This window comes from Acidovorax sp., assembly GCF_047607405.1.
Taxonomy (GTDB): Bacteria; Pseudomonadota; Gammaproteobacteria; order Burkholderiales; family Burkholderiaceae_C; genus Acidovorax.
This window is the reverse complement of record NZ_JASGDA010000091.1, coordinates 1-57183: the sequence shown is the minus strand read 5'-3', so window position 1 is coordinate 57183 and position 57183 is coordinate 1. Positions and strand designations below refer to the sequence as shown.

Annotated in this window: 48 protein-coding genes, 1 other RNA gene and 1 pseudogene (1 of these 50 only partly in view); 36 read left to right on the top strand and 14 right to left on the bottom strand. The window is 68.5% G+C overall.

The window, feature by feature from the left end; genetic code table 11:
• From QM569_RS11040 to QM569_RS10970, 15 genes are all read left to right on the top strand, one after another.
• Positions 1–797, top strand: partial view of a phosphatidate cytidylyltransferase gene (locus tag QM569_RS11040; RefSeq protein ID WP_414987281.1) — the 3' portion only. 64 nt of this gene lie to the left of the window's left edge; 797 of the gene's 861 nt are visible here — the last part of the coding sequence; its start codon lies beyond the left edge, outside the window; the stop codon is at positions 795–797.
• Complete coding sequence (ispC, locus tag QM569_RS11035) at positions 794–1975, top strand: 1-deoxy-D-xylulose-5-phosphate reductoisomerase (RefSeq protein WP_414987280.1); 1182 nt, start codon at positions 794–796, stop codon at positions 1973–1975. The genes QM569_RS11040 and ispC overlap by 4 nt, the downstream gene beginning before the upstream one ends.
• 19 nt (positions 1976–1994) lie before the next feature.
• Positions 1995–3371, top strand: coding sequence for an RIP metalloprotease RseP (gene rseP / locus QM569_RS11030; RefSeq protein WP_414987279.1), 1377 nt, complete (start codon positions 1995–1997; stop codon positions 3369–3371).
• Positions 3372–3401: 30 nt separating this feature from the next.
• On the top strand, positions 3402–5699 hold the full coding sequence (bamA, locus tag QM569_RS11025) for an outer membrane protein assembly factor BamA (RefSeq protein WP_414987278.1): 2298 nt from the start codon (positions 3402–3404) through the stop codon (positions 5697–5699).
• Complete coding sequence (locus tag QM569_RS11020) at positions 5699–6226, top strand: OmpH family outer membrane protein (protein ID WP_414987277.1); 528 nt, start codon at positions 5699–5701, stop codon at positions 6224–6226. The genes bamA and QM569_RS11020 overlap by 1 nt, the downstream gene beginning before the upstream one ends.
• Before the next feature lie 27 nt (positions 6227–6253).
• A complete protein-coding gene (gene lpxD, locus QM569_RS11015) occupies positions 6254–7240 on the top strand; it encodes a UDP-3-O-(3-hydroxymyristoyl)glucosamine N-acyltransferase (RefSeq protein WP_414987276.1) in 987 nt (328 codons plus the stop codon).
• 16 nt (positions 7241–7256) lie between these two features.
• Positions 7257–7697, top strand: a complete 441-nt coding sequence (fabZ, locus tag QM569_RS11010; protein ID WP_414987275.1) for a 3-hydroxyacyl-ACP dehydratase FabZ — start codon at positions 7257–7259, stop codon at positions 7695–7697.
• A gap of 171 nt (positions 7698–7868) precedes the next feature.
• Complete coding sequence (gene lpxA / locus QM569_RS11005) at positions 7869–8657, top strand: acyl-ACP--UDP-N-acetylglucosamine O-acyltransferase (protein ID WP_414987274.1); 789 nt, start codon at positions 7869–7871, stop codon at positions 8655–8657.
• Between the two features lie 5 nt (positions 8658–8662).
• The gene (lpxB, locus tag QM569_RS11000; protein ID WP_414987273.1) at positions 8663–9838 is read left to right on the top strand and encodes a lipid-A-disaccharide synthase; all 1176 of its coding nucleotides are present in this window, start codon (positions 8663–8665) and stop codon (positions 9836–9838) included.
• On the top strand, positions 9801–10424 hold the full coding sequence (gene rnhB / locus QM569_RS10995) for a ribonuclease HII (protein ID WP_414987272.1): 624 nt from the start codon (positions 9801–9803) through the stop codon (positions 10422–10424). Before lpxB ends, rnhB begins: the two co-directional genes overlap by 38 nt.
• Positions 10415–11185, top strand: a complete 771-nt coding sequence (locus QM569_RS10990; RefSeq protein WP_414987271.1) for a TrmH family RNA methyltransferase — start codon at positions 10415–10417, stop codon at positions 11183–11185. The genes rnhB and QM569_RS10990 overlap by 10 nt, the downstream gene beginning before the upstream one ends.
• A 190-nt stretch (positions 11186–11375) precedes the next feature.
• Positions 11376–12560, top strand: coding sequence for a glutamine-hydrolyzing carbamoyl-phosphate synthase small subunit (gene carA / locus QM569_RS10985; protein ID WP_414987270.1), 1185 nt, complete (start codon positions 11376–11378; stop codon positions 12558–12560).
• On the top strand, positions 12553–15798 hold the full coding sequence (carB, locus tag QM569_RS10980; RefSeq protein ID WP_414987269.1) for a carbamoyl-phosphate synthase large subunit: 3246 nt from the start codon (positions 12553–12555) through the stop codon (positions 15796–15798). The genes carA and carB overlap by 8 nt, the downstream gene beginning before the upstream one ends.
• A gap of 72 nt (positions 15799–15870) precedes the next feature.
• Positions 15871–16347: a transcription elongation factor GreA gene (greA, locus tag QM569_RS10975; RefSeq protein WP_414987268.1), complete on the top strand. Its 477-nt coding sequence runs from the start codon at positions 15871–15873 to the stop codon at positions 16345–16347.
• On the top strand, positions 16347–16754 hold the full coding sequence (locus tag QM569_RS10970; protein ID WP_414987267.1) for a DUF4149 domain-containing protein: 408 nt from the start codon (positions 16347–16349) through the stop codon (positions 16752–16754). Before greA ends, QM569_RS10970 begins: the two co-directional genes overlap by 1 nt.
• Positions 16755–16774: 20 nt before the next feature.
• Here the strand turns inward: QM569_RS10970 and QM569_RS10965 are convergent, their stop codons facing one another.
• Positions 16775–17503: a glycosyltransferase gene (locus QM569_RS10965; RefSeq protein ID WP_414987266.1), complete on the bottom strand. Its 729-nt coding sequence runs from the start codon at positions 17501–17503 to the stop codon at positions 16775–16777.
• The gene (locus QM569_RS10960; RefSeq protein ID WP_414987265.1) at positions 17503–17976 is read right to left on the bottom strand and encodes a YhbY family RNA-binding protein; all 474 of its coding nucleotides are present in this window, start codon (positions 17974–17976) and stop codon (positions 17503–17505) included. Before QM569_RS10960 ends, QM569_RS10965 begins: the two co-directional genes overlap by 1 nt.
• 21 nt (positions 17977–17997) lie before the next feature.
• Between QM569_RS10960 and QM569_RS10955 the strand changes: the two genes are divergently transcribed.
• The 4 genes from QM569_RS10955 to glmM all read left to right on the top strand — a co-directional run bounded on the left by QM569_RS10955 (position 17998) and on the right by glmM (position 22962).
• Positions 17998–18651, top strand: a complete 654-nt coding sequence (locus tag QM569_RS10955) for an RlmE family RNA methyltransferase (protein WP_414987264.1) — start codon at positions 17998–18000, stop codon at positions 18649–18651.
• Positions 18652–18784: 133 nt separating this feature from the next.
• Entirely contained in the window at positions 18785–20707 is a 1923-nt protein-coding gene (gene ftsH / locus QM569_RS10950) for an ATP-dependent zinc metalloprotease FtsH (RefSeq protein WP_414987263.1), read from the top strand.
• 63 nt (positions 20708–20770) lie between these two features.
• Positions 20771–21628, top strand: coding sequence for a dihydropteroate synthase (gene folP, locus QM569_RS10945; RefSeq protein WP_414987262.1), 858 nt, complete (start codon positions 20771–20773; stop codon positions 21626–21628).
• The gene (gene glmM, locus QM569_RS10940) at positions 21625–22962 is read left to right on the top strand and encodes a phosphoglucosamine mutase (protein WP_414987261.1); all 1338 of its coding nucleotides are present in this window, start codon (positions 21625–21627) and stop codon (positions 22960–22962) included. Before folP ends, glmM begins: the two co-directional genes overlap by 4 nt.
• A 146-nt stretch (positions 22963–23108) precedes the next feature.
• Here glmM and QM569_RS10935 read toward each other — a convergent pair whose 3' ends face one another.
• Positions 23109–25334 carry an EAL and GGDEF domain-containing protein gene (locus QM569_RS10935; protein WP_414987260.1) on the bottom strand — a complete coding sequence of 742 codons (2226 nt, stop codon included), beginning with the start codon at positions 25332–25334 and terminating at the stop codon, positions 23109–23111.
• Between the two features lie 238 nt (positions 25335–25572).
• On the opposite strand from QM569_RS10935, the gene ppk1 reads away from it, so the two are divergent.
• Positions 25573–27654 carry a polyphosphate kinase 1 gene (ppk1, locus tag QM569_RS10930; protein ID WP_414987259.1) on the top strand — a complete coding sequence of 694 codons (2082 nt, stop codon included), beginning with the start codon at positions 25573–25575 and terminating at the stop codon, positions 27652–27654.
• 122 nt (positions 27655–27776) lie between these two features.
• Here the strand turns inward: ppk1 and QM569_RS10925 are convergent, their stop codons facing one another.
• Positions 27777–29255 carry an exopolyphosphatase gene (locus QM569_RS10925; protein ID WP_414987258.1) on the bottom strand — a complete coding sequence of 493 codons (1479 nt, stop codon included), beginning with the start codon at positions 29253–29255 and terminating at the stop codon, positions 27777–27779.
• Between the two features lie 201 nt (positions 29256–29456).
• Here QM569_RS10925 and pstS point away from each other — a divergent pair, with 201 nt between their 5' ends.
• The 7 genes from pstS to phoR all read left to right on the top strand — a co-directional run bounded on the left by pstS (position 29457) and on the right by phoR (position 36357).
• The gene (pstS, locus tag QM569_RS10920; protein WP_414987257.1) at positions 29457–30482 is read left to right on the top strand and encodes a phosphate ABC transporter substrate-binding protein PstS; all 1026 of its coding nucleotides are present in this window, start codon (positions 29457–29459) and stop codon (positions 30480–30482) included.
• Positions 30483–30540: 58 nt separating this feature from the next.
• On the top strand, positions 30541–31530 hold the full coding sequence (gene pstC, locus QM569_RS10915; protein ID WP_414987256.1) for a phosphate ABC transporter permease subunit PstC: 990 nt from the start codon (positions 30541–30543) through the stop codon (positions 31528–31530).
• Positions 31531–31801: 271 nt separating this feature from the next.
• A complete protein-coding gene (gene pstA, locus QM569_RS10910; RefSeq protein WP_414987255.1) occupies positions 31802–32656 on the top strand; it encodes a phosphate ABC transporter permease PstA in 855 nt (284 codons plus the stop codon).
• Positions 32657–32658: 2 nt separating this feature from the next.
• Positions 32659–33429 carry a phosphate ABC transporter ATP-binding protein PstB gene (gene pstB, locus QM569_RS10905; RefSeq protein WP_414987254.1) on the top strand — a complete coding sequence of 257 codons (771 nt, stop codon included), beginning with the start codon at positions 32659–32661 and terminating at the stop codon, positions 33427–33429.
• A gap of 18 nt (positions 33430–33447) precedes the next feature.
• Positions 33448–34149: a phosphate signaling complex protein PhoU gene (gene phoU, locus QM569_RS10900; protein WP_414987253.1), complete on the top strand. Its 702-nt coding sequence runs from the start codon at positions 33448–33450 to the stop codon at positions 34147–34149.
• Between the two features lie 82 nt (positions 34150–34231).
• On the top strand, positions 34232–34933 hold the full coding sequence (gene phoB / locus QM569_RS10895; RefSeq protein WP_414987252.1) for a phosphate regulon transcriptional regulator PhoB: 702 nt from the start codon (positions 34232–34234) through the stop codon (positions 34931–34933).
• Positions 34934–35043: 110 nt separating this feature from the next.
• Complete coding sequence (phoR, locus tag QM569_RS10890; protein ID WP_414987251.1) at positions 35044–36357, top strand: phosphate regulon sensor histidine kinase PhoR; 1314 nt, start codon at positions 35044–35046, stop codon at positions 36355–36357.
• Here phoR and QM569_RS10885 read toward each other — a convergent pair.
• The 5 genes from QM569_RS10885 to trxA all read right to left on the bottom strand — a co-directional run bounded on the left by QM569_RS10885 (position 36329) and on the right by trxA (position 41666).
• Entirely contained in the window at positions 36329–37705 is a 1377-nt protein-coding gene (locus QM569_RS10885; protein WP_414987250.1) for an MATE family efflux transporter, read from the bottom strand. The genes phoR and QM569_RS10885 overlap by 29 nt on opposite strands.
• Before the next feature lie 58 nt (positions 37706–37763).
• Entirely contained in the window at positions 37764–39422 is a 1659-nt protein-coding gene (locus tag QM569_RS10880; protein WP_414987249.1) for a hypothetical protein, read from the bottom strand.
• Between the two features lie 101 nt (positions 39423–39523).
• Positions 39524–39784, bottom strand: a complete 261-nt coding sequence (locus QM569_RS10875; protein ID WP_414987248.1) for a type B 50S ribosomal protein L31 — start codon at positions 39782–39784, stop codon at positions 39524–39526.
• Between the two features lie 94 nt (positions 39785–39878).
• The gene (gene rho, locus QM569_RS10870) at positions 39879–41141 is read right to left on the bottom strand and encodes a transcription termination factor Rho (RefSeq protein ID WP_414987247.1); all 1263 of its coding nucleotides are present in this window, start codon (positions 41139–41141) and stop codon (positions 39879–39881) included.
• Positions 41142–41333: 192 nt separating this feature from the next.
• Positions 41334–41666, bottom strand: a complete 333-nt coding sequence (trxA, locus tag QM569_RS10865; protein ID WP_414987246.1) for a thioredoxin TrxA — start codon at positions 41664–41666, stop codon at positions 41334–41336.
• 92 nt (positions 41667–41758) lie between these two features.
• On the opposite strand from trxA, the gene QM569_RS10860 reads away from it, so the two are divergent.
• From QM569_RS10860 to QM569_RS10850, 3 genes and pseudogenes are all read left to right on the top strand, one after another.
• On the top strand, positions 41759–44260 hold the full coding sequence (locus QM569_RS10860; RefSeq protein ID WP_414987245.1) for a PD-(D/E)XK nuclease family protein: 2502 nt from the start codon (positions 41759–41761) through the stop codon (positions 44258–44260).
• Positions 44257–47541: a UvrD-helicase domain-containing protein gene (locus QM569_RS10855; RefSeq protein ID WP_414987244.1), complete on the top strand. Its 3285-nt coding sequence runs from the start codon at positions 44257–44259 to the stop codon at positions 47539–47541. Before QM569_RS10860 ends, QM569_RS10855 begins: the two co-directional genes overlap by 4 nt.
• 5 nt (positions 47542–47546) lie before the next feature.
• Positions 47547–48776: pseudogene (locus tag QM569_RS10850) on the top strand (TIGR03862 family flavoprotein); the annotation flags it as partial.
• 44 nt (positions 48777–48820) lie between these two features.
• Here the strand turns inward: QM569_RS10850 and ffs are convergent.
• Positions 48821–48917, bottom strand: an RNA gene (gene ffs / locus QM569_RS10845) — signal recognition particle sRNA small type.
• 168 nt (positions 48918–49085) lie between these two features.
• Between ffs and dnaX the strand changes: the two genes are divergently transcribed.
• From dnaX to QM569_RS10825, 4 genes are all read left to right on the top strand, one after another.
• Positions 49086–50861 (top strand): DNA polymerase III subunit gamma/tau, encoded by a 1776-nt coding sequence (gene dnaX, locus QM569_RS10840; protein WP_414987243.1) that lies wholly within the window; start codon positions 49086–49088, stop codon positions 50859–50861.
• 35 nt (positions 50862–50896) lie between these two features.
• A complete protein-coding gene (locus tag QM569_RS10835) occupies positions 50897–51220 on the top strand; it encodes a YbaB/EbfC family nucleoid-associated protein (RefSeq protein WP_414987242.1) in 324 nt (107 codons plus the stop codon).
• Positions 51221–51395: 175 nt separating this feature from the next.
• Positions 51396–51986, top strand: coding sequence for a recombination mediator RecR (recR, locus tag QM569_RS10830; protein WP_414987291.1), 591 nt, complete (start codon positions 51396–51398; stop codon positions 51984–51986).
• A 156-nt stretch (positions 51987–52142) separates the two neighbouring features.
• Positions 52143–52295: a DUF3096 domain-containing protein gene (locus QM569_RS10825; protein WP_414987241.1), complete on the top strand. Its 153-nt coding sequence runs from the start codon at positions 52143–52145 to the stop codon at positions 52293–52295.
• 4 nt (positions 52296–52299) lie between these two features.
• Here QM569_RS10825 and QM569_RS10820 read toward each other — a convergent pair whose 3' ends face one another.
• Together QM569_RS10820 and gloB are read right to left on the bottom strand one after the other, a co-directional pair.
• Positions 52300–53787 (bottom strand): transglycosylase SLT domain-containing protein, encoded by a 1488-nt coding sequence (locus QM569_RS10820; RefSeq protein WP_414987240.1) that lies wholly within the window; start codon positions 53785–53787, stop codon positions 52300–52302.
• A complete protein-coding gene (gloB, locus tag QM569_RS10815; protein ID WP_414987239.1) occupies positions 53784–54548 on the bottom strand; it encodes a hydroxyacylglutathione hydrolase in 765 nt (254 codons plus the stop codon). Before gloB ends, QM569_RS10820 begins: the two co-directional genes overlap by 4 nt.
• Between gloB and QM569_RS10810 the strand changes: the two genes are divergently transcribed.
• Both QM569_RS10810 and rnhA read left to right on the top strand, forming a co-directional pair.
• On the top strand, positions 54547–55308 hold the full coding sequence (locus QM569_RS10810; RefSeq protein ID WP_414987238.1) for a class I SAM-dependent methyltransferase: 762 nt from the start codon (positions 54547–54549) through the stop codon (positions 55306–55308). The genes gloB and QM569_RS10810 overlap by 2 nt on opposite strands.
• Positions 55305–55754, top strand: a complete 450-nt coding sequence (gene rnhA / locus QM569_RS10805) for a ribonuclease HI (RefSeq protein WP_414987237.1) — start codon at positions 55305–55307, stop codon at positions 55752–55754. Before QM569_RS10810 ends, rnhA begins: the two co-directional genes overlap by 4 nt.
• 13 nt (positions 55755–55767) lie before the next feature.
• Here rnhA and QM569_RS10800 read toward each other — a convergent pair whose 3' ends face one another.
• Positions 55768–56100 carry a thioredoxin family protein gene (locus QM569_RS10800; protein ID WP_414987290.1) on the bottom strand — a complete coding sequence of 111 codons (333 nt, stop codon included), beginning with the start codon at positions 56098–56100 and terminating at the stop codon, positions 55768–55770.
• Positions 56097–57183: gephyrin-like molybdotransferase Glp (glp, locus tag QM569_RS10795; RefSeq protein WP_414987236.1), on the bottom strand; the 1087-nt coding region annotated here is incomplete at its 5' end. The genes QM569_RS10800 and glp, both read right to left, overlap by 4 nt.

The following is a 57183-nucleotide window of genomic DNA, read 5'->3' as shown; positions in this document are numbered from 1 at the left end:
ATTCCAGTACCACACCTTTCACCGGGGTCGTGCTGGTGCTCATGGCCGCTGGCGCCTGGGAATGGGGGCGCTTGAGCGGCTTCGGCCAGGCGGGCTCCGTGGCCGTGGGGGCCGTCTGCGTCGCGCTGTGCGGCGCGTCGTGGGCGCTGGGCTGGGTGCATCAGCCGATGCCCGCGCTCTGGATTGCCGGGGGCGGCCTGTGGGTGCTGGCGGCTGCATGGCTGCTGCGCGCGGGCGTGCCGGGCTGGCCGCGCATTCCTGCCGCCGTGCGGCTGGTGGCGGGCGTGCTGGCCCTGTGGCTGGCGTGGCTGGCCGTGGTGCACGCGCGCAACGTGGGCATCAACTTCCTGCTGTCAGTGCTGGTGCTGGTGTGGGTGGCCGACATCTTCGCGTACTTCGCGGGCCGGGCCTTTGGCCTGCGCTTTACCCAGAACAAGCTCGCGCCCGGCATCAGCCCCGGCAAGAGCTGGGAGGGCGTGTGGGGCGGACTCGCAGGCGTGGTGGTGATGGCCTTCGTGTGGGTGGCCGCCGACGCGCATTGGCAGGCGGCGGTGCCCAGCTTCTACAGCCGCATGGCGCAGCAGGGCTGGTGGCTGCTGGTGATCGCGGTGCTGTTCATGGTGGCGATGAGCGTGGCGGGCGACCTGGTGGAGTCGCTCATCAAGCGCAGCGCGGGCGTCAAGGACAGCAGCAACCTGTTGCCGGGCCATGGCGGCGTGCTGGACCGCGTGGATGCCTTGCTGCCTACGCTGCCCCTGGCGCTGATGCTCACCAGCCTGACGATAACGACACGATGAAGAAACAACGCATCACGGTGCTGGGCTCCACGGGTTCCATCGGCACCAATACGCTGGACGTGGTGGCCCGCCACCCTGACCGGTTCGAGGTCTTCGCGCTCAGTGCCGCGACCCAGGTGGACTTGATGCTGGCGCAGTGCGCGCACTTCCGCCCCCGCTACGCCGTTATGGCAAGCGCGCCCCATGCGCGGTTGCTGGCAGAAAAATTAGAGTCAAATCGCCTTCCAACGCTTGTCCTCCAAGCGCCAGAAGCTATTGAAACAATAGCGTCGCACGATGAAGTGGACGCCGTCATGGCCGCCATCGTCGGGGCGGCGGGCCTGGCGCCTTGCCTGGCGGCGGCGCGTGCGGGCAAGCGCCTGCTGCTGGCCAACAAGGAGGCGCTGGTCGTGGGCGGCGCGCTGTTCATGCAGGCGGTCAAGCAGGGCGGGGCCACGCTGCTGCCCATCGACAGCGAGCACTCGGCCATCTTCCAGTGCCTGCCCGAAGACCCCGCCACCTGGCCGGAGCGGGTGGACAGCATTTTGCTCACCGCGTCCGGCGGGCCGTTCCGCCAGCGCGACCCGGCCACGCTGTCGCAGATCACGCCCGACCAGGCCTGCGCGCACCCCAACTTCGCCATGGGCCGCAAGATCTCGGTGGACTCGGCCACCATGATGAACAAGGCGCTCGAAGTGATCGAGGCGCGCTGGCTGTTCGACCTGCACCCGGACCAGATCAAGGTGGTCATCCACCCGCAGCAGATCATCCATTCGATGGTGCAGTTCAAGGACGCATCCATCCTGGCGCAGTTGGGAACGCCTGACATGCGCGTGCCCATCGCCTGCGGCCTGGCCTGGCCCGAGCGCATCGCCAGCGGCGCCAGCAAGCTCGATTTCGCGGCCCTGGCAGCGCTCACCTTCGAGGACGCGGACGCCACCCGCTTCCCCGGCCTGCACCTGTCCTGGCACGCGCTGAAGGCGGCCGAGGGCACGACCGCCGTGCTGAACGCCGCCAACGAAGTGGCGGTGGGCGCCTTCCTGTCGGGACGGCTGCGCTTCGACCGCATCCATGCCGTGAATCTTGCAACTTTGGACGCGGTGTCGCCCTCCAAGCCGGATTCGCTCGAAGCCCTGCTGCACCTGGACGCCCAGGCGCGCCACGCGGCCGAGCATGCCGCGGGCCGCATGGCGGCCTGAGTTTCCAGGAGAGAGGTTCATGCTGCTCACCATTGCCGCCTTCATCGTCGCCCTGGGCCTCTTGATCGCCGTGCATGAGTACGGCCACTACCGCGTGGCCGTGGCCTGCGGGGTGAAGGTGCTGCGCTTCTCGGTGGGCTTTGGCAAACCGCTGCTGCGCTGGCAGCCCAAGGGCTCGTCCACCGAGTTCGTGGTGGGCGCGTTCCCCCTGGGCGGCTACGTGAAGATGCTGGACGAGCGCGAGGCCCCCGTGGCCCCCGAGGAGCGGCACCTGGCCTTCAACACCCAGCCGCTGCGCTCGCGCGCTGCCATCGTGGCGGCGGGCCCCGTTGCCAACCTGCTGCTGGCGGTGCTGCTGTACTCCATCGTGAACTGGAACGGGGTGCAAGAGCCTCGCGCGGTGCTCGCCAGTCCGGTGGCGGGCTCCGTCGCCCAGGGCGCGGGCCTGCGCGGCGGCGAACTGGTGGAGCAGGCGGCGCTGGGTGCGGACGATATGGAGCCCGTGCGCTCGTTTGAAGACCTGCGCTGGCTGCTCACGCGCGGCGCGCTGGAGGGCGTGAACGTGCGGCTTTCCCTGCAGCCCCAGCCGGGAGCCGCGCACCGGGAGGTTGTGCTCGACATGTCCGGCATCGACACCCGCGAAGCCGATGCCCAGCTGTTCCGCAAGGTCGGCATCCTGGGCCCCTGGACGCGACCGGTGCTGGGCCAGGTCATGGAAGGCAGCGCCGCAGCCCGTGCTGGCCTGCACGAAGGCGATGTAGTGCTGCGCATCGGCGCGCAGGACGTGGTGGACGGGCAGCAGCTGCGCGAACTGATCCGCCAGTCCGTGCGGGGCGGCGAGCCGCTGGCCCAGCCCTGGCGCATCGAGCGCTCGGGGCAGGTGCTGAATCTGGACGTGCTGCCCGATGCCCTGGCGGAGCAAGGCGCCACGGTAGGCCGCATCGGCGCCTACGTGGGCGCTCCACCCGCGTTCGTCACCGTGGAGTACGGCCTGCTGGAAGGCGCCTGGGGCGGCGTGGTCAAGACCTGGGACGTGTCGGCGCTGACGCTGCGCATGATGGGCCGCATGCTCATCGGCGAAGCCTCGCTCAAGAACCTCAGCGGCCCGCTGACGATTGCCGACTACGCGGGCCGTTCGGCCAGCATGGGCCTGACCCAGTACCTCATCTTCCTGGCCCTCATCAGCGTGAGCCTGGGCGTGCTCAACCTGCTGCCCGTGCCCGTCCTGGATGGGGGGCACCTGATGTATTATCTTTGGGAAGGTGTGACCGGTCGCGGCGTCTCCGAAGCCTGGATGGAACGCCTGCAGCGCGGCGGTCTGGCAGTGCTCATGCTCATGATGTCCATCGCCATGTTCAACGATTTCTCCCGGTACGTCTTCCGGCTCTTTGGCTAGCTGTGCTGGCCGATTCTCCAGCTTTCATCCATGAAAAAACACATCAACCGCCTGGGCGTTCGCACCGCGACGGCCCTTGCCGCCATGATTTTTGCCGCCAATGCGGCTTGGGCACTGGAGCCCTTCAAGGTGCAGGACATCCGTGTGGAGGGCCTGCAGCGCGTGGAGCCGGGCACCGTGTTCGCATCCATGCCCCTGCGCGTCGGCGACGACTACAACGATGAAAAGGGCGCGGCAGCCATCCGCGCCTTGTTCGGCCTGGGCCTGTTCAAGGACGTGCGCCTGGAGGCCAGCGGCAACGTGCTGGTGGTGGTGGTCGAAGAGCGCCCCACCGTCGCAGACGTGGACTTCGCGGGCACCAAGGAGTTCGACAAGGACGTGCTCAAGAAGGCCATGCGCGACGTGGGCCTCACCGAAGGCCGCCCCTACGACAAGGCGCTGACCGACCGCGCCGAGCAGGAACTCAAGCGCCAGTACATCAACAAAAGCCTGTACGGCGCCGAGGTCGTCACCACCGTGACCCCCATCGAGCGCAACCGTGTCAACCTGACCTTCACCGTCACCGAGGGCGACCCCGCCCGTATCAAGGAAGTGCGCATCGTCGGCAACAAGGCCTTCAGCGAATCCACGCTCAAGGGCCTGTTCGACCAGGATACCGGCGGATGGTTGAGCTGGTACACCAAGAGCGACCGCTACTCCCGTGCCAAGCTCAATGCCGACCTGGAAACCCTGCGCTCGTACTACCTGCAGCGCGGCTACCTCGAGTTCCGTGTGGACTCCACGCAGGTGGCGATTTCGCCCGACAAGCAGGACATCTCCATCACCGTCAACGTCACCGAGGGCGAGCGCTACGTGGTCTCCGGCGTCAAGCTGGAAGGCAACTACCTGGACCGCGAGGACGAGTTCAAGTCGCTGGTCAGCATCCGCGTGGGCGAGCCCTACAACGCCGACCAGGTGACGGAAACCACCAAGGCGTTCTCGGAGTATTTCTCGCGCTTCGGCTTCGCGTTCGCGCGGGTCGAGGCCGTGCCCGAGATCGACCGCGAGAACAACCGCGTCACCTTCGTCCTGCAGGCCGAGCCCTCGCGCCGCGCCTACGTGCGCCGCATCAACGTGAGCGGCAACAACCGCACGCGCGACGAAGTCATCCGCCGTGAATTCCGCCAGTACGAAGCCTCGTGGTACGACGGCGAGAAGATCCGCCTGTCGCGCGACCGCGTGGACCGGCTGGGCTTCTTCACCGAAGTGAACGTCGAGACGCAGGAAGTGCCCGGCTCGCCGGACCAGGTGGACCTGGTCATCAACGTGGCCGAAAAGCCCACCGGCTCGCTGCAGATGGGCGTGGGCTTCTCCAGCGCCGAAAAGATGTCGCTGTCGTTCGGCATCAAGCAGGAGAACATCTTCGGCTCGGGCAACTACCTGGGCATCGACGTCAACACCAGCAAGTACCGCCGCACGCTGGTGTTCAGCACCACCAACCCTTACTTCACACCCGAGGGCATCTCGCGCACGCTGGACGTGTACTACCGCACCGACAAGCCCTACGAGGACCAGGGCGGCAACTACGAGCTCGTGACCACCGGCACCTCGGTGCGCTTCGGCGTGCCCTTCACCGAGACGGACACGGTGTTCTTCGGCGGCGGCCTGGAGCAGACCAAGATCAAGTCCGGCACCAACATCCCGGCCACCTACCTGGCCTATGCCGACAAGTTCGGCTATACCAGCACCTCCATTCCCCTGACCATCGGCTGGTCGCGCGACGGCCGCGACAGTGCGCTGGCGCCCAATTCGGGCCGCTACCAGCGCCTGAACTCCGAATGGTCGGTGGCCGGGGATGCACGCTACGTGCGGGCCAACTACCAGTTCCAGCAGTACGTGCCGCTGAACAAGAAGTTCACGCTGGCGTTCAACAGCGAGCTGGGCATCGGCAAGGGGCTGAACGGGCGGCCGTTCCCGGTGTTCAAGAACTTCTACTCGGGGGGGCTGGGCTCGGTGCGCGGCTTCGACCAGGGCACGCTGGGGCCGCGCGACGTGACGGGTGCCTCGCTCGGCGGGCCGAAGAAGGTCACCCTCAACGCGGAGCTGATCACGCCGTTCCCCGGCGCGGGCAACGACCGCACCCTGCGCATGTTCACCTTCCTGGACGTGGGCAACGTGTACGGCGAAAACGAGAAAGTCACCTTCGACGACATGCGCGCGTCGGTGGGCCTGGGCCTGAGCTGGATTTCCCCGCTCGGCCCGCTGCGCCTGGCGTTCGCGCAACCGGTGCGCAAGTTCGCTGGCGATAAAATCCAAAAACTGCAATTCCAGATCGGAACATCCTTCTAATGAAATCCTTTTCCCGCCACATTTCCCTGACCCTGCTGCTCCTTGGCACGCTCGCCGCAGCGGCCCCCGTGCATGCGCAGGAAACCTTCCGCGCCGGGTTCGTGAACACCGACCGCATCTTCCGCGAAGCCAACACGGCCAAGGCTGCACAGGCCAAGCTCGAGCAGGAGTTCTCCAAGCGCGAAAAAGACCTGGTGGAGATGGGCAATTCCCTCAAGACCGCCAGCGAGAAGTTCGAGCGCGAGGCGCCCACCATGGCCGAAAGCCAGCGCACTGCGCGCCAGCGCCAACTGGTGGACCAGGACCGTGAATTCCAGCGCAAGCGCCGCGAGTTCCAGGAAGACCTGAGCACCCGCAAGAACGAGGAACTCTCGCAGGTGCTGGAGCGTGCCAACAAGGTCGTCAAGCAGGTGGCTGAGTCCGAGAAGTACGACGTGATCCTGCAAGAGGCCGTCTATATCAACCCCAAGCACGACATCACCGACAAGGTGATCAAGGCGCTCAATGCCAGTGCGGCAGCCAAGTAAGCCGCAGCAGCACTGGATGGGCCGCGCGTGAGCTTGCTCCTCGGGCACATTGTCGATGCGCTCGGTGGTTCGCTGGAGGGAGAGGGCGCATCGCGTGATGCCGTCATCTCCCGCATCGCGCCGCTGGAGGTGGCGGGCCCGGGGGACCTCAGCTTCCTGAGCAACCCGCGCTACCAGCAGCAACTGGCCGCCTCCCGGGCGGCCTGTGTCATTGTGGCGCCTGCCATGCGCGCGGCGGCCCTGGCGCGCGGCGCGTGCATCGTGGCCGACAACCCCTATGCCTATTTCGCGCGCGCCACGCAGCTCTGGCGGCGGCACGCGGCCCCTGCGGCGCAGGGCGGCGTGCATGCCAGCGCGGTGGTGCATCCGCACGCGCAGGTACACCCCACGGCCACCGTCGGGCCGCTGTGCGTGGTCGAGCGCGGCGCGCGCGTGGGCGAGGGCACGGTGCTCAAGTCGCGCGTCACCGTGGGCGAGGACTGCCGCATCGGCGCGCGCTGCATCGTGCATGCGGGCGTGGTGATCGGCGCGGACGGCTTCGGCTTCGCGCCCGAGAACGGCCAGTGGGTCAAGATCGAGCAACTGGGCGCCGTGCGCATCGGTGACGACGTGGAAATCGGTGCCAACACCTGCATCGACCGCGGGGCCTTGCAGGACACCGTGATCGAGGACGGCGTGAAGCTCGACAACCTGATCCAGGTGGGCCACAACGTGCGCATTGGTCGGCACTCGGCCATGGCCGGGTGCGTGGGCATCGCGGGCAGCGCCACCATTGGCGCGCATTGCACCGTGGGCGGCGGAGCCATCGTGCTGGGCCACCTCACGCTGGCGGACAACGTACACATCTCTGCCGCCACGGTGGTCACGCGCTCGCTCACGCAGCCGGGCCAGTACACCGGCATGTTCCCCATCGACGACAATGCGCGCTGGGAAAAGAACGCGGCAACACTCAAACAACTGCATGCCCTGCGCGAGCGCATCAAGGCGCTGGAGCAGGCGCTCAAGGCAGCATGAACGGAAGAACGACCCAATGATGGATATCCACGCAATTCTCAAGCAACTGCCGCACCGCTACCCGTTCCTGCTGGTGGACAGGGTGGTCGAACTGGAGCGCAACACGCGCATCAAGGCGATCAAGAACGTCACCTTCAACGAGCCGTATTTCATGGGCCACTTCCCGGGCCGTCCCGTGATGCCTGGCGTGCTCATCCTCGAAGCGCTGGCCCAGGCCGCCGGCCTGCTGGCGTTCGACGCCATGGGCCAGGTGCCCGATGAGAACAACATCTACTACTTCGTCGGCATCGACGGCGCGCGCTTCAAGCGCCCGGTGGAGCCGGGCGACCAACTGATTTTGACCATCACCATCGACCGCGTTCGCGGCGGCATCTGGAAGTTCAAGGGCATCGCCAGCGTGGGCGACGACGTGGCTTGCGAAGCCGAGCTGATGTGTACCATGCGCGCCGTGAATTGATGGAACACCCCCCTGAGTCGCTTCGCGCCTTCCCCCCGCTCTCGCATTGCTGCGCAATGCGGGCAGGGGGACGCAGCCAGCGCGGCGGGGCGGCCCTTGCGCGGCTGCTTGCGCATGGGCTGCGCCAGTCTCATGCGCAGCGCACGCTGCCGGGGGCAGTGGAAAACTAACATGTCTCAGATTCATCCGACAGCCATCGTTGCCGAAGGCGCATGCCTTCATCCCACAGTCGCCGTGGGGCCGTATGCCGTCATTGGCCCGCACGTGACCATTGGCGCGGGCACCACCGTGGGCGCGCACTGCGTGATCGAGGGCCACACCACCGTCGGCGCCGACAACCGCATCTTCCAGTTCGCCTCGCTGGGCGCCGTGCCGCAGGACAAGAAATACGCGGGCGAGCCGACGCGCCTCGTCATCGGCGACCGCAACACCATCCGCGAGTTCTGCACCTTCAACCTGGGCACGGCCCAGGACAAGGGCGTGACCACCATCGGCGACGACAACTGGATCATGGCCTACGTCCACATCGCGCACGACTGCGTGGTGGGCCACCAGACCACCATGTCCAACAACGTGACGCTGGCGGGCCACGTGGAAGTGGGCGACTGGGCCACCGTGGGCGGGCTGACGGGCGTGCTGCAGCGCATGCGCATCGGCGCGCACGCCATGGTGGGCTTTGCCAGCCATGTCAACAAGGACGTGCCGCCCTTCATGGTGGTGGACGGCAACCCGCTGGCCGTGCGGGGCGTGAACCTGGTGGGCCTGCGCCGCCGTGATTTCTCCGCCGAGTGCATCACGGCCATTCGCGAGATGCACAAGCTGCTGTACCGCCAGGGGCTGACGCTGGAGCAGGCCCGTGAGGCCATCCAGGCGCTGGCCGAACAGGTGCCCGATGCTGCGCAGGACGTGGCGCTGATGGACGGCTTCCTGGCCGCATCGGCCCAAGGTATCGCTCGCTGAAATCTATGAGTGGGTTGCAAGCGCCCCGCATTGCGATGGTGGCGGGTGAAGCTTCGGGCGACCTGCTCGCGGGCCTGCTGCTCGACGGCATGCGCGCCCAATGGCCCGCGTTGAACGCCCACGGCATCGGCGGCCCGCAGATGGAGCGGCGGGGCTTTGACGCCCGCTGGCCCAGCGAGCGGCTGGCGGTACACGGCTACAGCATGGAGGTGCTGCGCCGCCTGCGCGAGCTGCTGCGCATCCGCAAAACGCTGCGTGCTGACTTGCTGCAAAACCGCCCCGACGTGTTCATTGGCGTGGACGCCCCCGACTTCAACCTGGGCCTGGAGGCCGACTTGCGCGCCGCAGGCATCAAGACCGTGCATTTCGTCTGCCCGTCCGTCTGGGCCTGGCGCGCCGATCGGGTCGAGAAAATCCGCCGCAGCGCAGACCACGTGCTGTGCATCTTCCCGTTCGAGCCCGAGCTGCTGGCCCGCCACGGCATCGCCGCCACCTACGTGGGCCACCCGCTCGCCAACGTGATCCCCGTGGTGCCCGACCGCGCTGCGGCCCGCGCGCAGTTGGGTTTGCGTGACGAGGACGAGGTGCTGGCGATCCTGCCGGGCAGCCGCTCGTCCGAGATTGCCTACATCGCCCAACCCTTTTTTCAGGCCGCAGCGCTTATCCAGCAAGCACGACAAGCTATCAAATTGGTAGTGCCCGCCGTGCCGTCGCTCCAAGCGCGCATCGAGCAGGCAGCGCGTGCCTGCGGCCTGCGCGATGGCGCGGTGCAGATCGTCTCCGGCCAATCCCACACGGTGCTGGCCGCCTGCGACGCCACGCTGATCGCCAGCGGCACCGCCACGCTGGAGGCCGCGCTGTTCAAGCGCCCCATGGTCATCGGCTACCACATGCACCCGTTCAGTTGGTGGCTCATGCGCCGCAAGCAGTTGCAGCCTTGGGTGGGACTGCCCAACATCCTGTGCGGCGACTTCGTGGTGCCCGAGCTGATCCAGGACGCCGCCACGCCCCAGGCGCTGTGCGATGCCACGCTGCAATGGCTGGATGCGCGCAGGCACAATCCCGCCAAGATCGCGGCGCTGGAGCAGCGCTTTACCGAACTGCACCACACCCTGCAACGCAACACCCCCCAACTGGCTGCCGATGCGATCCGCCAAGTCCTCGCCCAAAAATCCGCCTGAGCAGGTCTGCCTTCCCTGGCACGCCCCTGGCCTCGTCGCCGGGGTGGACGAGGCCGGGCGCGGGCCGTTGGCGGGGCCGGTGGTGGCCGCAGCCGTCATCCTGGATGACTTGCACCCCATCGCCGGGCTGGCCGACTCCAAGAAGCTCACGCTCGCCCGGCGCGAAAAGCTCTACGACGAAATCCGCGCCAAGGCGCTGTGCTGCTGCATTGCCGAGGCCAGCGTGGAAGAGATCGACCGGCTCAACATCCTGCAAGCCACGCTGCTGGCCATGCAGCGCGCCGTGGCGGGCCTGCGCCTGAAACCCGCGCAGGTGCTGGTGGACGGCAACCGCCTGCCCCGGCTGGATGTGCCTGCCGAGGCCATCGTGAAGGGCGATGCGAAGGTGGCGGCCATCTCTGCCGCATCCATCCTCGCCAAAGTACACCGCGACCGCTGGTGCGCGCAGATCGACGCGGAGTTTCCGCACTACGGCTTTGCGGGCCACAAGGGCTACGGCACCGCAACGCACATGGCCGCGCTGCGCGAGCACGGGGCCTGCATACATCACCGCCGCTCGTTCGCGCCTGTGGCGCAATGCCTGTGAACGTCACCGCCATCCATTCGCGCGACAACGCCTTCGTGAAGGACTTGCGCCGCCTGGCGCAGGACAGCACGGCCTACCGCAAGCAGGGCCGCGTGTGGCTGGAGGGTGACCACTTGTGCAGTGCGGCGCTGGAGCGCGGGCAGCGCCCGACGGTGGCTGTGTTTTCAGAGTCTTTTTGGCCTCTAGCGCAGATGCAGTATGCACCAGCAGCTATTAAAACAATAGTAATGGCAGATGCCTTGTTTGCCGACATCAGCGCGCTGGAATCGCCCGCCCGCATGGGCTTCATCCTCGACCTGCCTGCGCCCCAGCCGCTGCGTGGCGACGCAGCCACCGTCGTGCTGGACCGTGTGCAGGATGCGGGCAACGTGGGCTCCATCCTGCGCAGCGCATCGGCCTTCGGGTTCCGGCAGGTGGCCGCCATCAAGGGCAGCGCCGCCCTGTGGTCGCCCAAGGTGCTGCGGGCAGGCATGGGCGCGCATTTCGGGCTGACCTTGATCGAAGGGCTGGAGCCGAGCGACCTGGACGCGCTGCAAGTGCCCTTGCTGGTGACGCACGTCCACGAAGGCGACTGGCTGCACCGCGCCGCGCTGCCCTGGCCCTGCGCCTGGGTGCTGGGGCACGAGGGGCAGGGCGTTTCGCCCGTGCTGGAGGCCAAGGCCGCGCAGCGCATCCGCATCGCCCAGCCGGGCGGTGAGGAGTCGCTGAACGTGGCGGCGGCGGCGGCCATCTGCCTGCACGCGAGCGGCACTGCGCGATAGGGTTATGCAGGGCTTGCATGGCTGGCGGTGAGGTCGCCAGGGCTATAATCAAGGGCTTTTCTCGCAACAGCGTCGCCCGATCGCACCCAAAGCAACAACCCATCTGAGAGCAGCCACCGGCACTTCGAGCGCATCCGCGTGTACGAGTGGCCTGCAGGCGCCGGGCGACCGTAACCATCCGGAGAACCCAGTGCTTTTGTCTCTCAAGGGAAGCTTCCCGCCCGCCATCCTGGCGCTTGCAGACGGCACGGTCTTTATCGGCAATTCGATCGGCGCCACCGGTGCCACCGTCGGCGAAGTGGTGTTCAACACCGCCATCACCGGCTACCAGGAAATCCTCACCGACCCGAGCTACTGCCAGCAGATCGTCACCCTGACGTACCCGCACATCGGCAACTACGGCGTCAACGCCGAGGACATCGAAGCCGACAAGGTCCATGCCGCAGGGCTGATCATCAAGGACCTGCCGCTGCTCGCCAGCAACTTCCGCAGCACCGAGACGCTGTCGCAGTACCTCGTGCGCCAGAACACCGTCGCCATCGCCGACATCGACACCCGCAAGCTCACGCGCCTGCTGCGCGACAAGGGCGCGCAGAACGGCGCCATCATCGGCCTGGCCGCCGGGCAGGCCGTCACGCAGGCGCTGATCGACGAAGCCATCGCCAAGGCCAAGGCCGCGCCCCACATGGCTGGGCTGGATCTCGCCAAGGTGGTCAGCACCCCGGCGCGCTACGAGTGGACGCAGACCGAATGGAAGCTGGGCTCGGGCTACGGCGAACTGACCCAACCCGCCTTCCACGTGGTGGCCTACGACTTCGGCGTGAAGAAGAACATCCTGCGCATGCTGGCCGAGCGCGGCTGCAAAGTCACCGTGGTGCCCGCGCAGACGCCCGCCGCCGACGTGCTGGCGATGCAGCCCGACGGCGTGTTCCTGTCCAACGGCCCCGGCGACCCAGAGCCCTGCGACTACGCCATTGAGGCCACGCGCACGCTGGTGGACAGCGGCCTGCCCGTCTTCGGCATCTGCCTGGGCCACCAGATCATGGCCCTGGCCGCAGGCGCCAAGACCTTCAAGATGCAGAACAGCCACCACGGCGCCAACCACCCCGTGAAGGACCTGGACACGGGCCGCGTCAGCATCACCAGCCAGAACCACGGCTTTGCGGTGGACATGGCGTCGCTGCCCGCGCACCTTCGCGCCACGCACGTGAGCCTGTTCGACGGCACGCTGCAGGGGCTGGAACACAAGGACAAGCCCGCGTTCTGCTTCCAGGGCCACCCCGAGGCATCGCCCGGCCCGCACGACATCGGCTACCTGTTCGACCGCTTCACCGCACTCATGACCCAGTACAAGGCAAAGGCCCAGCATGCCTAAGCGCACAGACATCCAGAGCATCCTCATCATCGGCGCGGGCCCCATCATCATCGGGCAGGCGTGCGAGTTCGACTACTCGGGCGTGCAAGCCTGCAAGGCGCTGCGCGAGGAGGGCTACAAGGTCATCCTCATCAACAGCAACCCCGCGACGATCATGACCGACCCGGCCACGGCCGACGTGACCTACATCGAGCCCATCACCTGGCAAACGGTCGAGAAGATCATCGCCAAGGAGCGCCCCGACGCGATCCTGCCCACCATGGGCGGCCAGACCGCGCTGAACTGCGCGCTCGACCTGTGGCGCCACGGCGTGCTCGACAAGTACAAGGTCGAGCTGATCGGCGCCACGCCCGAGGCCATCGACAAGGCCGAAGACCGCCTGAAGTTCAAGGACGCGATGACCAAGATCGGCCTGGGCTCGGCGCGCTCGGGCATCGCGCACAGCATGGACGAAGCCTGGGCGGTGCAGAAGAACGTGGGCTTCCCGACCGTCATCCGCCCCAGCTTCACGCTGGGCGGCACGGGCGGCGGCATCGCCTACAACCCGGAAGAGTTCGAGACCATCTGCAAGCGCGGTCTGGAAGCCTCGCCCACCAACGAACTGCTGATCGAGGAATCGCTGCTCGGCTGGAAGGAGTACGAGATGGAAGTCGTCCGCGACAAGGCGGACAACTGCATCATCATCTGCTCGATCGAAAACCTCGATCCCATGGGCGTCCACACGGGTGACTCGATCACCGTGGCACCGGCGCAGACGCTGACCGACAAGGAATACCAGATCATGCGCAACGCCAGCCTGGCGGTGCTGCGCGAGATTGGCGTGGACACGGGTGGCTCCAACGTGCAGTTCTCGGTGAACCCGAAGGACGGCCGCATGATCGTGATCGAGATGAACCCGCGCGTGTCGCGCTCGTCGGCGCTCGCGTCCAAGGCCACGGGTTTCCCGATCGCCAAGGTCGCGGCCAAGCTGGCCGTGGGCTACACGCTCGACGAGCTGAAGAACGAGATCACGGGCGGCGCGACGCCTGCGTCGTTCGAGCCCTCGATCGACTACGTGGTCACCAAGATCCCGCGCTTCGCGTTCGAGAAATTCCCCACGGCCGATTCGCGCCTGACCACGCAGATGAAGTCGGTGGGCGAGGTGATGGCTATGGGCCGTACCTTCCAGGAGTCGTTCCAGAAGGCGCTGCGCGGTCTGGAAGTCGGCGTGGACGGCATGAACGAGAAGACGCAGGACCGCGAACTGCTCGAAAAGGAACTCGGCGAGCCCGGCCCCGAGCGCATCTGGTACGTGGGCGATGCCTTCGCCATGGGCCTGAGCGTGGACGAGGTGCACGACCTTACCAAGATCGACAAATGGTTCCTGGTGCAGATCGAGGAGATCGTGAAGATCGAACTCGACCTGGACAAGCTCGTGGAAGACAAGGGCGACGCCGCGCTGGCCGCCCTGGACGCCGGCACGCTGCGCACGCTCAAGAAGAAGGGCTTCTCCGACCGGCGCCTCGCCAAGCTGCTCAAGACCAGCGAGAAGGCCGTGCGCGACGCGCGCCGGCTGCTTTCCGTGCGCCCGGTCTACAAGCGCGTGGACACCTGCGCGGCCGAGTTCGCCACCAACACCGCCTACATGTACTCGACCTACGAGGACGAGTGCGAGGCCGAGCCTACCGACAAGAAGAAGATCATGGTGCTCGGCGGCGGGCCGAACCGCATCGGCCAGGGCATCGAGTTCGACTACTGCTGCGTGCACGCGGCGCTGGCGATGCGCGAGGACGGCTACGAGACCATCATGGTCAACTGCAACCCCGAGACGGTCTCGACCGACTACGACACTTCCGACCGCCTGTACTTCGAGCCGCTCACGCTCGAAGACGTGCTGGAGATCGTGGACAAGGAAAAGCCCGCTGGCGTGATCGTGCAGTACGGCGGCCAGACGCCCCTGAAGCTCGCGCTGGGCCTGGAGGCCGAGGGCGTGCCCATCATCGGCACCAGCCCCGACATGATCGACGCGGCCGAGGACCGCGAGCGCTTCTCCGCGCTGCTGCATAGCCTGAGCTTGAAGCAACCGCCCAACGCCACGGCCCGCACCGAGGCCGAGGCGCTGGAAAAAGCCTCTTCCCTGGGCTACCCGCTCGTCGTGCGCCCCAGCTACGTGCTGGGCGGTCGCGCGATGGAAATCGTCCACGAGCAGCGCGACCTGGAGCGCTACATGCGCGAGGCCGTCAAGGTCAGCAACGACTCGCCCGTGCTGCTCGACCGCTTTCTGAACGACGCCATCGAGTGCGACGTGGATTGCCTGCGCGACCCCGAGGGCAAGGTCTTCATCGGCGGCGTGATGGAGCACATCGAGCAGGCGGGCGTCCACTCGGGCGACTCTGCGTGCTCGCTGCCGCCGTACTACCTGAAGCAAGCCACCATCGACGAACTCAAGCGCCAGACCGCCGCCATGGCCGAAGGGCTGAACGTGGTGGGCCTGATGAACGTGCAGTTCGCCATCCAGGAGAAAGACGGCCAGGACGTGATCTACGTGCTGGAGGTGAACCCGCGCGCATCGCGCACCGTGCCCTTCGTCAGCAAGGCCACCGGCATTCAACTGGCCAAGGTGGCAGCGCGCTGCATGGCGGGCCAGACGCTGGCATCGCAAGGCATCACCCGGGAAGTGACCCCGCCGTACTTCAGCGTGAAGGAAGCCGTGTTCCCCTTCGTCAAGTTCCCCGGCGTGGACACCATCCTCGGCCCCGAGATGAAGTCCACCGGCGAGGTGATGGGCGTGGGCAAGACCTTCGGCGAGGCGTTCGTCAAGAGCCAGTTGGGCGCGGGCACCAAGCTGCCGCGCTCGGGCAAGGTGTTCCTGACGGTGAAGAACAGCGACAAGCCCCGCGCCGTGGCGATTGCCCGCGAACTGGCGGGCATGGGCTTTGAGCTGGTGGCCACCAAGGGCACGGCAGCGGCGATCGAAGCCGCGGGCGTACCCGTCAAGGTGGTCAACAAGGTGACCGAAGGCCGCCCGCACATCGTGGACATGATGAAGAACGACGAGATTGCCATGGTCATCAACACCGTGGAAGAGCGCCGCAACGCCATCGCCGACAGCCGCGCCATCCGCACCAGCGCGCTGCTGGCGCGGGTGACCACCTTCACCACCATCTTCGGCGCCGAAGCGGCCGTGGAGGGCATGAAGTACCTCGACCAGCTCGACGTGTACTCGGTGCAGGAGTTGCACGCCCAGCTCGCGGCATAATCCGCCCATGACACGAAACCGCCGCACGGCAACGCGCGGCGGTTTCCCTTTTTTCAGGAGACTCCACACACCATGGCCACCATCCCCATCACCAAACGCGGCGCTGAGAAGCTCAAGGAAGAGCTGCACCGCCTCAAAACCGTGGACCGCCCCGCCGTCATCACCGCCATCGCCGAGGCGCGCGCTCAGGGCGACCTGAGCGAGAACGCCGACTACGACGCCGCCAAGGACCGCCAGGGCTTCATCGAAGGCCGCATCCAGGAGATCGAGGGCAAGCTCTCCGTCGCGCAGGTCATCGACCCGTGTACGGTGGACGGCGGCGGCAAGGTCGTCTTCGGCGCGACGGTGGAACTGGAGGACGAGGACACCGGCGACGCCGTGACCTACCAGATCGTGGGCGAGGACGAGGCGGACTTGAAGAAAGGCCTCATCAACATCAGCAGCCCCATTGCCCGCGCGCTCATCGGCAAGGAAGAGGGCGACACCGCCGAGGTGCAGGCCCCCGGCGGCATCCGCCGCTACGAGGTCGTGGCCGTGCGCTACCAGTGATGTACCAGCGCCTGCCCGTGCTGGCTGCGGCCTTGTGGTGGGGCAGCCTGTCGTCCATCGGCTTCGTGGCCGTGCCGCTGCTGTTCGCCCACCTGCCCACGCCTGCCATGGCGGGCCAGATGGCCGCCCAGCTGTTTGCGGCGCAGACTTACATTTCTATAGCAGCTTGCGCCTGTCTATTGGTGCTTTCAAAGCGAAAACATGCTGAAAAGCAAGAGGAATGGGCGCAAGCAGCTATGGTTTTCATAGTGCTTGGCCTGCTGCTGGCCTTGCTGGCGCAGTACGGCGTGGCCCCGCGCATCGTGGCGCGGCAGAACCTCAGGCTTTGGCACGGCGTGGGCACGGCCCTGTACGCTGCCCAGTGGCTGTGTGCGCTGGCCGTGCTGTGGCGCACGGCGCGGCGCTGACGGCCTTATTCAGTGTTGCCTCATTCGCGCCAGTGCTCGGCCACCCAGGCGGCGGGCTCGATGTGGCGAAAGCGCCGGTTGCGCCGCCCCGCCAGCGCATCGGGCGGGTTGCATTCCCCGTGGAAGATCACGATGCGCGCGCCGGGCGGCACCACCGGGGCCTTCCAGTAGTTGGCAGGCCAGCGCGGGATGCTGTGGTACTTGAAGCTCGGGCACCAGCTGCCGGGCCAGTAGGCCAGCTTGCCCTGGCGGTGCAGAAAGTCCGACAGGTACGCCTGCTCGTTGCGGAACTGGCGGCGTATTGCGTCGAAATGCCCCCGAAAGTATTCCAGCACGTCGGGGTGCGCGCCGATCTCGAACCGGTAAACGGACGAGTTGCCGGTGATGCGCCAGGGCCGCTTGTAGTCGTGGATGATGAGGAATTCGCCCGGCTGGGTGAAGAAATCATCCAGGCTGCCGGTGACGACCACGTCCACGTCCAGGAACAGGGCCGTGCCCTTGAGGCCGTGCAGGTCGGCGCTGAAGGTGGCCAGCTTGGTCCAGCCGCGTTCGGGGATGCCGGGGGGCAAGTCCAGCGGCGGGATCGGCAGGCACTGCACTTCGGCGCGAATGCCCGTGGCGTCGTCGGTGAGGCAGACGAAGCTGAAGTCGCCCGACAGGTGCCGCCGCACCATGGCATAGAGACGGTTCACGTACTCGGGGCCGTACTTGGTGCCCCACTTCATGCAAAGGATGTGGCGCTGGCCCATCAGTCGGCCTGGCCCTTTTTGACGGACTTCTGCTTGGGCTTCTTGGCGCGCTTGATCTGCCCGCCGGGCGTCAGGCGCTGGTTGCCCAGCACGCGCAGCTGCTTGACCTCGGGCCGCTGGCCGGGGCGACCAAATTTGAGCACTTTCACGTCGCGCGGGCCGGGCATGCGGTCTTCGTCCACCGCGCGCGCCTTGGGCGGCTGGGGCCGCCACAGCACCAGCAGCTTGCCGATGTGCTGGATGGGCGCGGCGTTCAGCTCGGCGGCCAGCTCCTGGTACATCAGTTCGCGGGCGGCGCGGTCGTCGCCGAACACGCGCACCTTGATGAGGCCGTGGGCATTCAGCGCGGCGTCGATCTCCTTCTTGACGGCGGGGGTCAGGCCGTCGCCGCCGATCAGGACCACGGGATCGAGGTGGTGGGCTTGGGCGCGGTGTTCCCGGCGCTCGGCGGGAGTCAGTTGGATTTGGGGCATGGGCCGTATTATCGAGGCAGGATGAAAGTCAACACCAAAAGCAAGAAGGTCAACAAGGCGTGGCTCAACGACCACGTCAACGACCCCTACGTCAAGCTCGCCCAGAAAGAGGGCTACCGCGCGCGCGCGGCCTACAAGCTCAAGGAGATCGACGAGCAGCTCGGTCTCGTCAAGCCCGGCTACACGGTGGTGGACCTGGGCAGCACGCCCGGCGCCTGGAGCCAGTACCTGCGCCGCCGCCTCTCGCCCAGCGGCGCGGCGGCGGGGCAGCTGAACGGCGCCATCATCGCGCTGGACATCCTGCCCATGGAGCCCATCGAGGGCGTCACCTATATCAACGGCGACTTCCGCGAGGCGGATGTGCTCGCGCAGCTCGAAGCAGCCCTGGCGGGCCGCGTGGTGGACGTGGTGGTGTCGGACATGGCGCCCAACCTCTCGGGCATCGCCTCGGCAGACGCCGCGCGCGTCGCCCACCTGGTGGAACTGGCGGTCGATTTCGCCAGCCAGCACCTCAAACCCGACGGCGCGCTGGTGGTCAAGCTGTTCCACGGCAGCGGCTACGACGACCTGGTGGCGCTGTTCCGGCAGACCTTCAAGGTGGTCAAGCCCTTCAAGCCCAAGGCGTCGCGCGACAAGTCGGCGGAGACCTTTCTGGTGGGCATGGGCCTGAAATAACGCTGCGAAATAACGCAGGCGGTGCCAGGGGGAATACAAATGGCTCTTTGGCTTGAAACGCCTAAAATGGGCCGCACATGCCTGCCATGACGGCAGTGTGTCCGTTTTCTCTCTCCCGCAACAGGAGCCCCGCTTGAACAATCAGTGGTTTTCAAAAATTGCCGTGTGGCTGGTCATCGCCATGGTGCTGTTCACGGTGTTCAAACAGTTCGACACCCGCACGGGCGCGAGCGCAGGCTACGTCGGCTACTCCGAGTTCCTGGAAGAAGTGCGCAGCAACCGCATCAAGAGCGCCACCATCCAGGAAGGACAGGGCGGCACCGAGATCGTCGCCGTCACCAACGATGAACGCAAGATCCGCACCACGGCCACCTATCTCGACCGGGGCCTGGTGGGCGACCTGATCAACAACAACGTCAAGTTCGACGTGAAGCCGCGCGAGGAAGGCTCGCTGCTCATGACCTTGCTCGTGAGCTGGGGCCCCATGCTGCTGCTGATCGGCGTGTGGGTGTATTTCATGCGCCAGATGCAGGGCGGCGGCAAGGGCGGCGCGTTCAGCTTCGGCAAGTCCAAGGCGCGCATGCTCGACGAGAACAACAACACCGTCACCTTCGCGGACGTGGCGGGCTGCGACGAGGCCAAGGAAGAAGTCAAGGAGGTCGTGGACTTCCTGAAAGACCCGCAGAAGTTCCAGAAGCTCGGCGGTCGCATTCCGCGCGGCCTGCTGCTGGTCGGCCCGCCCGGCACCGGCAAGACGCTGCTGGCCAAGTCCATCGCGGGCGAGGCCAAGGTGCCGTTCTTCAGCATCAGCGGCTCCGACTTCGTCGAGATGTTCGTCGGCGTGGGCGCGGCCCGCGTGCGCGACATGTTCGAGAACGCCAAGAAGAACGCCCCCTGCATCATCTTCATCGACGAAATCGACGCGGTGGGCCGCCAGCGCGGCGCGGGCCTGGGCGGCGGCAACGACGAACGCGAGCAGACGCTCAACCAGATGCTGGTCGAGATGGACGGCTTCGAGACCAACCTGGGCGTGATCGTGGTCGCCGCCACCAACCGCCCCGACATCCTGGACGCCGCCCTGCTGCGCCCGGGCCGCTTCGACCGCCAGGTCTATGTGACGCTGCCCGACATCCGTGGCCGCGAGCAGATCCTGAACGTCCACATGCGCAAGATCCCCATCGGCCAGGACGTGAACGCCGCCGTCATCGCGCGCGGCACGCCCGGCATGAGCGGCGCCGACTTGGCCAACCTGTGCAACGAGGCCGCCCTGATGGCCGCGCGCCGCAACGCCCGCACCGTGGAGATGCAGGACTTCGAGAAGGCCAAGGACAAGATCATCATGGGCCCCGAGCGCAAGAGCATGGTCATGCCCGAGGAGGAGCGCCGCAACACCGCCTACCACGAGGCAGGCCACGCCCTCATCGGCAAGCTTTTACCTAAGTGCGACCCGGTCCACAAGGTGACCATCATCCCGCGTGGCCGCGCCCTGGGCGTGACCATGAGCCTGCCCGAGCAGGACCGCTACAGCTACGACCGCGAGTACATGCTCAACCAGATCGCCATGCTGTTCGGCGGTCGCATCGCCGAGGAAGTGTTCATGAACCAGATGACCACCGGCGCCAGCAACGACTTCGAGCGCGCCACGCACATCGCGCGCGACATGGTCATGAAGTACGGCATGACCGACGCGCTGGGCCCCATGGTCTATGCCGAGGACGAGGGCGAGGTCTTTTTGGGCCGCTCCGTCACGCGCACCAACAACGTGTCCAGCTCCACGCTGCTGAAGATCGAGACGGAAATCCGCCGCATCATCGACGAGCAGTACGCCCTGGCGCGCCGCCTCATCGAGGAGAACAGCGACAAGATGCACGCCATGGCCAAGGCCATGCTCGAATGGGAAACCATCGACGCCGAGCAGCTCGACGACATCATGGCGGGCAAGGAGCCGCGCCCGCCCAAGGACTGGACGCCGCGCACGCCCCCCTCGTCGGGCGGCGACAGTTCCAGCGGCGGCACGCCCGCTGTGAATACCGACACCGCGCCTTCGGCGGCCTGAGGGGCGCCCCAGGCACAACATGAACGGGGCCTTGCGGCCCCGTTTTTCGTCAATAACCCCCGCATGTTCTGGCAGACCGCCCGCTACCGCCTCGACCTGGCGCGCCCGCAGGTCATGGGCATCGTCAACGCCACGCCCGACTCGTTTTCCGACGGCGGGCGCCACGCCAGCGCATCCGCCGCGCTGCGGCACTGCGAGCAGCTGCTGAAGGACGGCGCCGACATCCTGGACATCGGCGGCGAATCCACGCGCCCCGGCAGCCCGCCCGTGCCGCTCGACGAAGAACTGGCCCGCGTGCTGCCCGTGCTGCGCGGCGCGGTGGGCCTGGGCGTGCCGGTGTCCGTGGACACCTACAAGAGCGAGGTCATGCGCGCCGCGCTCGACCTGGGTGCCGACATCGTCAACGACGTGTGGGCGCTGCGCCAGCCCGGCGCCGCGCAGGCCGTGGCTGCGCACCCCTGCTGCGGCGTGTGCCTGATGCACATGCACGGCGACCCAGAGACCATGCAGGCCGCGCCCATGCAGGGCGATGCCGTGCCACAGGCGCTATCATTTTTAGAGCTATCTGCCCAATCCCTGCAAGCGCTGGGGGTCGAAAAGGATCGTATTGCCATCGACCCCGGCATCGGCTTCGGCAAGACGGTGCAGCAGAACTTCGCGCTGCTGGCGCGGCAGCGCGAGCTGCTGGCGCCGGGCTACCCGTTGCTGGCGGGCTGGTCGCGCAAGTCGTCGCTGGGCGCAGTCACGGGGCTGGCGGTGGATGACCGCCTGGCCCCCAGCGTGGCCGCCGTCGTGCTGGCCGTGGAGCGCGGCGCGCGCATCGTGCGCGTACACGACGTGCGCGAGACGGTGGCGGCGCTGGCCGTCTGGAACGCCATGAACAACACGCCACCACAACAACCAGGAGAACCCCACCCATGACCCGCCAATACTTCGGCACCGACGGCATCCGCGGCACCGTGGGCCAGCCGCCCATCACGCCCGACTTCGTGCTGCGCCTGGCCCACGCCGTGGGCCGCGTGCTGCGCCGCACCGAGGAGCGCCCCACGGTGCTCATCGGCAAGGACACGCGCATCTCGGGCTACATGCTGGAGAGCGCGCTCGAATCCGGCTTCAACTCCGCCGGTGTCGATGTGGTGCTGCTGGGGCCCCTGCCCACGCCGGGCGTTGCCTACCTGACCCGCGCGCAGCGCGCCAGCCTGGGCGTGGTCATCAGCGCCAGCCACAACCCGTACCCCGACAACGGCATCAAGTTCTTCAGCGCCCAGGGCACCAAGCTGCCCGACGCCTGGGAGCAGGCCGTGGAAGCCGCGCTGAACGAGCCGCCCGTGTGGGCCGACTCGGCCAGCCTGGGCAAGGCCCGGCGCCTGGACGACGCGGCGGGCCGCTACATCGAGTTCTGCAAGAGCACCTTCGCGCAGGACCTCACCCTGCGCGGCCTGAAGATCGTGGTGGACGCCGCCCATGGCGCGGCCTACCAGGTGGCGCCCAAGGTGTTCCACGAGCTGGGGGCCGAGGTGATTTCCATCGGCTGCGCGCCCGACGGCCTCAACATCAACCGCGACGTGGGTGCCACGCACCCCGACGCGCTGGCGCGCGCCGTGAAGGCCAACCGTGCGGACTTTGGCATCGCCCTGGACGGCGACGCCGACCGCCTGCAGATGGTGGACGCCACGGGTCGCCTGTACAACGGCGACGAGCTGCTGTACCTGATGGCCGCCGACCGCCTGGGCCGCGACGAGCACGTGCCTGGCGTGGTCGGCACGCTGATGACCAACATGGCCGTCGAAGTGGCGCTGCGGGATCGCGGCGTGAAGTTCGTGCGCGCCAAGGTGGGCGACCGCTACGTGCTGGAAGAGCTGTCCCGCCACGGCTGGGTGCTGGGCGGCGAGGGCTCGGGCCACCTGCTGGCGCTGGACCGCCACACCACGGGCGACGGCCTGGTGAGCGCGCTGCAGGTGCTGCAAGCCTGCGTGCGCAGCGGGCAGACGCTGGCGCAGCTGCTGGCGGGCGTCACGCTGTTCCCGCAGGTGCTGCTGAACGTGCGCCTGGCCCCGGGCCTGGACTGGAAGGCCAACCGTGTGCTGGCCGACGCCACGCGCGCTGTCGAGCAAGAGTTGGGCGCATCGGGCCGCGTGCTCATCCGCGCCAGCGGCACCGAGCCGCTGCTGCGCGTGATGGTCGAGGCGCGCGACGCCCAGCAGGCCAGCGCCTGCGCGCAGCGCCTGGCCGACGCGGCCCGCGCCGGTGGATGATTTGCTATTGAATAGATAGCTGCTCGCGCTTGCTGGATAATCGCTGGCGGCTATTTTTGCTTGAAAAATCCCAGGCCCCACGGCGCATGAAACTGGCGCGCCCCAGGCGCAGGCCGCGAAGCGCCTCAGGGGGGTGTTATCTCACTTCAATGCACCTGTTGGCGCATGAAGGCTTCGATCTCCGTGGCGCAGCGCGGCATGCTGAAGTGGTAGCCCTGGGCCTCGTCGCAGCCCTGTGCGCGCAAGAAGGCGAGCTGGTCTTCCGTCTCCACCCCCTCGGCCGTGGTGCGCATGCCCAGGGCCTGCGCCATGCGGATGATGGCGCTGACGATGGCGCGGTCGTTGCTGTCGTCGCCCAGGTCGCGCACGAACGACTGGTCGATCTTGAGCTTGAAGATCTGAAAGCGCTTGAGCTGGCTCAGCGATGAATAGCCGGTGCCGAAGTCGTCCATGGACAGGCGCACCCCGCGCGCGTGCAAGCGGTCCATGGTGGCCGCGGCCGTGTGCGGGTCGTCCACGGCCACGCCCTCGGTCAGCTCCAGCTCCAGCGCCTCGGGCGGCAGGCCGAACTCGGCCAGCATGCGGCTCACGAGTTCCGGCAACTGGGGCTGGCGGAACTGGATGGCCGACAGGTTGACGGCCATCGTCAGGTGCGGAAATCCGCTGGCGCGCCAGGCCTTGAGCTGCGCCAGTGCCGTGCGCAGCACCCATTCGCCGATCTGCAGGATCTGGCCGCTGTCCTCGGCGATGGGGATGAACTCGGCCGGCGGCACGCCGCCGAGCTGCGGGTGCTGCCAGCGCAGCAGCGCTTCCACGCTGCGCACGACGCCGGTGGTCAGGCTCATCTGCGGCTGGTAGTGCAGCTGGAACTGGCTGCGCTCCAGCGCGCGGCGCAGGGCGTTCTCCAACTGCAGGGCGCGCGCGGACTGGGCCTGCATCTCGGGCGTGAAGAACCTGAAGGTGTTGCGGCCGTCCTGCTTGGCGCGGTACATGGCCACGTCGGCGGCGCGGGTCAGCGTGTCGAAGTCCACCCCGTCCTGCGGGAACAGCGCGATGCCCATGGACGGCGCCATGGTCAGCTCGTGGTGGTCGATCTGGCAGGGCTGGCGCGACGCCTCCTGCAGCTTGGCCGCCACGCGGGCGGCGCCGCGTGCGTCGGCGCCGGGCAGCAGCAGGATGAACTCGTCGCCGCCCAGGCGGGACACCGTGTCCCTGTCGCGCACCACGGCGCGCAGCCGCTGGGCGATGGCGACCAGCAGCGCGTCGCCCACGCGGTGGCCCAGCGAGTCGTTCACGTGCTTGAAGTGGTCCAGGTCCAGGAAGATCAGCGCCAGCGGCGTGCCGCCTGCCTGCGCCGCGCGGATGGCCTGCCGCGCGCGTTCGGACAGCAGGGTGCGGTTGGGCAGGCCGGTGAGGGCGTCGTAGTGGGCCAGCCAGTAGATGCGCTCCTGGTCGGCCTTGCGTTCGCTGATTTCGCGGTGCAGGTCGTCCACCGTCTTGCGCAGCTCGCGGGTGCGGTCCTGCACCTGCTGCTCCAGGCTCTCGTGGGCGCGGGCGAGCACGGCCTGGGCCTCCTTGCGCTCGGTGATGTCCATGGTGATCCAGATCGAGCCCTGGGCTGGGTCGGTCGGGTTGATGAGCTTGCTGCGCACCTCGCAGGCCACCGTCGTGCCGTCCTTGCGGCGCAGCTCGACCTCGCCCTCGTGCGAGTGGCCCTGGGCCAGTTGCGGGTGGATGCGGTGGCTCACCTCGTCCCAGGCCTCGTCGCTGGCGTGCCAGCGGCGCGACGGGCTGCCGATCAGCTCGCCGGGCTGGTAGCCCAGCATCTCCTCGAAATGGTGGTTGCAGCGGGTCAGGCGCCCGTCGCGCAGGAACACGATGCCCACCATGGCGTTGTCGAACAGCAGCTGCTTTTCATGCTCGGCCGCGCTGAGCGCGGCCTGGGAGCGCCTTTGCTCGTCGATGTCGTCCACGATCCAGATCGAGCCTTCGCGGGTGTCCAGCGGGTTGATCAGCCGCCCCGTGAGGCTGCCCCAGAACGGCGTTCCGTCGCGCCGGGACAACAGGCACTCCGCGCGGAACGATAGCCCCTGGGTGAGGACAGGGTAGGCGCTGCGCGCGAGGGCCTGGAACGCCTGCTTGTCGGGATAGAAAGTTTCGGTGCCCATCCCCACCAGCTGCTCCGGGCAGGCGTAGCCAAAGACCTCGGCATACCGCTGGTTGCAGCGCACCACGCTGCGCTGGCGCAGGAAGACGATACCCACCCCGGCGCTGTCGAGCAGGATTTGCTGTTCGCGCAGGGCGCGTTGCAGGGGCGGATCGGAGACGGCCCCAGGGAACTGCAATGCTGGAGCGTTGCGTGGCGCTGACATGAAGACCGACTCAGACGGACGGCCTGACGGCCTGTGTTACAAAAGTATCCAATTGTATTGGCATCGGATACCGAGAAGCCAAGGGTTTGCCCCAGGTGCGCGGACTCCCCGCTGGCTCGCCATGGACCCGGGGCTTCCCGAAGGGCCTGGGGCGCTGACGGGGCGTCACGACCGTCACGAATCTGTCATCCGCACGCCACATACTGGCGCCTTCTGCATTCGCCGCGCCTGCGCACCCATGCCTGCCCTCCACCCCGACGGTGCCGCCGCGCCGGTGTTCCTGGACCGCGACCACAGCATCCTGGCGTTCAACGAGCGCGTGCTGGACTGGGCGGTGCGCGACGACGTGCCCTTGCTGGAGCGGCTGCGCTACCTGTGCATCGTCTCGTCCAACCTGGACGAGTTCTTCGAGGTGCGCGCCGCGCCCCACATCACCGCCGCGCAAAAGGGCGAGACCCAGGGGCGCTACTCCACCACGACCTTCGAGGCCATGGCCGCCCAGGTACACGCGCTGGTGGACCGCCAGTATGCGCTGTACAACGACGCCCTGGTGCCTGCCTTTGCCCGCCACGGCATCCGCATCCTGGGGCACGGCGAGCGCTCGCCCGAGCAGCGGCGCTGGGTGCGCGACTACTTCGTGCGCGAAGTGCGACCGCTGCTCATCCCCGTGGGGCTGGACCCGGCGCACCCCTTCCCGCAGGTGGCGAACAAGTCGCTGAATTTCATCGTGCGCCTGAAGGGCCGGGACGCCTTCGGGCGCGAGAACGAGATCGCCATCGTCAAGGTGTCGCGTGCATTGCCCCGGCTGGTGCGCATGCCTGCGCGGCGGGGGGCGCGCGCGTCGCTGCTGTTCGTCAGCCTGTCCAGCATCATCCGCGCGCACCTGCACGAGCTGTTCCCGGGGCGCGAGGTGACCGAGTTCTCGCAGTTCCGCGTTACGCGCCACTCCGACCTGGCCCTGGACGAGGAAGACGTGCGCAACCTGCGCACCGCCCTGCGCCAGGGCCTGCAGCACCGCCACTACGGCCAGGCCGTGCGGCTGGAGGTGTCGTCCGGCTGCTCGCAGTTCCTGTCGGACTTTCTGCTCGCCCAGTTCGCGCTGCCCGCCGCCGCCCTGTACCGCGTGCAGGGACCGGTCAACCTGGTGCGCCTGACGCAGCTGGTGGACCTGGTGAACGACCCCCAGCTGCTGTTCCCGCCCTGGCGCTCGGCCTGGCCGCGCCAGTTGAAACCGGGCGTCTCCGTGATGGAGCAGCTGCGCCAGCGCGACGTGCTGATCCACCAGCCCTTCGAGAGCTTCGACGGCGTGCTGGCCTTTCTGCGCGAGGCCGTCAACGACCCGGACGTGGTGTTCATCAAGCAGACCATCTACCGCACCGGCTCCGACTCCGAACTCATGCACCTGCTGACCGAGGCCGTGCGCCGGGGCAAGGAGGTGATGGCCGTGGTGGAGCTGAAGGCGCGCTTCGACGAAGAAGCCAACATCAACTGGGCCGAGACGCTCGAAGCCATCGGCGTGCAGGTGGTCTATGGCGTGGTGGGCCTGAAGACGCACGCCAAGATGCTGCTCGTCACGCGCCGCGAGGGGCGGCGGCTCAGGCGCTACGGTCACCTGTCCACCGGCAACTACAACGTGCGCACTGCCAGGCTCTACACCGACCTGAGCTACCTCACGGCCGACGAGGACGTGACGGCCGACATGGACGGCGTGTTCAACCACCTCGCCAGCCAGAACCGCCCGCCGCGCCTGCGCCGGCTGCTGCTCGCGCCCTTTCACCTGCACCGGCGCATGCTGGAGAAGATCGAGCAGGCGGGCCAGGCCGCCAGCCGGGGTGAGGACGCCCGCATCGTCGCCAAGATGAACGCGCTGACCGACGAGGCCCTGATGCGCGCGCTGATCCTGGCGGGCCAGCGCGGCGCGCGCATCGACCTCATCGTGCGCGGCGCCTGCATGCTCGCGGCCCAGGTGCCGGGCGTGACGGACAACATCCGCGTGCGCTCGGTCATCGGCCGGTTTCTGGAGCACACGCGGGTGTTCTACTTCCGCGCCGGGCAGGACGAGGACTTGTATTTGTCCAGCGCCGACTGGATGAACCGCAACATGATGCGCCGCGTGGAGCTGGCCTGGCCCGTGACCGACCCCGCGCTGCGCCAGCAGATCGTGGACGAATGCCTGGTGGCCTACCTGCACGACGACCGCGACGCCTGGACGCTGAACGCCCAGGGCTGCTACGACCGCGCGCCGCACCCCATCGACGGCCACGGCGCGCAGGACGCGCTCATGCGCCGCTACGGGCCGCCGGAGCCGGGGACTGCATGAGGGGCCTCATCCCGTGGCGCCACGCCGCAGCCGAGCAGTCGCCCACAGCGCTCTGAATGCTATAAAAAAAATAGCTGCAAGCGCTTGATGGATAAGCGCTGGAGGCCGATTTGGCTATGAATTCAGGTCAGTTCGACAGCCAGCTCCCACGGCGTCTTCTGCCAGGCCAGCGCTTCCTCGCGCAGCAGGTGCGCCGACTGCGGGTAGGCCGCAGCCCAGCCGGGGCGGGCCGCGAGCTGAAAGCGCGGCCCCGCGCGGCGCAGCGTCAGGCCCGTGGTGTCCGGGTCGCGGCGGGCGTGGCACAGGGCCACGGCCAGGCGCAGGCACAGCAGTTGCAGCGCGGTCACGGGGTCCTGCAGGTCGGCTTCGAGCTTGCGCACCTTGCCGCGCTGGCCCAGCACCAGCAGGCCCAGGTGGTGCAGCTCGGGCAAGGCAAAGCCTGCGGCGTCGGTGTTGTCCAGGATGTAGGCGCCGTGGCGGTGGTAGTCGCTGTGCGATATGCGGCAGCCGATCTCGTGCAGGCGCGCCGCCCAGTCCAGCTTGCGCGCCGCGCGCTCGCTGCCCGTGGGCGCGGCCTGCGCGAACAGGGCGCAGGCGGTGTGGGCCACGCGCTCGGCCTGGGCCTTGTCCACGTCGAAGCGCCGCATGAGGCCGTTGACGGTGGCGGTGCGCAGGTCGGTGCCGGGCTGCTCGCGATCCAGCAGGTCGTACAGCGCGCCCTGGCGCAGGGCGCCCTGGGCCACCTGCATCTGGTCGATCTCCAGCAGGTCGAACACGGCGCGCAGCACGCTCACGCCGCCGCCGATGACGGGGCGGCGGTCTTCCTTGAGGCCGTCCATGCGCAGGCGCTCGGCGCTCTGGGCGCGCAGCAGGCGCTCGTGCAGCCAGTCCAGGCCCGCGCGGGTGATCAGGCCCTGCGGGCCGCCCGCCAGGGCCAGTATGTCGCCCACGGCGCCCGCAGTGCCGGATGAGCCGTAGGCCACCTCCCAGGCGTCGGGGCGGAAGGTCTCCAGCGCCTCGTCCAGCACCGCCTTGGCCGCTATCTCGGCGGCCAGGAAGGCCTGGGCCGTGAATTCGCCGTGCGGAAAGTAGCGCTGCGACCACGCCACGCTGCCCACGCGGAACGACGCCACGGCCTGCGCGCTGAACTGCTGGCCCAGGATGAGTTCGGTGGAGCGCCCGCCGATGTCCACCACCAGCCGCCGCTCGTCCGACTGGGGCAGCAGGCGCGCCACGCCCTGGTAGATGAGCCGCGCCTCCTCGGGGCCGGACACCACGTCGATCGGGTAGCCCAGCACCTCGCTGCCGCGCGCGAGGAACTCGTCGCGGTTGCGGGCCTCGCGCAGCGTCTGCGTGGCCACCGCCCGCACCTGGGCGCGCGGAAACCCCGCCAAGCGCTCGCCAAAGCGCGCCAGGCACGCCCAGCCGCGCTCCATGGCCTCGCGCGTCAGGTTGCGGTCTTCGTCCAGGCCGTTGCCCTGGCGCACGGTTTCCTTGAGGTATTCCACCCGCTGGATGTGGCCGAATTCGTAGCGCCCGATTTCAAGGCGGAAGCTGTTGGAGCCCAGGTCCACAGCGGCGAGGCGTGTGCCGTTCTGCATGGTTGTTTTCTGAGAGTGCCCCGGCATCGTAGCCGGGGCCGAGGGGCGGAGTTTGTGCCGGGTGGGTGACGGATTCGTGACGTTTTCAAGGCAAAGCGCCCTGTGACATTTTTTGCAGCCCGGGGTTTGTGTCACCGAGTTGTCATTTTCGGCCCCTAGAGTCCAGCCTATCCCTGTCAACACCGAGTCAAAAGGCACACCATGAAACGCACATTCCTCAAGACCGTCGCAGCCGCCGTCCTGGCCACCGTGGCCGCTGGCAGCGCCTTCGCCGCAGACATTACCGGCGCTGGCGCCTCGTTCCCCTATCCCATGTACGTCAAGTGGGCCGAAGCCTACAAGAAGGAAACCGGCACGGGTCTGAACTACCAGTCCATCGGCTCGTCCGGCGGCATCCGCCAGATCCGCGCCAAGACCGTGGCGTTCGGCGCGTCGGACGCGCCCATGGGCGCCGCCGACCTGGACAAGGACGGCCTGGTGCAGTTCCCCGCCATCATCGGCGGCACGGTGCCCGTGGTGAACCTGGAAGGCTTCAAACCCGGCGAACTGCGTGTGACCGGCCCCGTGCTGGCCGACATCTACCTGGGCAAGATCGCCAAGTGGAACGACCTCAAGCTGGCCGCCCTGAACCCCGGCAAGGCGCTGCCCGACCAGGCCATCACTGTGGTACACCGCGCCGACGGCTCGGGCACCACCTTCAACTTCACCGACTACCTGTCCGCCGTGAGCAAGGAATGGGCGGACACCGTGGGCAAGAACGCCTCGGTCAAGTGGCCCGCGCAGTCGTCCGTGGGCGGCAAGGGCAACGAAGGCGTGGCCGCCAACGTGACGCGCGTGAAGGGCGCCGTGGGCTACGTGGAGTACGCCTACGTGAAGAAGAACAACATGACCTTCCTGCAGTTGCAGAACGCCGACGGCAAGTACGTCAGCCCCGACGACAAGACCTTTGCCGCCGCCGCTGCGGGCGCGGACTGGTTCAGCGTGCCGGGCATGGGCATCTCCATGGTCAACGCCAAGGGCGCGGAGAGCTGGCCCATCAGCACGGCGTCGTTCATCCTGATGTACAAGGACCCCGCCGACAAGGCGCAGTCCGCCGAGGTGCTGAAGTTCTTCGACTGGGCCTTCAAGAACGGCAAGGCCATGGCCGCCGAGTTGGACTACGTGCCCCTGCCCGACAGCCTGACCGCCGAGATCCGCGCCAAGGTCTGGTCGCAGATCAAGAAGTAAGCCCGTGCCCGGCGCGACGACGACAATGGAGGCTTCTATGAGCAGCGCGGGAGCCCCCATGCATTCCAACCCCGCGTCCGTTCAGCGGACGGACGCACCCACCGCATCCATGGTGTCGATTGCCCGGCGCCAGCGCATCCAGGACATCATCTTCCACCGCCTGACGCAAAGCCTGTCGCTGCTGGTGCTGGCGGTGCTGCTGGGCATCATCGCGTCGCTGTTCATCTATGCGTGGCCCGCGTTCCAGAAGTTCGGTGTGCAGTTCATCTGGCGCGTCGAGTGGGACACGGTCAACGAAGAATTCGGCGCCGCCATCGCCATCGTCGGCACGCTGGCCAGCGCGGGCATCGCGCTGCTGATTGCCGTGCCGCTGGCCTTCGGCATCGCGCTGTTCCTGACCGAAACCTGCCCCGTGTGGCTGCGCCGCCCGCTGGGCACGGCCGTGGAGCTGCTGGCGGCCGTGCCGTCCATCATCTACGGCATGTTCGGCCTGTTCGTGTTTGCGCCGCTGTTCGCGGACTATTTTCAAATGCCGGTGCAGAAGCTGCTGGGCGGCATGCCGCTGGTGGGCTTTCTGTTCGGCGGCAGCACCAACGGTTTCGGCATTCTGGCGGCGGGCATCGTGCTCGCGTTCATGGTGCTGCCCTTCGTGGCCGCCGTGATGCGCGACGTGTTCGAGATCGTGCCGCCCATCCTGCGCGAATCCGCCTACGGCCTGGGCTGCACGACCTGGGAAGTGGTGCGCCGCGTGGTGCTGCCCTACACGCAAAAGGGTGTGATCGGCGGCGTGATGCTGGGCCTGGGCCGCGCCTTGGGCGAGACCATGGCGGTCACCTTCGTCATCGGCAACGCCAACCGCATGCCCACGTCGCTGTTCTCCCCCGGCACGTCCATCGCGTCCACCCTGGCGAACGAATTCGGCGAGGCGGCGGACTTCCACCTGTCCACGCTGTTCGCCCTGGGCTTTCTGCTGTTCGTCATCACCTTCGTGGTGCTGTCGGCGGCCAAGATCATGCTGCTGCGCGCCGAGAAGGCCAAGGGGCTGTAGGAGCGTGTCATGCACTTTTACGTACCCACGTTGGGTCCAAAGGCCAGTGATCGCAAGGCGCAGGACGCCGCCAAGGCCGGGGCCTTGGCAAGTACTGCAACGCCGCGAGCGCTGGCCTTTGGACCCAACCCTTCGGGAAAGCCGGGGAAAGGCCCGGCCACGTCGTTGCAGGCCGCTTTCGGTATCCATACCGCGGCGCGTCCTGCGCCTAGTTGCCGGGCCTTTCCCCGGCTTTCGTGGGCATGTAAAAGTGCATAACACGCTCCCACCCATGCAATTCAACCAAGACTTGTACAAGAAGCGCCAGCGCTCCAACACCGTCGGCCTGACCCTGTCGATGGGCGCCATGGCGCTGGGCCTGTTCGTGCTGCTCTGGATTTTGTTCGTGCTGCTGTCCAACGGCTTTGCCGCGCTGGACTGGAACCTGTTCACCCAGTCCACGCCCGCGCCGGGGTCGGAGGGCGGCGGGCTTGCCAATGCCATCGTGGGCAGCCTGCTGATGGTGGGCTTCACGGTGCTGTTCTCCACGCCCATCGGCATCCTGGCCGGCATCTACCTGGCCGAGTACAGCGGCCAATCGAAGGTGGCCGAGCTGACGCGCTTCGTCACCGACGTGATGCTGTCCGCGCCGTCCATCGTGCTGGGTCTGTTCGTCTATGCCATCGCCGTCGCCACGGTGGGCAACTTCTCGGGCTGGGCGGGCAGCCTGGCGCTGTCGCTGATCGCCGTGCCCGTGGTGGTGCGCACGACCGAGAACATGCTGCGCCTGGTGCCCGGCAGCCTGCGCGAAGCGGCCCTGGCCCTGGGTGCGCCGCGCTGGAAGGTGTCGCTCATGGTCACGCTGCGCGCCGCGCGCAGCGGCGTGATGACCGGCCTGCTGCTGGCCGTGGCCCGCATCAGCGGCGAGACGGCGCCCCTGCTGTTCACCGCGCTGAACAACCAGTTCTTCAGCACCAACATGAACGCGCCCATGGCCAATTTGCCGGTGGTGATCTTCCAGTTCGCGTTGAGTCCGTATGAGAACTGGGTGCGCCTGGCCTGGGGCGGGGCGCTGCTCATCACCCTGTCGGTGCTGATCCTCAACATCGTGGCGCGGGTCTTCCTGCGCGAGAAGAACCGCGTCTGATCATGAACACAACTGCCCAACAAAACGCGCTGGAGCTGCGCAACCTGAACTTCTACTACGGCAAGTTCCAGGGCCTGCGCAACGTCAGCCTGAACATTGCCGAGCACAAGGTCACGGCCTTCATTGGGCCCTCGGGCTGCGGCAAGTCCACGCTGCTGCGCACGCTGAACCGCATGTACAGCCTGTACCCCGGCCAGCGTGCCGAGGGCTCCATCCACTTCTACGGCCAGGACATCCTCGACCCCAAGCAGGACATCAACCTGCTGCGCGCGCGCATCGGCATGGTGTTCCAGAAGCCCACGCCGTTCCCCATGTCCATCTACGACAACATCGCCTTCGGCGTGAAGCTGTACGAGTCCTTGAGCAAGAGCGAGATGGACGATCGCGTGGAATGGGCCCTGTCCAAGGCCGCGCTGTGGACGGAAGTGAAGGACAAGCTGCACCAGAGCGGCCTGTCGCTCTCCGGCGGCCAGCAGCAGCGCCTGTGCATCGCGCGCAGCGTGGCGGTCAAGCCCTCGGTGCTGCTGCTGGACGAGCCCACGTCGGCGCTCGACCCGCTGTCCACCGCCAAGATCGAGGAGCTGATCGACGAGCTCAAGCACGACTACACCATCGCCATCGTCACGCACAACATGCAGCAGGCGGCGCGTTGCAGCGACTACACGGCCTACATGTACCTGGGCGAGATGATCGAGTTCGGCGCCACCGAGCAGATCTTCTTCAAGCCCGAGCGCAAGGAGACCGAGGACTACATCACGGGCCGTTTCGGCTGATAAAAGGGGGGAATGCACATGCCCGACAAACACCTTTCTTCGCAGTTCGACAGTGAACTCAACAGCGTCTCCGCCCGCGTCATGGAATTGGGCGGCCTGGTCGAATCGCAGATTCGCCAGGCCGTCTATGCCCTGTCGCAGTTCAGCCTGGAGGCCGTGGACACGGTGGCGCAGATGGAGTCGCGCATCAACGCGATGGAGGTCGAGATCGACTCCGAGCTGTCGTCCATCATCGCCCGCCGCCAGCCCACTGCGCGCGATTTGCGCCTGCTGCTGGCCTTCAGCAAGGCCACGGCCAACCTGGAGCGCATGGGCGACGAGGCCAACAAGATGGCGCGCATGGTGCGCTCCATCATCGAGAGCGGCGCGCCGCGCTCGCTGCCGTCCAGCGACCTGCGCGTGGCCGCCGACCTGGCCTCGGGCCTGCTGCGCAAGACGCTGGATGCCTTCGCGCGGCTGGACGTGAAGGCGGCGGTCGCCATCCTCAAGGAGGACGACCTCATCGACAAGGAGTTCGACGGCTTCGTGCGCAAGCTCATCACCTACATGATGGAAGACCCACGCACCATCTCGCCCAGCCTGGACCTCTTGTTCCTGGCCAAGGCCATCGAGCGCATCGGCGACCACTCCAAGAACGTGGCCGAACTCATCATCTACCTGGTCAAGGGCAAGGACGTTCGCCACACCGCGTTGGACGAAATCGAATCGACTGTTCTATGAAAAACATGGCCCCCACGCTCCACCGCTACGCGGGTCGCTGCCCCCCGAGGGGGCCGCTTTCTCATCTTGGGGCGGCCCGGCGATGAGAAAACTCCCCCGCGTCCTCATCGTCGAGGACGAACCCGCCATTGCCGAGCTGATCGCCGTCAACCTGCGCCACAACGGCTTTGCGCCCATCTGGGCCGAAGACGGCGACGCCGCCCAGCGCGAGCTTCATGCCGAGCTGCCCGACGTGATCCTGCTCGACTGGATGCTGCCCGGGCAGAGCGGGCTGCAACTGGCCCGCAAGTGGCGCGCCGACGCCCGCACCAAGCCCGTGCCCATTCTCATGCTGACGGCGCGTGGCGACGAGCCGGACAAGGTGGCGGGCCTGGACGCGGGCGCGGACGACTACATCACCAAGCCTTTCTCCACGCAGGAACTGCTGGCCCGCATCCGCGCCGTGCTGCGCCGCCGCGCGCCCGAGCAGGTGAACGACAGCGTGGCCATTGGCGGCCTGACGCTCGACGCCGCCACCTACCGCGTGAGCTTCCAGGGCCAGCCGCTCAAGGTCGGCCCCACCGAGTTCAAGCTGCTGCACTACCTGATGAAGCACGCCGAGCGCGTACACAGCCGCTCGCAGCTGCTCGACAAGGTGTGGGGCGACCACGTCTTCATCGAGGAGCGCACGGTGGACGTACACGTCAAGCGCCTGCGCGAGGCCCTGGGCGCGGCCAGCCCGATGGTGGAGACCGTGCGCGGCGCGGGCTACCGCCTCACCGCACAGGCCAGTGTGCAGCCATAGGAACTATTAAAAAGATAGCTGCCTGCGCCTTTCCATCATTGTTTTCCAATGGTTTTCATATTGAAAACAAGCATTGGAAGGCGCAAGCAGCTACTGAATAAATAGCAACCATGTTCCTGCGCATCGTTTTCTTTCTGGTGTTTCAACTGGCGGGCGGTGCCCTGGGCTGGTGGCGCGGCGGCCCCTGGGGCGCGGCGCTGGGCGCGGCGCTGGCCGCGTGGGCCTGGTTCGTGGGCGACCTGCTGCGCAGCGCCCGCGTGCTGCGCTGGCTGCGCACGGGCGACCTGGCCCATGCGCCCGCGGTGCGCGGCGTGTGGGGCGAGGCGGCGGACCGCGCCCGGCGGCTCCTGCGCAAGCAGGCGGCCCTGGTGCAAGGCAGCGAAGACCGCCTGCAAGACATATTGGCCGCCCTGCAAGCCACGCCCAATGGCGTGGTGCTGCTGGACGCGCAAAGCCGCATCGAGTGGTGCAACCAAGTGGCGGCCAGCCACTTTGGCTTCGACGCCGGGCGTGACATGCTGCAATCCATCGGCAACCTGGTGCGCGACCCCGATTTCACCGCCTACCTCGCCGCGCAGGACGCGCGCCACGGGGTGGTGCTGGAGGGCCGCCAGAGCACGCCTTCGCGCCCCGTGCGCATCTCCGTTCACCTGCACCCGTACGGCGATGGGCGCACGCTGCTTTTGTCGCGCGACGTGACGGCGCTGGAGCAGGCCGAGGCCATGCGCCGCGACTTCGTCGCCAACGTGTCGCACGAGATCCGCACGCCGCTCACCGTGCTCACCGGCTTCGTCGAAACCCTGCAAACCCTGCCGCTGGACGCCGACGAGCGCGGCCGCTACCTGGGCCTGATGTCGCAGCAGGCGCAGCGCATGCAGAGCGTGGTGCAGGACCTGCTCACGCTCTCGCGCCTGGAAGGCAGCCCGCCGCCGGGAATGGCCGAATGGACGCCGGTGCAGTCGCTGCTGCAGCGCTGCGCGGAGGAGGCGCGCGCGCTGTCGGCCCTTGTCCACCCGCAGCGCCCGCAGGCCCTGCATTTCCCTGAGGCCGATGACCTGTGCGGCGACATCGCGGGCGCGCCCGCCGAGCTGCAAAGCGCCCTGTCCAACCTCATCAGCAACGCCGTGCGCTACACGCCCGCAGGCGGCTCCATCACGGTGGAATGGCAGCGCGAGGAGGACGGCCGCGCCGTGTTCTCGGTGCGCGACACCGGCCCCGGCGTCGCGCCCGAGCACATCCCGCGCCTCACCGAACGCTTTTACCGCGTGGACCGCAGCCGCTCGCGCGAGACCGGCGGCACGGGCCTGGGCCTGGCCATCGTCAAGCACGTGCTGCAACGGCACGGCGCCACGCTGGACATCGCCAGCACCCTGGGCAAGGGCTCGGTGTTCTCGGTCACCTTTCCGGCGAACCGGCTGCGTTGACGGCGCGCCAGAGCAGGGCCGTGAACAGCAGGGCGGTAACGGAAAGTGCCGCCGCGCTGGCTGCCCAGAACGTGGTGGGCGCTGGTATGGCGGGCCAGGGGCCGATGCCACGGTAGGCCAGCACATAGCCCCCGCCCAGGCCCGCACCCCACAGCAGCGTGCAGTACACCAGCAGCGGCGCGATCGTGATGCGGTAGCAGCGCAGCACGAACACGCACAGCGTCTGCAGCGCATCGGCCAGGTGGTAGGCCGCCACCCAGGCCAGCACGGACCCCGCCATGGCCGCCACGCCAGCCTGCGTGGTGTACACGCGGGCAATCGGCTCTTTTGCTATGAATAAAATAGCTGCCAGTGCAATTCCCATAAGCGCTGCGGCCCTGAAACCCATATAAACCACCGCACGGGCGCGCGCGGTATCTCCGGCGCCCAGCCAGTAGCTGGCGCGGGCGCTGGTGGCAATGGCGAGCGACAGCGGCACCATGTACAGCACGGCGGCCATGGTGGACGCGATCTGGTGCGCCGCCGACGCCGTGGCGCCCTGGCGCGCGACGAACAGCGCCATCAGCGTGAACGAGGTCACCTCGACCATCACCGCCAGCCCGGCCGGCACGCCCAGCCGCGCAAAGCCCGCGATGGTGGGCCAGTGCGGTGCTTCCATGCGCCGCCACAGGCGTAGGGGGATGTACAGGCTTTGCGTGCGCAGCAGCCAGAACGCCAGCGCCAGCATGCTCACGTTGACCACCAGCGTGGCCCAGGCGCAGCCCACCACGCCCTGCGCGGGCAGGCCCGCTCCGCCGAAGGTGAACCACACCGACAGCGGCAGCTTGATGAACAGCGCGCCCACCTGCAGCCAGGTCACCAGCTGGGGCCGCCCCAGCGCCTGGTTCAGCGTGCTGTAGATGCGAAAGAACAGAGCGGGCGGCAGCGCCAGGGCCAGCACCGCCAGGTAAGCCTCGACCTCGGTGCGCAGCTCTGGCGGCACCTCGGTCCAGCGCAGCAGCGGGCCGGGCGACAGCAGCACGGCCACGCCCAGCACGGACGCCGCGCCGCACAGGTACAGCGCCTGCCGCACCGAGCGGCCGATGGCCTGCGGCTGCCCGGCGCCGCGCTGCTCGGCCCACACGGGCAGCAGTGCCTGCAGCATGCCCATGAGCGCCACATAGACGCTGATGAAGATGGCCGAGCCCACCGACAGCGCCGCCAGCGAGGCTTCGCCGTGGCGACCGGCGACGATGGTGTCCGCCACGCCGAAGGCCATGACCGCGAGCTGTCCGGCCAGCACGGTGAGCGCATGCCGGGAGATGATGGACAGCTCGGACGACGACTGACGCAAAGCGGGTTCAGGCAAGACGCTCACCTTGTCAAGACGCCGCTTGTGCATCCTTGTTTGCGTCAGTCAGCGGGCACTACCGCCGCTTGAAGACCAGCAGGTGGTCGGTCTTGTCCGTGGGGCGTGGAATGACGGCCATGCGCTCCCACAGCGCGGCATCGGGCCTGGGCCGTGCGTCGATGTCGGCGACCAGCCAGCCGCAGTCGTTCCCCAGCGCCAGCCCGCCGTGGTACTGCAGCGCGGCCACCTGGGCGCGGCTCAGGCCCGCCGTCTGCACGCAGCCTGGCTGCGGCCCCAGCACGATCATCACGCTGCCCACCTGGGCGCGGTAGCTGCGCGCGTAGTCCAGCAGCGGCAGCCACAGCGTCATCAGCAGCAGCCAGCACAGCGCGGCGCCGCCAGCGGGCAGCACCAGGCTCTTCCAGATCGGCGCGCGGCTGCGCGCCGCGCGCCACCACACCAGGTAGCACCAACTGGCCGTGGCGGCCAGGGCCACGGCCAGAGCCAGGGCAGAGAACTGCGGCACGAACCCGGGCGCCAGCTTGGCGACGTTGGCGGCGGGCTTGGGCGGAAAGCCCGTCTGCATGGCGATCCAGATGACCCAGATCGCCAGCGCCGACACGGTGAAGAACAGCAGCGTGAACCAGTCGATGAGTGCGCCCACGCTGCGCCTGAGCGTGGGCAGCGCGAAGGCCGCCAGCACGGCCAGCGCGGGCAGGCCCAGCAACAGGGCACGGTCGGCGGGCTGGGTGGTCAGCGTGGCGGCGATGGAGACAGCCGAGAACCACAGCGGCAGCAGCAGGTGCCGGTGGCCCTGGCGGTTGAGGATCTGCCGACGCCAGCGCCACAGCGTCCACAGCGCCAGCGGCCACGCGGGCCAGCCGAACCACAGCAGCAGGCGCGCCAGGCTCTGCCATTCCTTGGCCTCGCCCGCATCCACGATGCGCCAGCGCCACAGGCCCAGTTGCCACGCCAGCAGCGCTACTGCGAGCGTGACGGCGGCCAGGGCCAGCGACCAGGGCAGGCGGCGGTTGGTGCCTTCTACCGGCACTGCCATGACGACCGCCAGGCTGCCCAGGCCCAGCAGCGCGGCCAGCGCGGGCGCGCCCGCGAGCGTCAGGCCCGCCAACCCCGCCACCAGGGCCAGGGCGGGCGCCAGGGTGCGGTAGGGCATGGCCGCCACGGCAAAGAAGAGCAGGGCGGTGCAGCCGAGCTGCACGAGGTAGCTGGTCACCTCGTGCGACAGCTGTGCCAGCCCCAGGCAGGCGATCAGCGCCAGCAGCGCGCCGTCGGCGATGGTGCGGGCATAGTCCAGCGGATGGGCTTCGCCCCCGAACGCGAAGGCGACCGGCTGCGCGCCCGGGCTGCGCGCGAGGTAGTACGCGCCGTACCACGTCGCCATGAGGGTGAGCGCCAGCAGCACCGCGAAGGGCAGGCGCGCCGCCACCTCCACGGGCAGCCACGGCGGCGCGGCCTGGATGGCCCACGCGCCCAGCCAGTAGGGCAGCAGCCCCTCGGTCTCCGGCGGCATGCCGCCCAGCAGCGGGGCAAGCCAGGGCGTGCGGCCCTGCGCCAGCTCCAGCATGTAGCCGAAGGCCGTCACGTCGGCGCTTTTCCACGGGTCGCGCCCCACGAACCCCGGCACGATGTAGGCAAGGCACAGCAGCAGCAGGCCCCAGCGGGGCAGTCGGCTGACGGCGTTCTGGGTCACGATGGCGGGGGTCGGGGAGTTCACGCGCGGGTCGGGTGCAAGAAAAGGCGGGCCTTCGAGAATAAAAGCAAAAAGGCAGCGCGGTTGCCCGGGCTGCCTTTTGGCGCAAGGTGCAGGACGCTGGCTTACTTTGCAGCGGCAGCGGTCTTGCCGAAACGGTTGCGGAACTTCTCCACGCGACCGCCCATGTTGTCCACGGATTTTTGCGTGCCGGTGTAGAAGGGGTGCGATTCGCTGGAGGTGTCCAGCTTGAACAGCGGGTATTCCTTGCCTTCGAAGGTCTCGGTTTCCTTGGTGTTCACGCACGAACGGGTCACGAACTTGAAACCGTTGGACAGGTCCACGAACAGAACTTCGCGGTAGTTGGGGTGGATGCCTTCTTTCATGATCTTTCCTTTAAGTTCAGCTGCGGGAGCCGCGCCAAACCGCTTGGCGTACTTTCCGCAAGAAAAAGCCCTCTATTATCGCACAGGCTGAAAATCAGCCGCCGCGCCGCATCATGTCGAAGAAGTCCACGTTGGTCTTGGTGGCCTTCATGTTCTTGATCATGAGCTCCATGGACTCGATCTCGTCCATGTTGTACATGAACTGGCGCAGGATGCGGGTCTTCTGCAATATCTCGGGCGCCAGCAGCAGCTCCTCGCGGCGCGTGCCGCTCTTGTTCAGCTCGATGGCGGGGAACACGCGCTTTTCGTACAGGCGGCGGTTCAGGTGGATTTCGCAGTTGCCCGTGCCCTTGAATTCTTCAAAGATCACTTCGTCCATGCGGCTGCCCGTGTCCACCAGCGCGGTGGCGATGATGGTCAGCGACCCGCCTTCTTCCACCTTGCGCGCCGCGCCGAAGAAGCGCTTGGGTCGCTGCAGCGCCGCAGCGTCCACGCCGCCCGACAGCACCTTGCCCGACGAGGGCACCACGTTGTTGTAGGCGCGGGCCAGGCGGGTGATGGAGTCCAGCAGGATCACCACGTCCTTCTTCAGCTCGACCAGGCGCTTGGCGCGCTCGATCACCATCTCGGCCACGTGGACGTGGCGCGCGGCGGGCTCGTCGAAGGTGCTGGCGATGATCTCGCCCTTGACCGTGCGCTGCATCTCGGTCACTTCCTCGGGGCGCTCATCCACCAGCAGCACCATCAGGTGTACGTCGGGGTTGTTGGCCGTGATGGCGTGGGCGATGTGCTGCATCATCACCGTCTTGCCGCTCTTGGGCGGCGCGACGATCAGCGCGCGCTGGCCGCGACCGATGGGGGCGATGATGTCGATGATGCGACCGGTGATGTTCTCGTCGCCCTTGATGTCGCGCTCCAGCTTCATCTGCTCCTTGGGGAACAGGGGCGTGAGGTTCTCGAACATCACCTTGTGCTTGTTCTGCTCGGGCGGGCCGCCGTTGACGGCATCGAGCTTGGTCAGGGCAAAGTAGCGCTCGCCGTCCTTGGGCGTGCGCACCTCGCCCTCGATCATGTCGCCGGTGTGCAGGTTGAAGCGGCGCACCTGGCTGGGGCTGATGTAGATGTCGTCCGTGCTGGCGGTGAAGCTGGTGTCGGGGCTGCGCAGAAAGCCGAAGCCGTCGGGCAGGATTTCCAGCACGCCATCCGCGAAGACCTGCTCGCCCGCCTTGGCGCGCTTCTTGATGATGGCAAACATCAGCTCCTGTTTGCGCATGCGGCCCGTGTTTTCGATTTCGAGTTCTTCGGCCTGCTTCAGGACCTCGGACACGTGCAGTGCCTTGAGTTCGTTTAAGTGCATGGATGGACTCCTTGGCGGAGCGGATAGGTATCTTGGGGGGTGGGGGCTGGTGCCGGGAGCGCTGCTGTTTGCAGGCCCGGCGTGCCGGGGATCTCGGTCCGGCTGCCAATGCGTGCAGGCCGGTGATCTGGGCGGATTATGACAGGAAAAGAATCGCCCGCGCCGCCTTGCGCGGCACGGGCGCGACAGGGGTCAGGCCAGTTGCTGGTCGATGAAGGCGGTGAGCTGCGCCTTGCTCATCGCGCCCACCTTGGTGGCGGCCAGCTGGCCGTCCTTGAACAGCATCAGCGTGGGGATGCCGCGAATGCCGAACTTGGCGGGGATCTCGCGGTTCTCGTCCACGTTCATCTTGGCGATGGTGAGCTTGCCCTGGTAGGCGCCCGCCACTTCGTCCAGGATGGGCGCGATCATCTTGCAGGGGCCGCACCATTCGGCCCAGTAGTCCACCAGCACCGGGGTGCTGGCCTGGAGCACGTCGGCTTCAAAGCTTGCGTCGGACAGATGTTTGATGAGTTCGCTGGCCATGGCGGAGATTCCTCAGGGGTGTACGTTTACAGTGCGGGCATTGTGACAGAAACCAATCCCACGTTCGCCGGTGCGACCGGGCCTTGAGCGCTATGACTGTCATAGCGAAATCCGATGAATGCGCCCTGCTGTGGCAGGGCGTGCTGGCCCAGGCGGCCGCGCACATGCGGCGCTGCGGCGCGCACCCTGGACGCACCGTGGTGCTGGTGCCCTACGCCCAGCTCATGCCCTGGGCGCAGCGCTGCTGGACCGACCACCAGGGCGACGGCTTTGCGCCCCGCTTCCAGACCACGCGCAGCTGGGCGCGGCAACTGGCCCCTTTTTCTCCCCAGGGCGACGACCTGGCGGGCGACCTGGCGCGCGACACGCTCACCGCCCGCGCGCTGCTGGACCGCGCGGGCCTGGCCGCCCAGCGCGACGTGCTGGCCGCGCCGCTGCAAGAGGCGGCAGGCCAACTCGCCGCCGTGGTGGCCGCCGTTCCGCCCGCGCGGCGCGAAGCCTGGGCTGCGCAGGCGCGCAGGCTGCTGCCCGAGGCCGACGAAGCCTCCGCCCTGCGCCTGGAGGCGGTGGCGGCGCGCATCGCGCTCGAATGGGTGCTGGCCTCGCGCCACGCCACCGACGTGCTGTTCGACCCTGGCGTGCGCGGCGCCGTGGACGCGCTGGTGCTGCTGGGCGGCTTCCAGGCAGACCTGCTGGCGCAGGCGCTGCAAGACCATTGGGGCGACCGGGCGCTGTCCTTGGCGCTGCCTGCCGATGCGCCCATGGGCCAGATCGCCCTGCATGCCGCGCACGATGCCGAGGACGAAGCCCAGCGCGCCGCCGCCTGCGTGCTGGCGCACCTGGCCGCCGGGCGCGCGCCCGTGGCGCTGGCGGCCAACGACCGGGCGCTCACCCGCCGCATCAGCGCCCATCTGCAAAGCCACGGCGTGGCCGTGCGCGACGAGCACGGCTGGACGCTCTCCACCACCCGCGCTGCGGTGCGGCCCATGGCACTGCTCAAAGGCTGTGCCTGGAACGCATCGACCGACGAGGTGCTGGACTGGCTCAAGCACGCCCCCGCCATCGCCCCCGCCACGCTCGATGCGCTGGAGCGCGCCCTGCGCCGCAACGCCATCGCCACCTGGGCCGACGCGGCGGAGCGCGACTGGCAGCGCCACCCTGCCGTCAAAGCCTGCGTGGAACAAGTGCAGCAATGGCGTGAGGCCCTGCGCGCACCGCGCCCCCTGGCGCAGTGGCTGCAAGCCCTGCGCGACCTGCTCGCCGCCACCGGCCAGTGGCCCGTGCTGGCGGACGACGCCGCAGGCGCGCGCGTGCTGGTCGCCCTGCGCCTGCAGGCGGGCCAGGAGGCCGAGACAGAAGCCTGGGCCAGCGCCGCCCGCCGCATGCCCCTGGCCGAATTCACCCGCTGGGCCAACGAGGTGCTGGAAGCCGCCCGCTACGTCCCGCCCCACGCGGGCGACGCGCCGGTCGCCGTGCTGCCCCTGCCCAACCTGCTCGCACGCCCCTTCGCCGCCCTGGTGCTGCCCGGCTGCGACGAAAAGCGCCTGCCCGCATCCCCCGAACCGCCGGGCCCATGGACGTCGGCCCAGCGCGCCGCCTGGGGCCTGCCCACCCGCGAAGCCCTGGAGGCCGCCCAGCGCGCCGCCTGGCGCAGCGCCTTGCAGACTGCGGCCGTGGACGTGCTCTGGCGCACCGGCGACGAGGGCGGCGAGCCCCTGCTCGCCAGCCCCCTGGTGCTGGCCCTGCCGCGCCAGGACGGTGCCGACGCCCGCGTCCCGCGCAGCGTGCCCGCCGCACCCACGCCCCGGCCCCTGCCGGACGGCAGCGCACTGCCCGTGCGGCGCCTGTCGTCCACCGCGTATTCCGACCTGCGCCACTGCCCCTACCGCTTCTTCGCGCTGCGCCTGCTGGGCCTGCAAGAGGCCGACGAACTGGACGCCGAGGTGGACAAGCGCGACTTCGGCACCTGGCTGCACGCGGTGCTGCAGCACTTCCACGAAGGCTTGCTGGCAGAGCCCACGCACGACCGCACGGTGCGCATGGACGAGGCCGCCCGGGCCGTCACGCGCCAGCAAGGCTTGGGCGAGGGTGACTTTCTGCCCTTTGCCGCAGGCTGGCCCCAGGTGCGCGACGGCTACTTGCGCTGGCTGGCGCAGCACGAACAGGCGGGCGCCGCCTTCCAGCAGGCCGAGGTCGAGGCCACCCAGCCCCTGGGCGCGCTGCAACTGGTCGGCAAGCTCGACCGCATCGACGCCACGCCCGACGGCGTCCTGGTCATCGACTACAAAACCGAAAGCGACAGCGCCACCCGCCAGCGCATCAAGGCAGGCGGCGAGGACACGCAACTGGCCTTCTACGCCGCGCTGCTGCACCACGATACGCTGCGCGCCGCCTACGTCAACGTGGGCGAGCGCGGCGAGACGCACATGCACGAACAGTCAGACGTGGTGCATCTGCGCGACCTGCTGGTCGAAGGCATCCAGCACGACTTTCAGCGCATCGCAGAGGGCGCGCCGCTGCCCGCGCTGGGTGAGGGCGCCGTGTGCGATTACTGCGCCGCACGCGGCCTCTGCCGCAAGGATTTCTGCGAATGAAGGCCGCCTACGAACACAACGGCCAACCGGTTACACGTGAGGCGTTCTACGCCATCGCCTGCGACCCCGCGCGCAGCGTGGCCGTGGAAGCCTGCGCGGGCGCGGGCAAGACCTGGATGCTCGTCTCGCGCATGCTGCGCGCGCTGCTCGACGGCGCCGCGCCGCACGAGATCCTGGCCATCACCTTCACCAAGAAGGCCGCGGGCGAGATGCGCCAGCGCCTGCAGGAATGGCTGGAGCAGTTCGCCCACGCCCCGCTCGACACCCTGACCCATGAGCTGATTGCAAGAGGAATCAGCCCCCAGCGCGCTCTGGATCAGCGCGAGGCGCTACAAAATCTATACCAAACCCTGCTCGCCAGCGGCAGGCCGGTGCAGATACGCACCTTCCACAGTTGGTTCGCCGCGCTGCTGGGCACGGCCCCGCTGGCGCTGCTGCAGGCCCAGGGCCTGCCCGCGCATTTCGAGCTGCTCGAAGACGACGCCGAGGCCGTGCGCGAGGTGTGGCGCCCCTTCCTGCACGCCGTGGCTGACGATGCCGGGCTGCGCGCCGACTACGAGGCCGTGGTCGCCTGCCATGGCCGATCACAGACGCACAAGGCGCTGGAGGCGGCGCTCGCCAAGCGCGTGGAGTTCGACCTGGCCGATGCCAACGGCACCGTCGATGCCTCGGTGGAACCCGCAGTGGTGCTGTTCCCCGACCTGGCGGATGACGTGGACCCGGCGCGGGCGCTGCTGCGCAACGAACGCGACGCCCTGCTGGCCGCCGCCCTGGCGCTGGGCCGCGCCAGCGCACCCACCTTCTCGGCCAAGGGCGTGGATCTGGAGGCGGCGGTCAGCGCGGGCAACGCCGACGGCCTGGCCGACGCCCTGCTCACCCAGAAGGGCGAGCCGCGCAAGTTCAGCGACAAGCTGGCGGGCATCGAACAGGTGCGCCACGCCCAGGCGCTGTGCCAGCGCGCCCTGGCCGCCCGCCGCCAGCACGCCGCCTGGCAGCACCAGCAGCGCATGGCGCGCCTCGCGCGCTGCCTGATCGCGCAGTACGCCGCCGTCAAGCACCAGCGCGGCTGGGTGGACATGAACGACGTGGAGCGCACGGCCCTCGTGATGCTGGCCGACCCGGTGGTCAGCGGCTGGGTGCAGGAGCGCCTGGACGCCCGCGTGCGCCACCTGCTGGTGGACGAATTCCAGGACACCAACCCGCTGCAATGGCAGGCGCTGCATGCCTGGCTGTCGGGCTACGCGGGCTCGGGCGGTGGCGCAAGCGGCCAGAAAGCGCCCAGCGTGTTCATCGTGGGCGACCCCAAGCAGAGCATCTACCGCTTCCGCCGTGCCGAGCCGCAGGTGTTCATCGCCGCGCAGCGCTTCGTGCGCGAGGGCCTGGGCGGCGACCTGCTGGCCTGCGACCACACGCGCCGCAACGCCACGGGCGTCATCGCTGCCGTCAACCATGTCATGGGCGCGGCCCAGGCGCAGGGCGAGACGGTGGGCTTTCGCAGCCACACCACCGAATCCACAGACCCCGGCGCGCTGCTGCGCCTGCCCCCCATCCTGCCGCCCGATGTGGACGGCGGCGCGGGCGCCGACCCGATGGCATGGCGCGACAGCCTCACCGAGCCTCGCCACGCGCCCGAGGAAACCCAGCGCATGCGCGAATGCGCCCAGGCCGCCGCGTGGGTGGCCGCGCAGATCGCCGCAGGCACGCTGCCCGACGAGGTGCTGGTGCTGGCCCGCAAGCGCGACCGCCTTGCCGCCATGCAGGACGCCCTGCGCGCCCTGCACCTGCCCTGCGTGCAGCCCGAAAAGGCCGACCTGTACGACGCGCCCGAGGTGCAGGACGTGATCGCGCTGCTGGACGCGCTGGTGTCACCAGGGCACGACCTCTCGCTGGCGCGCGCGCTCAAGTCGCCGCTCTTCGGCCTGGGCGACGACGCCCTGGTGCAGCTCGCCCTCGCGGCCAAGGCCGAAGGCGCGAGCTGGTTCGATGTACTACAAAAAAGTGAGCTACCTGCGCTTGTCCAGCAAGCACTAGCGGCCAATTTGGCTCTATATAAAACCTGGGTGGACGCACTGCCGCCCCACGACGCCCTGCACGCCATCTACCAGCACGCCGACGTGCTGGCCCGCTTCGCAGCCGCCGCGCCCGCCGCCCAGCGCGCCGTGGTGCAGGCCAACCTGCGCGCCCTGCTGTCGGCCGCCTTGCAGCACGACGGGGGCCGTTACCTCACGCCCTACGCCTTCGTGCGCGCCATGAAGCGGGGCGGCGTGCGCGCCCCGGGCCGGGCCGACGCGCAGGCCGTGCGGCTGCTGACCGTCCACGGCGCCAAAGGACTGGAGGCGCGTTGCGTGCTGCTGCTCGACACCGACACCCGCCCGCAGAAGGCCGAGACCATGGGCGTGCTGGTGGACTGGCCCGGCGAGCAGGCCGCGCCCGCGCGCTTCGTCTTTTTGGCCAGCGGATCCAACCCGCCCCCCAGCGCGGTCGATGCCCTGGCCGCGGAGCAGCAGGCCCGCCAGCGCGAGGAGCTGAACATGCTCTACGTGGCCATGACGCGCGCCAAGCACTGCCTGGCGATCTCGTCCGTGCAGCCCGCTACGCAGGCTGGCGGCAGTTGGTGGGCACGCCTGTCGCCGCTGATGGCCGAGGCGGATGCGCAGGCCGTGGCCCCGCACGCGCAAGCCCCCGCGCACGGCAGCATCACCCTGCTGGAACTGCCCCCGCTGCCCGATCACCTGCGCGCCAATCCAACGGCCCAGGACGCTGCCGAAGCCTCCACCCCCGCCACCCGCCTGGGCGAAGCCATGCACCAGCTGCTGGAGCAGGCGGGCGTGGCAGGCGCCCCCCTGGCCGACCTGCGCGCCCACGGCTGGCCCGCAGCCCGCGTGGCGCGGCTGGCGCAGGACTTCGACATCACGCCCGACGCCGCCCGCCAGGCCGCCCGCACCGCCCAGCGCATCCTGGCGGGCGAGGGCGCCTGGGCCTGGGACACCGCCAGCGTGGACACCGCCATCAACGAAGCCCCCCTGCGCCACCAGGGCCAGAGCCTGCGGCTGGACCGCCTCGTCCACTGCCAGCACCCGCCCGAGCGCGCAGGCTGGTGGGTGCTGGACTACAAGAGCGCCGCCCAGCCCGAGCGCCAGCAGGCCCTGCTTGACCAACTGCGCCGCTACCGTGCGGCGGTGCAGGCCCAGTTTCCTGGCGAGCGCGTGCATGCCGCCCTGCTGGCGGGCGACGGGCGCATGGTGTTGGTGGACGACACCCCCCAGGCCAGCCTGTTCTGATGACCATGACCATCCCTTCAACCCCCCATGAAGCCGCCATCGTCGGCGGCGGCCCGGCAGGGCTCATGGCTGCCGAAACACTGGCCCAGGCCGGCGTGGCAGTGCATGTGTTCGACGCCATGCCCTCCGTGGGCCGCAAGTTCCTGCTCGCAGGCAAGGGCGGGCTCAACCTCACGCATTCAGAACCTCACGCCGCGTTCGCCGCCCGCTACGGTGCGCGCCAGGCGCAGGTCGAGCCGCTGCTGACGGCCTTTGGCGGCCCCGAGCTGCGCGCCTGGGCGCACGGGCTGGGGGTGGAGACCTTCGTGGGCACCTCAGGCCGCGTTTTCCCCACCGACATGAAGGCCGCGCCCCTGCTGCGCGCCTGGCTGCAACGCCTGCGCGCCCTGGGCGTGCAGTTGCACATGCGCCACCGCTGGCTGGGCTGGGCGGATGGCGCCGCGCTGCGCTTCGCCACCCCGGCGGGCGAGGTGCGCGCATCCGCCCGCGCCGTGGTGCTGGCCCTGGGCGGCGCCAGTTGGGCGCGTTTGGGCTCCGACGGTGCGTGGGCCCCTGTGCTGGCCGAAAAAGGCATCCCCATCGCCCCCTTGCAGCCCGCCAACTGCGGCTTCGACGTGCGGGGCGGCTGGACGCCGCACTTCATCGAGCGCTTTGCGGGCCAGCCGTTCAAGACGGTGGTGTTGAGCGTGGGCGACGGCTTTCGCCGCCGGGGCGAGTTCGTCGCCACCGCCACGGGCGTGGAAGGCAGCCTGATTTACGCCGCGTCGCACCTGCTGCGCGACGAGATCGCCGCCCACGGCCACGCCACCTTCCATCTCGACCTGCTGCCTGACCATGCGCCCGAGCGCGTGCTGGCCGAGGTGCGCCACCCGCGCGGCGCACGCTCGCTGTCCAGCCACCTCAAGGGCCGCCTGGGGCTGGACGGCATCAAGGCGGGCATCCTGTACGAGCACCTGGGCAAGGACGGCATGAGCGACGCAGCAGCCCTGGCCCGCGCCATCAAGGCCCTGCCCATCACCGTGGTGGCCCCGCGCCCCATCGATGAGGCCATCAGCACGGCGGGGGGCGTGCCCTTCGAGGCGCTGGACGAGCACCTGATGCTGCGTGCCCTGCCGGGCGTGTTCTGTGCGGGCGAGATGCTGGACTGGGAGGCGCCCACAGGCGGCTACCTGCTGACGGCCTGCTTCGCCACGGGGCGCGTTGCAGGGGAGGGCGCGGCACAGTGGCTGCGTGAGATGCCCGCGCAGGGCGAAGGGAATGGGGGAGGAAAAAAGAAGAAGTTGACGAGCCTTACCCCCGGCACTGACTCCACAGTTAGGGCTGCTTGGTTCCCCACCTGACCCGGTTGGCCGCTTCACCATGCGAGGAGGCCCGTCAAGAGCGAATTCTACCCCCTGTGGCGCTACGCGCCTTCCCCCTTCTCTCTACGCGCTTCGCGCCAGGGGAAGGGGGACGACACCAGCGCGGCGGGGCGGCCCTTGCGCGGTGTCTCTCGCTTCGGGCGCGCCGGTATCGACTGGCGGGGGCCATAGAATCACTGCCCTATGTCTTACCTCGTGCTCGCCCGCAAGTACCGGCCCCGCAATTTCACCGAGATGGTGGGGCAGGAGCATGTGGTGCAGGCCCTGACCAACGCGCTGACGCAGCAGCGGCTGCACCATGCCTACCTGTTCACGGGCACGCGGGGCGTGGGCAAGACGACGGTGTCGCGCATTCTGGCCAAGTCGCTCAACTGCCAGGGGGCGGACGGGCAGGGCGGCATCACCGCCACGCCCTGCGGCGTGTGCGACGCCTGCCGCGACATCGACGCGGGGCGGTTCGTTGACTACACCGAGCTGGACGCGGCCTCGAACCGGGGGGTCGATGAGGTGCAGGGCCTGCTGGAGCAGGCGGTCTATAAGCCGGTGCAGGGGCGCTTCAAGGTCTTCATGATCGACGAAGTCCACATGCTCACCAACACGGCGTTCAACGCCATGCTCAAGACGCTGGAGGAGCCGCCCGAGTACCTGAAGTTCGTGCTCGCCACGACCGATCCGCAGAAGGTGCCGGTCACCGTGCTGTCGCGCTGCCTGCAGTTCAACCTGCGGCCCATGGCGCCCGAGACGGTGCTGGAGCACCTCACGCGCGTGCTGGCGCAAGAGGCCGTGCCTGCCGAGCCCCAGGCGCTGCGCCTGCTGTCGCGGGCGGCGCGCGGCTCCATGCGCGATGCGCTGTCGCTCACCGACCAGGCCATCGCCTTCGGCAGCGGCCAGTTGCAGGAGGCCAGCGTGCGCCAGATGCTGGGCGCGGTGGACCGCTCCTACGTTTTCCGCCTGATCGACGCGCTGGCGCAGAACGATGGCCGCACGGTGGTCGAGACCTCGGACGCGCTGCGCCGCAATGGCCTGTCCGCCGCTTCGACCCTGGAGGACATGAGCGCCGTGCTCCAGCGCATGGCCGTGTTCCAGGCCGTGCCGCAGATGGCCGATGCAGTGGATGCCAGCGACCCCGAGGCGGCGGAGACGGCCCGGCTGGCGGCGCAGATGCCTGCCGACGAGACGCAACTGCTGTACAGCCTGTGCCTGCATGGCCGGGGCGAGCTGGGGCTGGCCCCCGACGAATACGCTGCGCTGACCATGGTGCTGCTGCGCCTGCTGGCCTTCAAGCCCGGTGCAGGCGGCAGTGCCCCACCGGCTGAAAAAAAAACTCTGACACGGCCTGAGCCGCCGCCCGCGCCGGTTCCCGCGCCGCCTGCGGCCCCGACACCCGCCCCCGTGGCGCTGCCCGTTCGCACGGCGGAGAATTTTGATAGAAATCGGCCTCCAGCGCTTTCCAGAAAAGCACATGTAGCTCCTGAAGTTGTAGCAATCCCGGTGCGCGAAGTGCCGGAGCCCGGTGAGCGCCTTCAGCCCACGCCTGCCGCAGTCCCCACGCCCGCAACGGCGCGCTACACGCCCACCGAGGAAGGCGACGTGTGGCACGCCGCCGTGCAGCAGCTCGTGGCGACCGAGGCCGTCACCGCCCTGGTGCGCGAACTGGCCCTGCAGTCGCAGCTCGTGGCCCGCGACGGCGCCCACTGGCTGCTGCGCGTGGAGCGCGAGTCGCTCAACCAGCCCACGGCCCGCGAGCGCCTGCGCGCCGCGCTGGAGGCGGCAGGCCATGCCAGCCAGATCAGCGTGGAGGTGGGCCGCGTCATCGACAGCCCCGCCCGCCGCAACGCCGCCGCCGCCGCCGAGCGCCAGCGCCGCGCCGAGGAAATCGTGGTGAACGATCCCTACGTGCAAGCCCTCATGCGCGACTACGGCGCGAAAATCGTGCCCGGCAGCATCAAGCCTGTGTGATTTCTTCTCCCATTCGTCAAAAAAGGAAACATCCCATGTTCAACAAAGGACAACTCGCCGGCCTCATGAAGCAGGCCCAGGCCATGCAGGACAACCTCAAGAAAGCCCAGGACGAACTGGCGCTGATCGAAGTGGAAGGCGAGTCCGGCGCGGGCCTCGTGAAGGTGCTGATGACCTGCAAGCACGACGTGAAGCGCGTCACCATCGACCCCAGCCTGCTGGCCGACGACAAGGACATGCTCGAAGACCTGGTGGCCGCCGCCTTCAACGCCGCCGTGCGCAAGGCCGAGGAAACCTCGGCCGAGAAGATGGGCAAGCTCACGGCAGGCCTGCCTGCCGGGATGAAGCTGCCCTTCTGAAAAATGAAGGAACACCCCCCTGAGCCGCTACGCGGCTTCCCCCCGCTCTCGCGCTTTGCGCGGGCAGGGGGACGACGCCAGTGGCCGGGCCAAGCCCGCTCCACGGCGTCTGCTGGCATGGGGCTGCGCCAGTTTCATGTGGCAGGGGCGGTGTGCAGCGCCCTGCATGGCTGACATGGCTGCCAGCCACTCCCTCGATACCCTGATCCAGGCGCTGCGCCGCCTGCCGGGCGTGGGCGTCAAGTCGGCGCAGCGCATGGCCTTTCACCTGCTGCAGCACGACCGCGCGGGGGCGGAGCAGCTCTCGCGCGCGCTGCACGAGGCCGTAGGCAGCGTGCAGCACTGCGCGCGCTGCCACACCTTTACCGAGGCCGAGGTCTGCGCTACCTGCCTGGACCCGGCGCGCGACGCCACGCGGCTGTGCGTGGTCGAGACGCCCGCCGACCAGGCCGCGATGGAGCGCACGGGCGCCTTCAAGGGGCTGTACTTCGTGCTCATGGGGCGCCTGTCGCCGCTCGACGGCATCGGCCCCCGCGAGATCGGCCTGCAAAAGCTCATGGAGCGCGCCACCGACGGCACGGTGCAGGAGGTGATCCTGGCCACCAACTTCAACGCCGAGGGCGAGGCCACGGCGCACGCCATCAGCGAGGCGCTCAAGGGCCGTGGCATGCACGTCACGCGCCTGGCGCGCGGCGTGCCCGTGGGCAGCGAGCTGGAATACGTGGACCTGTCCACCATCGCGCATGCGCTGGTGGACAGGCGGTAACTCACAAATTGATAGCTACTGGTGCTTGCTGCATAAGCGCTGGAGGCCAAAAAGACATATAAAAATGTCCGCCAGCAAGGCGTGCCAGAAATCCAAAATCCAATGTCGGATGCTCTACAGTGGCGGACTCATTCGTCTGCCACAAGGAGTGCATCCATGACCTTCAGCCTCAGCATCGGCCCGCTCGTCTCGCTCATCGCGGGCATCCTCATCCTCGTCATGCCCCGGTTGCTCAGCACCATCGTGGCGCTGTACCTCATCGTCATGGGCATCCTCGGCTTGCTGGGCATGCACACCCTGAAGCTGTGAAAGGTCAGCGGCGCTTGACCTTCGACGGCGTGCCGCCCTTGCGTGCGGGCGCCGCCGTCCGCTGGCCCGCCTTGCCGCTGGCGGCCCGCGCCGAGGCCGGGCGCACCGGCAGATAGACCACCACCTGCTGCCCCACCTTGAAGGCGGCGTTGGCGCGCACGTCGTTCCAGTCGGCCACGCTGGATGCGGCCAGCTTGTAGCGCCGGGCAATGCTGGCCACCGTGTCGCCCTTGCCCGCGCGCACGGTGGTACGGCGGGTGACGATCTCGGGCGCGAAGGCCACCTGGCCGTTGTCCGCCAGGTGCGGCGACACGTCCTGCCGCACCGCAGCCGAGCGGGGGACCATGAGGGCCGAGCCCGCCTTGATGAGCATGCGCGGCGGAATGTTGTTGACGGCGCGCAGGTCGGCTTCGCTCATGCCCGCGCGCTGGGCAGCCTCGGCCACCGTCATGGTGGTGGGCACGGACCAGACGGTCCAGCTCGCGTACTGGCCTTCGCGGCGCGCTTCCAGGTTGCGCTGGAAGACCTTGGCGTTGTCCCAGGGCAGCAGGATGCGCGGCGTGCCCGCCGCCAGGATCACCGGCTTGTGGAAGGACGGGTTGAGCGCGCGGAAGTCTTCCTCGCGCACGTCGGCCAGCGCGGCGACCAGGGCCACGTCGATGTCGTGCTGGATCTCCACCGTCTGGAAGTAGGGGTGGTTCTCGATCAGTGGCAGCTCGGTGCGGAAAGCCTCGGGGCGGGCCACGATGTTCTTCACGGCCTGCAGCTTGGGCACGTACAGGCGCGTTTCGGCGGGCATGCTCAGGTCGGTGTAGCCGGTGCCCAGGCCCAGCTTCTGGTTGCGGGCGATGGCGCGGCTGACGCTGCCCTCGCCCCAGTTGTAGGCGGCCAGGGCCAGGTGCCAGTCGCCGAACATGTTGTAGAGCTTCTGCAGGTAATCGAGCGCGGCGCGGGTGGACGCGAGCACGTCGCGCCGGTCGTCGCGGAAGGCGTTCTGCTTCAGTTCAAAGTAGCTGCCCGTGGCGGGCATGAACTGCCACATGCCCGCCGCCTTGGCGCTAGAGACGGCCTGGGGGTTGAACGCGCTCTCGATGTAGGGCAGCAGCGCCAGTTCGGTGGGCATGCCGCGCCGCTCCAGCTCCTCGACGATGTGGAACAGGTACTTGCTGGAGCGCTCCGTCATGCGCTGGATGTAGTCGGGCCGCGATGCGTACCACTGCTCGCGGTCCTGCACCAGCTCGTGCTGCAGGTCGGGCATGGCGAAGCCCCGGCGGATGCGGTCCCACAGGTCGGCGGGGGCCGAGAGCGAGGCCACCTCGCCGCTGGCCGCCTGCGCCGCCGTGATGGGCCGCAGCGGGCCGTTGGGGTACTGGGGCGTGTGGGACTTGGGGGCGCTGTCCGTGGGGGTGTCGCCGCCTTGCGGCGTCCCCGTGGTGGCGCAGCCTGTGAGCCAGAGTGCGACCGCCAGGCAGGCGATGGGCAAAAGTTTCATCGGAACTCGTTCTTCCATTCACGCAGCGCGGCCAGCACGGCCACGGCGTCATCTTGATTTTTCACCTGCGCGGCCTGGGCCACTGTGGGCACGCGCACGCGCAGGAAAGGGTTGATGTCGCGCTCCAGCGCCAGGCGCGAGGGCAGGGTGGGTTCGCCCCGCGCCCGCAGCGCCGCGCACTGGCTGCTGTAGTGGAGCAGCGCGGCGTTGCCAGGTTCCACGGCACGCGCGAATTTCAGGTTGGACAGGGTGTACTCGTGCGTGCAGCACACGCGGGTGTCACCGGGCAGCGCGGCCAACTGGTCCAGCGAATGGAGCATCTGCGCGGGCGTGCCCTCGAACAGCCGTCCGCAGCCGCCCGAGAACAGTGTGTCGCCGCAGAACAGCAGCGGCGCGCCGTCCATGGCGGGGCAGTAGTAGGCGATGTGGCCGGCCGTGTGGCCGGGCACGTCCAGCACCGCAAAGCGCAGGCCCAGCACGTCCACCGCATCGCCTTGCGCCAGCCGCACCAGCGGCTCGGGAATGCGCTCGCGCGCCGGGCCGTGGACCACGGCGCCCGTGGCCTCGCGCAGCGCGTCCACGCCGCCGACATGATCGGAGTGGTGGTGCGTGACTAGAATGGCCGCAAGCCGCAAACCCAGGCGCTCCAGGGCCTGGAACACGGGCGCGGCGTCCCCCGGATCGACGACGACTGCCTGGCGCCCGTCGTGCAGCATCCAGATGTAGTTGTCGGTAAAGGCGGGCAGCGGCAGCAAGTTCATGAGCGACGAAATTATAGGTTTGCACCACTGGTTCGATTCCCCGCAAGGCCGCTACCTGCTGGCCTGGGAACAGGCGCGTTTCGACGAGGCCGTGGCCGACATCTTCGGCTACCACAGCGTGCAATTGGGCATGCCCCTGCTGCAGGGCCTGCGCGCCAACCGCATGCCGCACCAGTGGCTGGCGCTGGAGCAGAACATCCAGGGCGAGGCCACCCCCCACCTGCTGGCCGACCCTGTGGCGCTGCCGTTCGCGTCCGCCAGCCTGGACCTGCTGGTGCTGCCCCACACGCTGGAGCTGAGTGTGGACCCGCACGCCGCGCTGCGCGAGGTGGAGCGCGTGCTGGTGCCCGAGGGCCGCGTGGTCATCAGCGGCCTGAACCCCGCCAGCCTGTGGGGCCTGCGCCAGCGGCGCGCGCGGCTGTTGCGCGGCGCGCTGTACCTGCCCGACGCGGGCGAGTTCATCGGCCACCGGCGCCTGCGCGACTGGCTGCGGCTGCTCAACTTCGAGGTCGAGTCGGCCCGCTTCGGCTGCTACCGCCCGGCGGTGCGCAGCGCGCAGTGGCTGGATCGCTTCGGCTGGATGGACCCGCTGGGCGAGAAGTGGTGGCCCATCCTGGGCGCGGCATACTTCATCGTCGCCACCAAGCGCGTGCATGGCATGCGCCTGCTGGAGCCCGCCTGGCGCACCAGCCCTCAGCGCGCGCCGGGCACCGTGCCCGTCGTCAACAGAACACCCCAACACAGGAACACCAAGATTTGAACCAGGTAGAGATTTACACCGACGGCGCCTGCAAGGGCAACCCGGGCCCCGGCGGCTGGGGCGCGCTGCTGCGCTCGGGCAGCACCGAGAAGGAGCTGTTCGGCGGCGAGCTGGGCACCACCAACAACCGCATGGAGCTGCTGGCCGTGATCGAGGCGCTGTCGGCCTTGAAGCGCCCCTGCGCCGTCACGCTGTACCTGGACAGCCAGTACGTGCGCCAGGGCATCACCGAATGGATTCACGGCTGGAAGGCCAAGGGCTGGCGCACCGCGTCCAAGCAGCCCGTGAAGAACGTCGATCTGTGGCAGCGCCTGGACGCGCTGGTGAGCAACGGCGGCCACCGCATCGAATGGCGCTGGGTGAAGGGGCATTCCGGCGACCCGGGCAACGAGCGCGCCGACGCGCTGGCCAACCGGGGCGTGGAGCAGGCGCGCCAGCAGGGCTGAGCCTGTAAATCAGTCAGTCCGCGATGGCCTGCACGGCGTCCTGCACCTCGCGCGCCTGCTGCGGGCGCACCAGCCGCGCCACTTCCTGGCCGTCTTTCAGAAAGACCAGCGTGGGCCACAGCTTCACGCCAAAGCTGCGCCCCAGGCGCTGGCCGGGGCCGTCCTCGATCTTGACGTGGGCCACGTCGGCGCGGCCTTGCAGGGCCTGCTCGATGAGCGGCTGGGCGCGTTGGCAGTGGCCGCACCAGGGCGCGCCGAATTCGATCACCGTCGCGCCGGGCAGGGCATCCACTTCGGCGCGCGTGGGGTTCAGGATTTGGGGCAGGTGCTGGGTCTGGAACATCAGATCACTCCGTCGAACATCATCACATCCACCGCGTCGCCCACGGCCACGTCGCCCTGGTCGTGGCCCAGCACGATGAGGCCGTTGGCATGCACCATGGAGCTGAGCATGCCCGAGCCCTGGTTGCCCGTGCTGCGCACCCGCAGCGTGCCGTCGGGCGCGGCGGCGACGATGCCGCGCTGGTACTCGGTGCGGCCCGGCTTCTTGCGCAGCGGGCACGCGGCCACCGCGCGCAGCAGCGGCGGCGCGGGGCGGGTGCAGCCCATCATGCGCAGCAGGGCGGGGCGCACGAAGGCGAGGAAGCTCACCATCACCGCCACGGGGTTTCCGGGCAGGCCGAACAGCACTGAACTATTGTTTTGATAGCTACCTGTGCTTGATGGATAAGCGCTAGAGGCCGATTTGGCTTGAATTCTGCCGACAGCCATGGGGCGGCCTGGCCGCATGGCGATGCGCCAGAAGGCCACGTCGCCCAGCTTCTGCATCATGGTGCGCGTGTGGTCGGCGTCGCCCGCGCTCACGCCGCCGCTGGTGACGATGGCGTCGGCGCGGCGGGCGGCTTCGAGCAGGGCCGCTTCGAGTTGGGCGGGGTCGTCGCGCACGGCGCCCAGGTCGATCACGTCCACGCCCAGGCGCGCCAGCAGGCCCCGCATGGCGTGGCGGTTGCTGTCATAGACGGCGCCCTCGCGCGGGGGCTCGCCCAGGCTCAGGATCTCGTCGCCGGTCGAAAAATACGCCACGCGCAGGCGGCGCAGCACCGTCACCGTCTGCAGGCCCAGGCTGGCGAGCAGGCCCAGCGCGGCGGGCGTGAGCGGTTCGCCGCGCGCCAGCGCCGCGCGGCCTTGCATCAGGTCCTCGCCCTTGCGGCGGCGGTTGGCGCCGGGGCGCACGGCGTCGGCGGGGATGGTGATGCCGTCATCCTGCACGGTGACGAACTCCTGCGGCACCACCGTGTCCAGCCCCGCAGGCATGACGGCGCCGGTCATGATGCGCACGCACTCGCCTGCCGCCGCGCTACCGCTCCAGGGCTGGCCTGCCAGCGCCTTGCCGACGACGCGCAGCGTGAGCGGCTGGCCCGCCACGCGC

Coding starts and splice junctions, on each gene's coding strand:
- ispC (WP_414987280.1), top strand. CDS start 794: ATGAAGAAACAACGCATCACGGTGCTGGGCTCCACGGGTTCCATCGGC.
- rseP (WP_414987279.1), top strand. CDS start 1,995: ATGCTGCTCACCATTGCCGCCTTCATCGTCGCCCTGGGCCTCTTGATC.
- bamA (WP_414987278.1), top strand. CDS start 3,402: ATGAAAAAACACATCAACCGCCTGGGCGTTCGCACCGCGACGGCCCTT.
- QM569_RS11020 (WP_414987277.1), top strand. CDS start 5,699: ATGAAATCCTTTTCCCGCCACATTTCCCTGACCCTGCTGCTCCTTGGC.
- fabZ (WP_414987275.1), top strand. CDS start 7,257: ATGATGGATATCCACGCAATTCTCAAGCAACTGCCGCACCGCTACCCG.
- lpxA (WP_414987274.1), top strand. CDS start 7,869: ATGTCTCAGATTCATCCGACAGCCATCGTTGCCGAAGGCGCATGCCTT.
- lpxB (WP_414987273.1), top strand. CDS start 8,663: ATGAGTGGGTTGCAAGCGCCCCGCATTGCGATGGTGGCGGGTGAAGCT.
- rnhB (WP_414987272.1), top strand. CDS start 9,801: ATGCGATCCGCCAAGTCCTCGCCCAAAAATCCGCCTGAGCAGGTCTGC.
- QM569_RS10990 (WP_414987271.1), top strand. CDS start 10,415: ATGCCTGTGAACGTCACCGCCATCCATTCGCGCGACAACGCCTTCGTG.
- carB (WP_414987269.1), top strand. CDS start 12,553: ATGCCTAAGCGCACAGACATCCAGAGCATCCTCATCATCGGCGCGGGC.
- greA (WP_414987268.1), top strand. CDS start 15,871: ATGGCCACCATCCCCATCACCAAACGCGGCGCTGAGAAGCTCAAGGAA.
- QM569_RS10970 (WP_414987267.1), top strand. CDS start 16,347: ATGTACCAGCGCCTGCCCGTGCTGGCTGCGGCCTTGTGGTGGGGCAGC.
- QM569_RS10965 (WP_414987266.1), bottom strand. CDS start 17,503: ATGGGCCAGCGCCACATCCTTTGCATGAAGTGGGGCACCAAGTACGGC.
- QM569_RS10960 (WP_414987265.1), bottom strand. CDS start 17,976: ATGCCCCAAATCCAACTGACTCCCGCCGAGCGCCGGGAACACCGCGCC.
- QM569_RS10955 (WP_414987264.1), top strand. CDS start 17,998: ATGAAAGTCAACACCAAAAGCAAGAAGGTCAACAAGGCGTGGCTCAAC.
- folP (WP_414987262.1), top strand. CDS start 20,771: ATGTTCTGGCAGACCGCCCGCTACCGCCTCGACCTGGCGCGCCCGCAG.
- glmM (WP_414987261.1), top strand. CDS start 21,625: ATGACCCGCCAATACTTCGGCACCGACGGCATCCGCGGCACCGTGGGC.
- QM569_RS10935 (WP_414987260.1), bottom strand. CDS start 25,334: ATGTCAGCGCCACGCAACGCTCCAGCATTGCAGTTCCCTGGGGCCGTC.
- ppk1 (WP_414987259.1), top strand. CDS start 25,573: ATGCCTGCCCTCCACCCCGACGGTGCCGCCGCGCCGGTGTTCCTGGAC.
- QM569_RS10925 (WP_414987258.1), bottom strand. CDS start 29,255: ATGCAGAACGGCACACGCCTCGCCGCTGTGGACCTGGGCTCCAACAGC.
- pstS (WP_414987257.1), top strand. CDS start 29,457: ATGAAACGCACATTCCTCAAGACCGTCGCAGCCGCCGTCCTGGCCACC.
- pstC (WP_414987256.1), top strand. CDS start 30,541: ATGCATTCCAACCCCGCGTCCGTTCAGCGGACGGACGCACCCACCGCA.
- pstA (WP_414987255.1), top strand. CDS start 31,802: ATGCAATTCAACCAAGACTTGTACAAGAAGCGCCAGCGCTCCAACACC.
- pstB (WP_414987254.1), top strand. CDS start 32,659: ATGAACACAACTGCCCAACAAAACGCGCTGGAGCTGCGCAACCTGAAC.
- phoU (WP_414987253.1), top strand. CDS start 33,448: ATGCCCGACAAACACCTTTCTTCGCAGTTCGACAGTGAACTCAACAGC.
- phoB (WP_414987252.1), top strand. CDS start 34,232: ATGAGAAAACTCCCCCGCGTCCTCATCGTCGAGGACGAACCCGCCATT.
- phoR (WP_414987251.1), top strand. CDS start 35,044: ATGTTCCTGCGCATCGTTTTCTTTCTGGTGTTTCAACTGGCGGGCGGT.
- QM569_RS10875 (WP_414987248.1), bottom strand. CDS start 39,784: ATGAAAGAAGGCATCCACCCCAACTACCGCGAAGTTCTGTTCGTGGAC.
- rho (WP_414987247.1), bottom strand. CDS start 41,141: ATGCACTTAAACGAACTCAAGGCACTGCACGTGTCCGAGGTCCTGAAG.
- trxA (WP_414987246.1), bottom strand. CDS start 41,666: ATGGCCAGCGAACTCATCAAACATCTGTCCGACGCAAGCTTTGAAGCC.
- QM569_RS10860 (WP_414987245.1), top strand. CDS start 41,759: ATGACTGTCATAGCGAAATCCGATGAATGCGCCCTGCTGTGGCAGGGC.
- QM569_RS10855 (WP_414987244.1), top strand. CDS start 44,257: ATGAAGGCCGCCTACGAACACAACGGCCAACCGGTTACACGTGAGGCG.
- dnaX (WP_414987243.1), top strand. CDS start 49,086: ATGTCTTACCTCGTGCTCGCCCGCAAGTACCGGCCCCGCAATTTCACC.
- QM569_RS10835 (WP_414987242.1), top strand. CDS start 50,897: ATGTTCAACAAAGGACAACTCGCCGGCCTCATGAAGCAGGCCCAGGCC.
- recR (WP_414987291.1), top strand. CDS start 51,396: ATGGCTGCCAGCCACTCCCTCGATACCCTGATCCAGGCGCTGCGCCGC.
- QM569_RS10825 (WP_414987241.1), top strand. CDS start 52,143: ATGACCTTCAGCCTCAGCATCGGCCCGCTCGTCTCGCTCATCGCGGGC.
- QM569_RS10820 (WP_414987240.1), bottom strand. CDS start 53,787: ATGAAACTTTTGCCCATCGCCTGCCTGGCGGTCGCACTCTGGCTCACA.
- QM569_RS10810 (WP_414987238.1), top strand. CDS start 54,547: ATGAGCGACGAAATTATAGGTTTGCACCACTGGTTCGATTCCCCGCAA.
- gloB (WP_414987239.1), bottom strand. CDS start 54,548: ATGAACTTGCTGCCGCTGCCCGCCTTTACCGACAACTACATCTGGATG.